At 38.6% G+C, this 57671-nt stretch carries 52 protein-coding genes and 2 tRNA genes (2 of these 54 only partly in view); 36 read left to right on the forward strand and 18 right to left on the reverse strand.

All coding sequences use genetic code 11. From position 1 onward, the window contains the following. On the reverse strand, window positions 1–148 hold the 5' end (the start) of the coding sequence (locus tag H9N25_RS02770; protein WP_190327878.1) for an ABC transporter ATPase. It extends 332 nt beyond the left edge of the window; the window shows 148 of its 480 coding nt (coding positions 1–148); its start codon is at window positions 146–148; its stop codon lies beyond the left edge, outside the window. Between the two features lie 50 nt (window positions 149–198). Between H9N25_RS02770 and H9N25_RS02775 the strand changes: the two genes are divergently transcribed. From H9N25_RS02775 to H9N25_RS24890, 4 genes are all read left to right on the forward strand, one after another. Continuing rightward, window positions 199–684, forward strand: a complete 486-nt coding sequence (locus H9N25_RS02775; RefSeq protein WP_190327879.1) for a hypothetical protein — start codon at window positions 199–201, stop codon at window positions 682–684. 325 nt (window positions 685–1009) lie between these two features. After that, complete coding sequence (locus H9N25_RS02780; protein ID WP_190327880.1) at window positions 1010–2647, forward strand: TldD/PmbA family protein; 1638 nt, start codon at window positions 1010–1012, stop codon at window positions 2645–2647. A gap of 8 nt (window positions 2648–2655) precedes the next feature. Then, window positions 2656–3483, forward strand: a complete 828-nt coding sequence (locus tag H9N25_RS24885) for a metallopeptidase TldD-related protein (protein WP_255524551.1) — start codon at window positions 2656–2658, stop codon at window positions 3481–3483. Further along, window positions 3468–3992, forward strand: a complete 525-nt coding sequence (locus tag H9N25_RS24890; RefSeq protein ID WP_255524552.1) for a metallopeptidase TldD-related protein — start codon at window positions 3468–3470, stop codon at window positions 3990–3992. Before H9N25_RS24885 ends, H9N25_RS24890 begins: the two co-directional genes overlap by 16 nt. A 69-nt stretch (window positions 3993–4061) precedes the next feature. On the opposite strand, the gene H9N25_RS02790 is transcribed toward H9N25_RS24890, so the two are convergent. Both H9N25_RS02790 and H9N25_RS02795 read right to left on the reverse strand, forming a co-directional pair. Then, window positions 4062–4850 carry a (Fe-S)-binding protein gene (locus tag H9N25_RS02790; RefSeq protein WP_029277013.1) on the reverse strand — a complete coding sequence of 263 codons (789 nt, stop codon included), beginning with the start codon at window positions 4848–4850 and terminating at the stop codon, window positions 4062–4064. Between the two features lie 99 nt (window positions 4851–4949). Next, entirely contained in the window at window positions 4950–6245 is a 1296-nt protein-coding gene (locus H9N25_RS02795; RefSeq protein ID WP_190327881.1) for a (Fe-S)-binding protein, read from the reverse strand. A gap of 229 nt (window positions 6246–6474) precedes the next feature. On the opposite strand from H9N25_RS02795, the gene H9N25_RS02800 reads away from it, so the two are divergent. Beyond that, window positions 6475–6547, forward strand: a tRNA-Phe gene (locus H9N25_RS02800). Between the two features lie 295 nt (window positions 6548–6842). Continuing rightward, window positions 6843–6915 (forward strand) — tRNA-Phe (locus H9N25_RS02805). Between the two features lie 62 nt (window positions 6916–6977). Here the strand turns inward: H9N25_RS02805 and H9N25_RS02810 are convergent. After that, on the reverse strand, window positions 6978–7427 hold the full coding sequence (locus tag H9N25_RS02810; protein WP_190327882.1) for an SRPBCC family protein: 450 nt from the start codon (window positions 7425–7427) through the stop codon (window positions 6978–6980). A 317-nt stretch (window positions 7428–7744) separates the two neighbouring features. Here H9N25_RS02810 and H9N25_RS02815 point away from each other — a divergent pair, with 317 nt between their 5' ends. After that, complete coding sequence (locus H9N25_RS02815; protein ID WP_190327883.1) at window positions 7745–9346, forward strand: S41 family peptidase; 1602 nt, start codon at window positions 7745–7747, stop codon at window positions 9344–9346. Window positions 9347–9413: 67 nt separating this feature from the next. On the opposite strand, the gene H9N25_RS02820 is transcribed toward H9N25_RS02815, so the two are convergent. Then, on the reverse strand, window positions 9414–10016 hold the full coding sequence (locus tag H9N25_RS02820; RefSeq protein ID WP_167293224.1) for a hypothetical protein: 603 nt from the start codon (window positions 10014–10016) through the stop codon (window positions 9414–9416). Between the two features lie 214 nt (window positions 10017–10230). On the opposite strand from H9N25_RS02820, the gene H9N25_RS02825 reads away from it, so the two are divergent. Further along, window positions 10231–10713, forward strand: coding sequence for a GNAT family N-acetyltransferase (locus H9N25_RS02825; protein ID WP_167293225.1), 483 nt, complete (start codon window positions 10231–10233; stop codon window positions 10711–10713). Window positions 10714–10785: 72 nt separating this feature from the next. Here the strand turns inward: H9N25_RS02825 and H9N25_RS02830 are convergent, their stop codons facing one another. After that, window positions 10786–13206, reverse strand: coding sequence for an outer membrane beta-barrel family protein (locus H9N25_RS02830; protein WP_190327884.1), 2421 nt, complete (start codon window positions 13204–13206; stop codon window positions 10786–10788). A gap of 202 nt (window positions 13207–13408) precedes the next feature. Between H9N25_RS02830 and H9N25_RS02835 the strand changes: the two genes are divergently transcribed. From H9N25_RS02835 to H9N25_RS02890, 12 genes are all read left to right on the forward strand, one after another. After that, entirely contained in the window at window positions 13409–14416 is a 1008-nt protein-coding gene (locus H9N25_RS02835; RefSeq protein ID WP_190327885.1) for a sensor histidine kinase, read from the forward strand. Window positions 14417–14485: 69 nt separating this feature from the next. Continuing rightward, window positions 14486–15220 carry a LytR/AlgR family response regulator transcription factor gene (locus H9N25_RS02840; RefSeq protein WP_190327886.1) on the forward strand — a complete coding sequence of 245 codons (735 nt, stop codon included), beginning with the start codon at window positions 14486–14488 and terminating at the stop codon, window positions 15218–15220. A gap of 201 nt (window positions 15221–15421) precedes the next feature. Further along, entirely contained in the window at window positions 15422–15889 is a 468-nt protein-coding gene (locus tag H9N25_RS02845; RefSeq protein ID WP_167293229.1) for a pyrophosphohydrolase domain-containing protein, read from the forward strand. Between the two features lie 18 nt (window positions 15890–15907). After that, window positions 15908–16759 (forward strand): alpha/beta hydrolase, encoded by an 852-nt coding sequence (locus H9N25_RS02850; protein WP_190327887.1) that lies wholly within the window; start codon window positions 15908–15910, stop codon window positions 16757–16759. Window positions 16760–16877: 118 nt separating this feature from the next. Next, window positions 16878–17762, forward strand: a complete 885-nt coding sequence (locus H9N25_RS02855; RefSeq protein WP_190327888.1) for a helix-turn-helix domain-containing protein — start codon at window positions 16878–16880, stop codon at window positions 17760–17762. A gap of 2 nt (window positions 17763–17764) precedes the next feature. Continuing rightward, entirely contained in the window at window positions 17765–19114 is a 1350-nt protein-coding gene (locus H9N25_RS02860) for an arabinose isomerase (protein ID WP_223833560.1), read from the forward strand. 621 nt (window positions 19115–19735) lie between these two features. Next, window positions 19736–20830, forward strand: coding sequence for an L-rhamnose/proton symporter RhaT (gene rhaT, locus H9N25_RS02865; RefSeq protein ID WP_190327889.1), 1095 nt, complete (start codon window positions 19736–19738; stop codon window positions 20828–20830). 28 nt (window positions 20831–20858) lie between these two features. Then, window positions 20859–22979 (forward strand): bifunctional aldolase/short-chain dehydrogenase, encoded by a 2121-nt coding sequence (locus tag H9N25_RS02870; protein WP_190327890.1) that lies wholly within the window; start codon window positions 20859–20861, stop codon window positions 22977–22979. Window positions 22980–23237: 258 nt separating this feature from the next. After that, entirely contained in the window at window positions 23238–24518 is a 1281-nt protein-coding gene (locus tag H9N25_RS02875; protein WP_190327891.1) for a sugar isomerase, read from the forward strand. Between the two features lie 15 nt (window positions 24519–24533). Continuing rightward, a complete protein-coding gene (locus H9N25_RS02880) occupies window positions 24534–25919 on the forward strand; it encodes an FGGY-family carbohydrate kinase (RefSeq protein WP_190327892.1) in 1386 nt (461 codons plus the stop codon). A 41-nt stretch (window positions 25920–25960) separates the two neighbouring features. After that, entirely contained in the window at window positions 25961–26992 is a 1032-nt protein-coding gene (locus H9N25_RS02885; RefSeq protein ID WP_167293237.1) for a GntR family transcriptional regulator, read from the forward strand. 246 nt (window positions 26993–27238) lie between these two features. Further along, the gene (locus tag H9N25_RS02890; protein WP_190327893.1) at window positions 27239–30625 is read left to right on the forward strand and encodes a DEAD/DEAH box helicase; all 3387 of its coding nucleotides are present in this window, start codon (window positions 27239–27241) and stop codon (window positions 30623–30625) included. Window positions 30626–30842: 217 nt separating this feature from the next. Here H9N25_RS02890 and H9N25_RS02895 read toward each other — a convergent pair whose 3' ends face one another. The 4 genes from H9N25_RS02895 to H9N25_RS02910 form a co-directional block, all read right to left on the reverse strand. Continuing rightward, window positions 30843–31661, reverse strand: a complete 819-nt coding sequence (locus H9N25_RS02895; RefSeq protein ID WP_190327894.1) for an SDR family oxidoreductase — start codon at window positions 31659–31661, stop codon at window positions 30843–30845. A gap of 47 nt (window positions 31662–31708) precedes the next feature. Next, window positions 31709–32641 carry an NAD-dependent epimerase/dehydratase family protein gene (locus H9N25_RS02900; RefSeq protein WP_190327895.1) on the reverse strand — a complete coding sequence of 311 codons (933 nt, stop codon included), beginning with the start codon at window positions 32639–32641 and terminating at the stop codon, window positions 31709–31711. A 75-nt stretch (window positions 32642–32716) separates the two neighbouring features. Further along, window positions 32717–33322: a Crp/Fnr family transcriptional regulator gene (locus H9N25_RS02905; protein ID WP_190327896.1), complete on the reverse strand. Its 606-nt coding sequence runs from the start codon at window positions 33320–33322 to the stop codon at window positions 32717–32719. A gap of 46 nt (window positions 33323–33368) precedes the next feature. Continuing rightward, entirely contained in the window at window positions 33369–33950 is a 582-nt protein-coding gene (locus H9N25_RS02910; RefSeq protein ID WP_057932507.1) for a thymidine kinase, read from the reverse strand. A 123-nt stretch (window positions 33951–34073) separates the two neighbouring features. Between H9N25_RS02910 and H9N25_RS02915 the strand changes: the two genes are divergently transcribed. After that, complete coding sequence (locus tag H9N25_RS02915; RefSeq protein WP_190327897.1) at window positions 34074–35264, forward strand: hypothetical protein; 1191 nt, start codon at window positions 34074–34076, stop codon at window positions 35262–35264. A 552-nt stretch (window positions 35265–35816) separates the two neighbouring features. Here H9N25_RS02915 and rodA read toward each other — a convergent pair. The 7 genes from rodA to H9N25_RS02950 form a co-directional block, all read right to left on the reverse strand. Further along, a complete protein-coding gene (gene rodA, locus H9N25_RS02920) occupies window positions 35817–37079 on the reverse strand; it encodes a rod shape-determining protein RodA (RefSeq protein ID WP_167293244.1) in 1263 nt (420 codons plus the stop codon). A gap of 2 nt (window positions 37080–37081) precedes the next feature. Further along, complete coding sequence (gene mrdA, locus H9N25_RS02925) at window positions 37082–39091, reverse strand: penicillin-binding protein 2 (RefSeq protein ID WP_167293245.1); 2010 nt, start codon at window positions 39089–39091, stop codon at window positions 37082–37084. Continuing rightward, window positions 39091–39606, reverse strand: coding sequence for a rod shape-determining protein MreD (locus H9N25_RS02930; protein WP_167293246.1), 516 nt, complete (start codon window positions 39604–39606; stop codon window positions 39091–39093). The genes mrdA and H9N25_RS02930 overlap by 1 nt, the downstream gene beginning before the upstream one ends. After that, the gene (mreC, locus tag H9N25_RS02935; RefSeq protein WP_167293247.1) at window positions 39599–40438 is read right to left on the reverse strand and encodes a rod shape-determining protein MreC; all 840 of its coding nucleotides are present in this window, start codon (window positions 40436–40438) and stop codon (window positions 39599–39601) included. The genes H9N25_RS02930 and mreC overlap by 8 nt, the downstream gene beginning before the upstream one ends. An 85-nt stretch (window positions 40439–40523) precedes the next feature. Then, entirely contained in the window at window positions 40524–41546 is a 1023-nt protein-coding gene (locus tag H9N25_RS02940) for a rod shape-determining protein (protein ID WP_010601761.1), read from the reverse strand. A 198-nt stretch (window positions 41547–41744) separates the two neighbouring features. After that, window positions 41745–43271, reverse strand: a complete 1527-nt coding sequence (gene purH / locus H9N25_RS02945) for a bifunctional phosphoribosylaminoimidazolecarboxamide formyltransferase/IMP cyclohydrolase (protein WP_167293248.1) — start codon at window positions 43269–43271, stop codon at window positions 41745–41747. 194 nt (window positions 43272–43465) lie between these two features. Then, window positions 43466–43834, reverse strand: coding sequence for a winged helix-turn-helix transcriptional regulator (locus H9N25_RS02950; RefSeq protein WP_167293249.1), 369 nt, complete (start codon window positions 43832–43834; stop codon window positions 43466–43468). A 76-nt stretch (window positions 43835–43910) separates the two neighbouring features. On the opposite strand from H9N25_RS02950, the gene H9N25_RS02955 reads away from it, so the two are divergent. Then, window positions 43911–45308 carry an MFS transporter gene (locus H9N25_RS02955; RefSeq protein WP_190327898.1) on the forward strand — a complete coding sequence of 466 codons (1398 nt, stop codon included), beginning with the start codon at window positions 43911–43913 and terminating at the stop codon, window positions 45306–45308. Window positions 45309–45729: 421 nt separating this feature from the next. Here the strand turns inward: H9N25_RS02955 and purN are convergent, their stop codons facing one another. Continuing rightward, complete coding sequence (purN, locus tag H9N25_RS02960) at window positions 45730–46308, reverse strand: phosphoribosylglycinamide formyltransferase (protein ID WP_167293251.1); 579 nt, start codon at window positions 46306–46308, stop codon at window positions 45730–45732. Window positions 46309–46549: 241 nt separating this feature from the next. Here purN and rpsT point away from each other — a divergent pair, with 241 nt between their 5' ends. The 14 genes from rpsT to H9N25_RS03025 all read left to right on the forward strand — a co-directional run. Further along, entirely contained in the window at window positions 46550–46804 is a 255-nt protein-coding gene (gene rpsT / locus H9N25_RS02965; protein ID WP_029277289.1) for a 30S ribosomal protein S20, read from the forward strand. 168 nt (window positions 46805–46972) lie between these two features. Further along, a complete protein-coding gene (gene radC / locus H9N25_RS02970) occupies window positions 46973–47671 on the forward strand; it encodes a RadC family protein (protein ID WP_167293252.1) in 699 nt (232 codons plus the stop codon). Window positions 47672–47779: 108 nt separating this feature from the next. Further along, window positions 47780–48616, forward strand: coding sequence for an endonuclease/exonuclease/phosphatase family protein (locus H9N25_RS02975; protein ID WP_167293253.1), 837 nt, complete (start codon window positions 47780–47782; stop codon window positions 48614–48616). A 3-nt stretch (window positions 48617–48619) separates the two neighbouring features. After that, window positions 48620–49087, forward strand: coding sequence for a prolipoprotein diacylglyceryl transferase family protein (locus H9N25_RS24895; protein WP_255524555.1), 468 nt, complete (start codon window positions 48620–48622; stop codon window positions 49085–49087). 44 nt (window positions 49088–49131) lie between these two features. Next, window positions 49132–49380: a hypothetical protein gene (locus tag H9N25_RS25395; protein WP_407947452.1), complete on the forward strand. Its 249-nt coding sequence runs from the start codon at window positions 49132–49134 to the stop codon at window positions 49378–49380. 5 nt (window positions 49381–49385) lie between these two features. After that, entirely contained in the window at window positions 49386–50780 is a 1395-nt protein-coding gene (locus tag H9N25_RS02985; RefSeq protein ID WP_190327899.1) for a radical SAM protein, read from the forward strand. A 1-nt stretch (window position 50781) separates the two neighbouring features. Continuing rightward, window positions 50782–50976, forward strand: coding sequence for a hypothetical protein (locus H9N25_RS02990; RefSeq protein WP_167293256.1), 195 nt, complete (start codon window positions 50782–50784; stop codon window positions 50974–50976). A 15-nt stretch (window positions 50977–50991) separates the two neighbouring features. Next, complete coding sequence (locus H9N25_RS02995; protein ID WP_190327900.1) at window positions 50992–51186, forward strand: hypothetical protein; 195 nt, start codon at window positions 50992–50994, stop codon at window positions 51184–51186. A gap of 134 nt (window positions 51187–51320) precedes the next feature. Continuing rightward, window positions 51321–53720 carry a phenylalanine--tRNA ligase subunit beta gene (gene pheT / locus H9N25_RS03000; RefSeq protein WP_190327901.1) on the forward strand — a complete coding sequence of 800 codons (2400 nt, stop codon included), beginning with the start codon at window positions 51321–51323 and terminating at the stop codon, window positions 53718–53720. Between the two features lie 31 nt (window positions 53721–53751). Further along, complete coding sequence (locus H9N25_RS03005; protein WP_190327902.1) at window positions 53752–54042, forward strand: hypothetical protein; 291 nt, start codon at window positions 53752–53754, stop codon at window positions 54040–54042. Between the two features lie 33 nt (window positions 54043–54075). Further along, window positions 54076–54366 carry a cell division protein ZapA gene (locus H9N25_RS03010; RefSeq protein WP_029277272.1) on the forward strand — a complete coding sequence of 97 codons (291 nt, stop codon included), beginning with the start codon at window positions 54076–54078 and terminating at the stop codon, window positions 54364–54366. A 300-nt stretch (window positions 54367–54666) separates the two neighbouring features. After that, the gene (rny, locus tag H9N25_RS03015) at window positions 54667–56238 is read left to right on the forward strand and encodes a ribonuclease Y (RefSeq protein ID WP_167293259.1); all 1572 of its coding nucleotides are present in this window, start codon (window positions 54667–54669) and stop codon (window positions 56236–56238) included. Window positions 56239–56325: 87 nt separating this feature from the next. Next, on the forward strand, window positions 56326–56841 hold the full coding sequence (locus H9N25_RS03020; RefSeq protein ID WP_190327903.1) for an Mpo1 family 2-hydroxy fatty acid dioxygenase: 516 nt from the start codon (window positions 56326–56328) through the stop codon (window positions 56839–56841). Between the two features lie 113 nt (window positions 56842–56954). After that, a protein-coding gene (locus H9N25_RS03025) for a TonB-dependent receptor (RefSeq protein WP_190327904.1) crosses the window boundary here: on the forward strand, window positions 56955–57671 show its 5' portion. It continues 2067 nt past the right edge of the window; the window shows 717 of its 2784 coding nt (coding positions 1–717); its start codon is at window positions 56955–56957; its stop codon lies off the right edge, out of view.

A 57671-nucleotide genomic window follows, 5' to 3' on the forward strand; every position in this document is an offset into this window, starting at 1 on the left:
TTTCTGCTTTTGCAAGCAATTCGTTTCCATGTGCTTTCCATTGGTTGGTAAAAGCTGCTAATTTGTTTAAGATCTCAGTTTCTTCAATAGAAGTAAACTTTCGATCGCTTTGGTATATCCAAACTCTTGATTGTGGAGAAAAACTCATATACAAATTTATGATTTTAATTAAATTGGTGTGTTTAAAACGCTAACCTGATGAAAAAGTTTACACTCTGCTTGAAAATATCGCTTCTTTCGGCTTTTTGTATGTTTTTATGTGCTTTTTCCGACCCTGAAACCATCACGCAATCGATTAATTTCCTTCAAAAAACATTTACCGATCATTACGATAACAGTCAGGAAAGCGACCAGGTAAAGCGTTATGAGCTAAATGTTACCAACAATGGCTTTTGCCGTTACAAGCGTTACTTTAATAACGGTAAAACGGAGTATTTCGCATTTAAGCTCTCGAAATTTAAAGATATGGATTATTATGGTACAACTACTTCAGGCAAATTGTATATCCATACCAAAGGAGACGATGTAATTGTGCAGACCTATAAAGATAGGGGAGGCGATGTAGATTCGATGGCTACACAGCTGGTTATTCCACTAAAAAACATAGAGGCCGAAGATTTAAATCTTATCCGTGATAACCTGAATAAAATTAATGCAGAGGTTTCAATTTCCCAAAAGCCATAGGTGAATAATTAACCTGCTGCAATTGCTTTCCTAAAATGAGAAACTAAAAATCATAATGTTGGTCATGCCGTATAAAGTAAAATGGTAAAATTTTTGGTTGTTTCGGAGCGCTTGTTATTCGCTTTTTTGAAAATTACTCCTGCTCTGCGCTTGATCACGATGAAATATCGGGGATGTCGCTTCAATCAGGGCTATAAACTTAGGGCTGTGGCACGGAAAACTGGCCTAGTAGTGAGAAATTGTTAAAGTAAACTGGATAATGATCAAGAAATTTCCGAAAATAAGTTAAAAGACTTATATTCAGTCAACTTAAAACAATCTCATCTTGAAACGTAGAAACTTTATTTATTTAACTGGTGTAGGCGCTGCTGCAGCCATGCTTCCTGCCATTCCAGTTTTTGGGAAAGAAATTTCCCCCGAGCAGGCTTTAGAGTATATTGATCCTGCAGCAAAAAAAATCATGTCGGATGTGGCCTTAAATGCGGCACGATCAAAAGGCGCAACTTACACTGATGTGCGTGTGGGCAGATACCTGAACCAATACGTAGTTACACGCGAGGATAAAGTAGAGAATATTGTAAATACCGAATCATATGGGATTGGTATTAGGGTAATTTCGAATGGCAGTTGGGGTTTTGCGGCAACCGACAAATTGGATAAAGATAGCATTGCCAAAGCAGCTGAACTGGCGGTAACTATTGCCAAAGAAAATTCCCGTTTGTTAAGAGAACCTGTAAAACTTGCACCACAAAAAGGATATGGTGAGGTAAGCTGGAAAGCGCCGATTGAGAAAAATACTTTTGAGGTGCCGATAAAAGAAAAGGTAGATTTATTGCTGGCGGTGAATGATGCTGCCATGAAAGGTGGTGCTGATTACATCAACTCTGTATTATTTGCGGTAAATGAACAAAAATATTTTGCTTCAACTGATGGTTCTTATATCGATCAGGATATCCACCGTATCTGGCCTACTTTCTTTATCACTAAAATAAATAAGGAAACGGGTAAATTCGAAACCAGAAATGCATTAAGTGCACCTACAGGCAAAGGCTACGAATATTTAAATGCAAGGCCACAGGATAAAATACAAACGCCTTCCGGTACGCTTTACAAAGGCAGGTACGATATGCTTGAAGATGCTACGCAGGCAGCCAAACAGGTAGGCGAAAAGATGAAGGCAAAATCGGTAGAGCCAGGTAAGTATGACCTGGTATTAGATCCTTCACATTTATGGTTAACCATTCACGAGTCATGCGGTCATCCAACCGAACTCGACCGCGTATTGGGTTATGAGGCCAATTATGCAGGAACGAGTTTCCTAACCTTAGATAAATGGGAATCTAAAAAATTTAATTATGGTAGCAAGGAAGTTAATATTACTGCCGATAAAACAGAAGTTGGATCGTTAGGGGCTGTTGGTTACGATGATGAAGGCGTGAAATGCGGAAAATGGGATGTAATTAAAGATGGTATATTGGTAAATTACCAGGCCATCAGAGATCAGGCACATATATTAGGTTTAAATGCCTCGCAGGGATGTTGTTATGCCGATAACTGGAGCAGTGTTCAGTTTCAGCGTATGGCAAATATTTCTTTGCAACCAGGTAAGGCCAAATTGAGTATAGCTGATCAGATCAAAAATGTGGAAAAAGGCATTTACATTGTAGGCGATGGATCTTTTTCTATCGATCAGCAGCGTTATAATTTCCAGTTCGGAGGTCAGCTTTATTACGAAATTAAAGCGGGGAAAATTGTTGGTATGCTTAAAGATGTAGCTTACCAAGCCAATACTCAGGAATTCTGGAATTCGTGTGCGGCCATTTGTGATCAAAGCGATTACCGTTTAGGAGGCTCGTTCTTTGATGGTAAAGGCCAGCCCGGCCAGGTAAGCGCTGTGTCTCACGGATCGGCAACTGCACGTTTTAATAAAGTTAATGTAATCAACACCGCTAGAAAAATCTGATAGAAATTATGCCAATCTTAACAAAAGCAGAAGCAAAGGCACTTTTAACTAAAGTACTTTCTTACTCTAAAGCCGAACAATGTGAAGTAAATTTAAATTGTTCAGATAGCGGCAACCTGAGGTATGCCAGAAACGCAGTTTCTACCAGTGGTGGAATTAGTGCCAACAGTTTGGTAGTCAGTTCTGCTTTCGGAAAAAAACTCGGTACAGCAACCATAAACGAGTTTGACGATGCTTCATTAGAAAAAGTAGTGCGCAGAGCAGAAGAACTTGCGCAACTTGCACCCGAAAACCCTGAATTTATGCCTTTTCTTGGCCCTCAGGAATATGGTGCAGATTCGCCCACCTTTTCTCCTGCTACAGCAGCCGTTACCCCAAAAGACAGGGCCGATGCCGTACAGGCCAGTTTAAAAGAGGCTTTGGATAACAAGCTGAATGCTGCCGGATTTTTATCGAACAGCGTGGGCTGTGCAGCAATGATGAATAGTAAAGGTTTATTTGCCTACAATACCTCAACCGATGTTGCTTTTAACATTACAGTAAGAACTGATGGTGGTAAAGGCTCTGGTTATGCCACCAGAGGATATACTGATTTTAGCAAGCTCAATGCAAAAGCCGATACAGTTATAGCAGCCAAAAAAGCAATGTCGTCGGTAACGGCAAAGGCCATAGAGCCAGGAAAATATACCGTTATTTTAGAGCCAACTGCGGTAGCGGTGATGCTGGAAAACCTATTCTTCTCGATGGATGCCAGACAGGCCGATGAAGGGCGGAGCTTTATGAGCAAACCGGGGGGAAGACAAAATTGGGTGAGCAACTGGTGGATGCAAGAGTAAATATTTATTCAGACCCATGGAATCCTGAACTTCCAACTTCAACATGGTCTGGCGACGGGCGGCCACAGCAGAAAGTAAACTGGATAGAAAAAGGAGTAGTTAAAAATTTATACAGTTCGAGGTACTGGGCGCAGAAAACCGGAATTAAAGCGATACCCTACCCAGGCGGTGCCATTATGCAGGGCGGAACCAAAAGTCTGGAAGAATTGATCAAAGGAACAGAAAAGGGAATTTTAGTAACCCGTTTATGGTATATCCGTACGGTAGATCCACAAACTTTATTACTAACCGGGTTAACCAGGGATGGTACTTTTTATATCGAAAATGGAGAAATCAAGTTTCCGGTCAAAAATTTTCGTTTCAACGAAAGCCCGATTATTATGTTGAATAACCTGGATGAGATCGGAATAGCGGAAAGAACAGTAAGCGCCGAATCGGAAGCCAACTATCTTTTACCACCGCTAAGGATAAGGGATTTTACCTTTACCTCTTTATCTGATGCGGTGTAGAGCATAAAATAAATAAAAATGGCCCGAGTATTGAATATACTCGGGCCATTTTTTTGATAAAAGAAGTTGTTACAGGCCGTTAGCCCTTGCTGTAATCTCAGCAATATCCAACACCTTAACTTCCTGTTCTTTATCTTTTAGTTTAATACCGTCGCTTAGCATCGTCATACAGAAGGGGCAACCTGCAGCAATAACCTGCGGATTGGTTTGTAAGGCTTCATCAATACGTTCTACATTGATATCCTTATTTCCCTTTTCTGGTTCTTTAAACATCTGAGCGCCACCGGCACCACAGCATAAGCCATTGCTTTTGCAGCGCTTCATTTCTACTAACTGTGCATCAAGTACCTCTAGAGCTTTTCTAGGTGCTTCGTAAATTCCATTTCCCCGGCCCAAATAACATGGGTCGTGATAGGTGATTTTTTTGCCTTTGAAACTTTCGCCACCTTCGGCTTTTAGTTTGCCCTCGTTAATTAAATCCTGTATCAATTGCGTATGGTGGATCACCTCGTAAGTGCCGCCTAAACCCGGATATTCATTTTTAATAGTATTGAAGCAGTGTGGACAACCTGTTACAATTTTTTTGATGTTGTAGGCATTTAATACCTCAATGTTGGTCATGGCCTGCATCTGGAAAAGAAATTCGTTACCAGCCCTTTTAGCGGGATCTCCGGTGCAGCTTTCTTCTGTTCCTAAAACAGCGTATTTTATGCCTACATGATGTAAGATCTTGCAAATGTCGCGTGTAATTTTCTGCGCTCTTTCATCGTAACTTCCGGCACATCCAACCCAAAATAATATTTCCGGTTCTTCACCTGCGGCCATTAACTCGGCCATTGTAGGGACTTTAAATTCCATTTGTCTATTATCAAGTATCTATTATCAAGTATCGAATATCAAGTATCGAGACCTGGTCATTATTATTTTAATTCAATGCCAACTGAAAACGGCTAATTGCTAGCTTTCTTGTGCCCAGTTAAAACGGTCGGCTGGCGAGTATTTCCACGGTGCCTGGTTATTCTCAATATTTCCCAGCATCGCATTAATACTTCCGGGTGCCTGCGATTCTTCCATCACTGCAAAGCGGCGGAGCTCCATAATAATCTGTAAGGGATCGATATTTACCGGGCAGGCTTCTACACAGGCGTTACAACTGGTGCAGGCCCAAATTTCTTCTCTGCTGATGTAATCATCCAATAAAGATTTTCCATCCTGATGTTCTGCACCATGTTTATCAATGTTTTGGCCAACTTCGGTAATCCGGTCGCGGGTATCCATCATAATTTTTCGTGGCGATAAAAGTTTGCCTGTAATGTTTGCCGGGCATACCGACGTACATCTTCCGCATTCGGTACAGGTATAAGCATTCATCAGGTTTACCCAGCTTAAATCGGTTACATCTTTTGCGCCAAATTTACCTGGTTCGGTTTCTGCCGGAACAAAAGAAGGATCAAGCATCGCTTTTACCTCATTGGTAACAGATGCCATATTGGTAAATTCACCTTTGGGTTCCAAATTAGAAAAGTAGGTGTTTGGAAAGGCGAAAAGAATATGAAAATGTTTCGAATAGGGCAGGTAATTTAAGAAAGCCAAAATGCCAATAATGTGAAACCACCAGCAGCTACGTTCTACAATAACCAAGGCACTTTCTGATGAAGGCAGGATATTGATTAAATACTGACTTACCGGAAATGCACCTGCATTAACATAATGGCTGGCACCCAAAAGTTGTAATTTTGCATCGGCTGCATTCATTAACAAGAAAGCACTCATTAATAAAATCTCTGTGATGAGAATATAGTTGGCATCAGATTTTGGCCAGCTTTTCATTTCTACGCCACTAAAGCGTTTAAGTTTTAGAATGTTCCTGCGGACAAGAAAAATGGCACAGGAAACCCAAACAGTAAAGGCCAGGATTTCGAAAGATCCTATGAGAAAGTTATATAAACCACCCAAACCATTAAAAATACGGTGCGTACCAAATAAACCATCGATCATGATCTCCAATACTTCGATATTGATAATAACGAAGCCGATGTAAACAAAAAAATGGAGAAAGGCAGGGATAGGGCGAACAACCATTTTAGATTGTCCGAAAGCCACGCGAAGCATGGTCATTAATCTTTTTTGCGGCTGATCTTGTCGATCTACCGGCTTGCCTAAACGGATATTGCGAATTATTTTACGCAGATTAACTGTAAACAGCGCAATTGCTGCAAGTGTAAGTACTAGAAAAAGGATCTGTGCTACCATGCAATATTAGATTGTTACGCTAAATTAGGATATTAATCTAAATAAATTACTATGCATGCATAAAAAAATAATAAAAATTGTTTGTTTGTACTCATTCTAAGCAACAATAAAAGCTTCTTTTTAAGAAAGGCGAAAAATTAATTAATTGATAATCAGAGCGACAATGAAATAATCGAAAAAAAGTTTTGCTTTTGAAAAAAGAACGCTACATTTGCAATCCCAAACGGATGGTGCCATAGCTCAGTCGGTAGAGCAAAGGACTGAAAATCCTTGTGTCCCTGGTTCGAATCCAGGTGGCACCACTTCCAAAAGCCTTACAGAAATGTAAGGCTTTTTTTGTTTCCAGATTTTCGCTATTATTTTATGGAAATGAATTGATCTGATTGGCTAAAATCGTTTGCGAGAGAGCAGAAGCCATTATTGGTTATTATATAGTTAATAAAATTAGCAGAATTTATATTTTTTTTTGATTGCATCTTGTTGACTGCCAGAAAAATGTATTCATTGGCCTAAACAGGGCCAGCTTTTTTTTAAAATAAATTCGAATCGTTTTTTGGATTTGGGAAAAAGAATACTACATTTGCAATCCCAAAAGGGGGTGCCATAGCTCAGTCGGTAGAGCAAAGGACTGAAAATCCTTGTGTCCCTGGTTCGAATCCAGGTGGCACCACTTAAAAAAAACAAAAGCCTTACAGAAATGTAAGGCTTTTTACGTTTTGCGGTAGCATTCATTTATGTTTCTACATGATATTCGTTTTGTTTTTCGGCTAGTTCTTTAACCTTATCTAAGGCTTTTGGCCAGGTTTTCTCAAAATACTCCTTCCAATCTTCGGTAATATCCATATCTATAATAAGCTCGGTTTTTCCATCTTTTTCTTCGAGGGTATAATTTTCTAATGATTCTCCCCAGTCCTTGCTAAGATCTTCCTTGCCATCTTTTATTTCGCCAAGGTGCTTGATAGACATGTACCGATTAGGGATATTATCTTGAATTACGGCTACCATTCCATCTCCGTTATCGCCCAGAAATAAGGCTTTGCTTCCTTTTTTCCAATCGGTTTCTACGCGTGATCCTTCTGCAAAGATGGCTGTCCATTTTGGATAACTTTCTACACCAAAAAGCACATCCCAAACTTTTTCGGTTGTAGCGTTAATTGTGGTTTTAAATTTAATCTTTTCCATGGTTCTTGGTTTTAAATCAAATAATCTAGTAATAACAAATTTGCGAATGATTTGATTGACTTAAGCGGTGCAAAGGCGACAATTTGTGGGGGTATAAGGGCTAACATCCAAAAACAATGGATTAGCATATCTTTTAAAATTTAATAAATATTTCAGCGAAAAGTAATTTAATCGGTAGATTTACGTAATCCATTAATACACATGCTAGAGCGCACAATATTTTGGATTAAATTTAGTTTGTTCTAGACAAAAGTTATTGCCGAACAACTTAACTATTGCCTAATACGTATATAAAAGATAATGTTACTATAATCTCCATGAGAAATAAAAGATTCCTTTACCTGGTTGCACTAGGTTTTTTAAGCTTTGGGGCCACTACTGGCTGCAAAAAGAGCAGTGCTACGCCTGATGAGCCCGAAACTCCACCGGTTGTGACAACGCCCAGCGGAACGCGGGATGAATTGACTAAAGATTCTATTTTTTTATACGGCAAAGAACTTTATTATTGGAATACTTCACTGCCAACTTATGCAGCGTTTAACCCACGTGGATTTAGCTCGAATGAAGCTGAGCTATATGCCATGACTCAATATTCTTTAGATCCGGCGACAGGAAAACCATATGAATATGTAAGCACTTCCGGCGAACCTAAATATTCATTTTTCGACTATACGGCAGCTACAGCAGGTAAAACAGGAGCGCTTAAAGCGGATGTAAACGGCTCAGCCAATGATTACGGTTTTTCTGTTCAGTATAATTATAATAGTACTACAGATTTAAGAGTAAAGTATGTTTATCCAAGCTCATCGGCTGCATTGCAGGGTTTAACACGTGGCTGCCGGATCACTAGTGTGAATGGAAGAACAGATCTGACCTATCCTGGTGCAATTAATTTTTTAAATAACGCTATTTTTGGTACAAATGCAACGGTTACTTTGGCTTTCAATGATATTGGTGGTAACCCGAAAACAGCAGTTGTAACTAGAAGTTTATATACCATTAATCCGATATTATTTACCAATGTTTATACGGTTGGTACAAAGAAAGTGGGTTACATTGTATTTAATAGTTTCACCAATAATGCCTCTTCAGCCATAAATGCGGTTTTTTCTAATTTTGCTACACAGGGCGTAAGCGAATTGGTTATTGATTTACGTTATAATGGTGGGGGGTATGTTTCAACAGCTACCGAGATGATCAATTTAGTAGCACCGGCAAGAGAAACGGGTAATACAATGTTTACTTCTTATTACAACAACTATCTACAGTCAATCACTACTGCACAGCGCAGGGCCTCCGTTTTGGCGCACCAACCGTTGTTGGATGATGCTGGTAAATTACAAACCTTTACCTCAGGTGTAAATGGAAAGTATGCTACTTATGCAGATTTAAATTATTCGCCAACAGCTGCCGATAATATAGAGAAATTTGCAAAATCAGGTAGTTTAACATTAAACAGGGTTTATTTTATCGTAACAGGATCTACTGCATCTGCAAGCGAGTTAACCATTAACAGTTTAAAACCGGTAATGGATGTAAAACTAATTGGTAGAACAACCTACGGTAAACCTGTAGGCTTCTTTCCGATCAGGATAGACAAGGTGGATATGTATATTCCGGAATTTGAAACCAAAAACAAAATTGGCGCTGGTGGCTATTATTCTGGCCTAACGGTTGATAAAGAATCGCCGGAGGATTTAAGTAAAGCATGGGGTGATGAAACAGAGACTTTGCTGGCCTACGCATTATTGTATGCTAAGAATGGGAATTTTGTGACTACGGCCGCTAAAACAGCTAGTTTAAGTACATCGACCACCGCAGTGCCAAAACTATCAATAGCTGAATTGAGGGAGCTAGATGAAAAGTTGGATCCAAAAGGCTTTAAGGGAATGGTAATGACGCCTCACAAGAAATTTTAAATGAACTTTTTAACGAAAATGCCCGCTTAACATATTTGGTTAAGCGGGCATTTTATTTATAGCGGATCTACAATAATATTTTACTGCTGATATCTTTATTGATGGTAATGTAACCCGGATATTTAACAGGCGTATTGCCAAGCATAAAGGTTGGTTTTATTTTAATGGTTAATAAACCTAATTTTTCATCTCTTGATGATGAACCTTTCTGAGCGGCCTTGACAATATCGTTAAAAACATTGCCATTAGATACTAAACCGTAAATATTGCTCACCAATTGTACTGGAACAGTAACGGTTTGACCTTGCGAAATACTTACATTTTGATTAACGATGCCTTCTGCCAAATCGGTATTATTAACCAATATCTTATATTCGAATTGGTTTATGGCTGCTAAATTGCTCGACGGGTTGGTTATTTCTAAATTCAGATTGGCTCTTAAAGGGATGTCTTTTCTCAGTAAACCCAATGCAACCCCAGGCAGGCTGGTTAAGCTAAAACTTTGCTGGTCCATTAATTTTTTAACATCCGTACCTGCAATCGATACCTGTTGTACACCTGTAATTTTATAGGTGCAGTCTTCAAGGGCTTTTATCTGCTGTGCCTGCCTGTTTATTCCACAGCCAAAAAGGCCAACAGTTAAAAGGCATACTAATAATCTTTGTTTCATTTTATGTGTGTTAAGTGATAGCATAAGTACCCAAAAATTTGGATATTTATGTACTGCAAACATAACGCCAAAATAATAAATCTATTTCAGAAGGGGCTGCTTAAATTCGGGTCACCTATTTAACCGCATGTTTATCTCAATAATTAACTCAATTAGTCGGTTAGCCGGTTTAAACAATTGATCCAAGTTACTAACTTTACAAAAAACAAAAGATATGGCAATTACCATCCGCAAGATAACTGCGCAGGATAATACTGCAACAGCTGAAATGATCAGGACGATTTTAAGGGAATTTAAAATAGATAAGCCGGGTACGGTTTATACCGATCCTACAACTGATGAGTTATCTACACTTTTCGAACACCCTCAATCGGCTTACTGGCTGGCCGAAGAGGATGGGCTTATTGTTGGCGGCTGTGGTATATACCCGACCGAAGGCTTGCCGGATGGTTGTGTTGAGCTGGTTAAATTGTATACCTCGGCATCTTCGCGTGGGAAAGGCATTGGCAAAATGCTTATGGAGAAAAGTATAGAATCTGCGCAGCACTTCGGTTATAATGAGATTTATCTGGAATCGTTTCCCGATCTTAAAAGGGCAATTGAGATGTACGAGAAGGCAGGGTTTAAAAAACTCGCTGCTCCATTGGGTAATTCTGGTCATTTTGCCTGTAACGTTTGGATGCTACTGGTTTTATAGATGATTAACCGGTTAACTGTTGTAATTGAGAAATCCAGCTCAGTTAACCGATTTGCATTTGACCTTTTATTCTTAATTTTTGCCTACCCTGTTTTCTTCGTCGCCTGTTCCGGTTTGCCTGCTGCGGGCAGTTTTAATTTTCATGTTCCCGAATTTATAGGTAAAACTTAAGTTTATCCTACGGCTTTCCCATTCGTTCTGCCAATAGGTTTTAATGTTATTATACTCCAGATTGGCCCTAAATTTACTCGTATTAAAGATATCATTTACTTTTAAAGCTAGTGTTGCATTTTTGTTCCAGAATGACTTTTTAGCACCAATATTTAACTGGTAACTCCCTAAACTGCGGAATAAACCAGAAATAGAAGGAGAATCGTAATAACCATACATGGTTAAGCTGTAGTTTTTAGGCAAAGTGATGGTATTATCCGACATAACAGACCAGTTCCACGAGAAGGCATTATAGCCATTTCCCTGCACTGCCGATGTGGTGCGGTTATAACCAACCGAAACTTCGGTACTGTTGTTCCACCATTTGGTTACATCAAAAGGACTTCCTGTGGCCATATAAAAGTTTGTGGTACGGTTTAGGTTTTCTGGTCTGGAGATACTTTCTTTTGTGTTATTGTTCTGATAAACCACTTCCCATATCGATCCATTACTGACCGAATAACTTAAGGTTAGTACCCTGAAGTTTTTAATCGAGTAATTAAATTCAAAGCTGTTGGCGTAAGATGGCTGTAATAATGGGTTTCCCTGCAATGCCGTATATGGGTCGGTATAAAAGGTAAAGGGATTTAAACTGCTATATGATGGTCTGTTAATGCTTTTTCTGTATGCCACTGTTACGAGGTTGTTTGAATCGAGTTTTAAGGAAATAAAAAGTGTTGGAAAAAGCTTCCAGTACTTTCGGTCAATCAACGTATTGGTGCCCGATGAGCTGCCGTCGCCTAATGTCTGTTCGGCGCGTAAACCCGCTTTGATCTGTATGTTTTTAAAACTTTGATCAAGGGAAAGATAACCGGCATTAATGTTTTCATTGTATAAAAAGGCATTGGTTCTGTGGGGATCGTTAACCCAGCCTTCTGTTTTTAAAGAGTCGAAACGTACATCGCTCTGCGATTTTACCCAGCTGCTTTTCCAGCCTGTTTCCATTTTTAACGTTTTCGAAAAATTTAAGCTATAATCGGCCTTGATGGAATAGATAGAAACATTGCCCATTCCTTTGTTGCGTAGATCGATCGGATTGCCGATCAACTGATCACTAGCATTGAGGTAATTATTGGTAAAGGTTTCGTTCTTGCTATTATCGTACTGAACATAATCCGCATCAAAACCCAATTCTCCGCCCAAAGTATCTGTTTTGAAACGGTAGTTTAGGTTAATGGCGTGGTTTTTTTCGGTATTGTTTTGTGGATTAAACATTGATGTCCCGCCCATTTTTATACCAGCTGCATTATAATTTACCGAATTGCTGTTTACCTTGGTTTCTTCGGGAGCTGTAAAGCCCTTCACCATTAAGCCCAATGTATGTTTCTCGTTAATAAAATAATCGGCACCGGTAGAGTAATTTAAGCTGTTGGTTACGGGATGCCAGAAATTAAGCTGGTTATATTGTTCATTGCCGATGGCTCTGTTTAAAGTTAACCTGTTGTATGAGTTATAGTGTCCGGCATTTAAGCGTACATAGGTGCTTACCTTACCGATATTGTAATTCAGGTTGGTACCAGCATAAACTTTTTCATAACGGCCATAACCACCACCCAGATTCAGGTTTCCATTAAACCCTTGCATTTTATTTCTTTTGAGTTTAATGTTGATGATCCCTGCTGTGCCGGCAGCATCGAAAGAGGATGGAGGATTAGAAATCAATTCAATTTTGCTTAAAACCGATCCAGGTAAAGATTTTAAGTAAGTAGTTAATTCCATGCCCGTCATATAGCTCATCTTACCATCAATCATCACGTTGATTCCTTTTTTACCTTTCAGCACAATATTATCGTCCTTATCCAGTTTTACCCCCGGCGACCGGCTGATTACTTCCAGTGCATTATCACCTGCGGTATTCATCTGTTCTACGTTTACGATCACCCGGTCTGCCTTTTGATCAATTACAGGCATTTTCGATACGATGTTTACATCTTTCAGATTTTGAGCGTGGTCTGTCAGTATAATTGATGGAACCTTAACAGCCATATCTTTTACTTCAAATGGTGCAGATTGATTTTTACCGTAACCCATCATTAAGGCTTTAATGAGGTATCTGCCAGATTTAACGTTGGCAAATTCATAAATTCCCTGTTGGTTGGTAACTTGTAAGGCAACTGAGGCCGAATCGGGTAAATGGATTAATGCTACTGAAGCATAATCGAGTGCTTTATTGCTTTTATCGGTAACAGTTCCCGATACCTTAATGTTTTGAGCAAAAGCGGTTTGAAAGCTAAAAATAAGCAACGTAAAAAGAGCAGATTTAAATAAGAGGTTCATCATCATGTTTGTTTTATATTGACGGTTCAAAGATGAAGAGGTTGCATTAGTCTAAGAATTAAATAATCCCAACCCTTTAAAATATTATCCCAATCCGTTTTCCGGCAATAAAAGGTGTTGATCCTTAAATTGTACAGGTTGGGATAATTATTTGCATGTTTGGAATAAGAAAATAGGCGGTTAAAAAAGCTTTGCATAGTTTTAGTCCATGAAAACAATAAAAATCATTTCCATTCACATACTTTGCTGGTTACTTGTATTGGGTTATTTTTATGGCGGCTATTTAATTGATGGTACGACTTTTAGCAAAGCCGCTTTAAATATCTCTATGAATTTTATACAATTGATAGAGTTCTATATCTGTTACTTATGGGTATATCCAAGATTTTTGAAAAAGAATAAATTACCGCAGTTAATCGGCGGCATTTTGTTTACCATTGCGGTATTTATTGCACTTCGGTATTTAATAGAAGAAGTGCTTTATTTAAAATGGCTTGGTTTTCATAATTATGACGATGGTACAACTGCCTGGGCCTACATCTCGGATAACATTTATTGGAGCATTGGTTTTATTGTTACGCCTGCTGCGGTTTATGGTATCGAGCAGAGCTTTAAATCTGAACAGGTGAACAGAAAACTTAAGGAAGAAGTGGTGAAGGCTGAACTTTCATTTTTGAAATCGCAGATCAATCCGCACTTTCTGTACAATACCTTAAACTATGTTTACTCTTTGGCAATTCCTGTTTCCGATCAACTGGCCAATGCTGTTTTGCGTTTATCTGATCTGATGCGATATACACTAAACGATAGTCCGGATGGTAAAGTAAGGTTAGATAAGGAAGTCGAATATTTAGAGAGTTATGTGGCGCTTTTTAAAATGCGCTTTGAACCAAAATTTTATGTCGATTTTATTACCGAAGGTATCGCCGATCAAAAAATTGCATCTCTGATATTGATCCCTTTTGTGGAAAATGCTTTTAAACATGGTGTCGTAAATGATGAGGGCCAGCCTGTACGCATTAAACTTAAGGTGCAGAACAAGCGCTTAAGTTTCGAAGTGAGCAATAAGATCAGTCATGCACAAAAAGACCACTCAAGTGGTGTAGGCATGGTAAATATCCATCGCAGATTAGATTTGATTTATCCCGAAAAACATGAATTGTTGATTTCCAATAATGGCAATACCTATAAAAGTACTTTGATCTTAAATCTCTAATAGATAATTTGTACCATTGAAATATTTTATTACACTTAGCTTTAAACGCTAATCCCTAACCGTTACCTTATGATCCGTTGCCTTGCTGTTGATGATGAATCTTATGCCTCAGATATTATTGCTGCCTTTATCAATAAAACACCTTTTTTAGAGCTGGTTGGAACTACTACCAATGCTTTTGAAGCACTTAACCTGGTGCAGGAGGGTAAGGTAGATCTTGTTTTTTTAGATATACAAATGCCTGAATTAACTGGAATCCAGTTTTTGAAAATCTGTGGCGGTAAATGTAAGGTAATCCTAACCACGGCTTATCCCGAATACGCTTTAGAAGGTTTTGATCTTGATGTGGTAGATTATTTGCTTAAACCCATCTCCTACGAGCGTTTTTATAAAGCAGCTACGAAAGCACAACAGATTTTACAGCCTGTGGCACCTGTTCAGCAAGAAATTGTTGTACAGCAGGTAGCACAGGGAAACGATTTTATTTTCATCAAAGGCGATACCAAAAACAAGTTTATTAAGGTTAATTATGAAGATATCTTGTACATAGAGGGATTGAAAAACTATGTTTCAGTTTATACCGCTACCCAAAGGATTGTTACTTACCAGGCGCTGCGCGAATTGGAGACTGAGCTGCCTCAGCCTCCATTTTACCGCATTCATAAATCGTATATTATCTCTCTCGAAAAAATTAAAATGATAGATGGAAATACCGTTTATATTAACGATCAGGCTATTCCAATAGGCGAAACTTATAAGGAAGAGTTTTTTAAAGTGGTGAGGGAGGGGAAGAAGAATGGTTAGTTTGGTTAATTGTTGAAGGTTTGATTGTTAAATTGTTGGTGTAATCTTCTGTTAAGCGGATCGGCTAGTTTTTAACAATTCAGCAATCAATTAACCAATTTAAACGGTTAACCGATTAACCTTACAGTGTTCATAAATTCTCCAAATTATTTATTCCGTTTTTTATAAGTTTGCTGCGTAAAGATTAAATCAGACATCATCATGCAAGAAACGAATTCGCTAAACCAGGTTGCAGAATTTCACACTACCTTTAAACATCCTATTTTAGAAAATCCGGTTATTCCTTCAAAACAGCGAGCCAATTTGCGTATTTCGCTTTTAGCCGAAGAATTGAAAGAATTACAGGAAGCAGTAGAAAATGATGATCTGGTAGAAGTTGCTGATGCGCTTTGCGATTTGCAGTATGTTTTGGCCGGTGCCATCCACGAGTTCGGCTTAGGTGGAAAGTTTAAGACTTTATTTGATGAAGTTCACCGCTCTAATATGAGCAAAGCCTGCAAAACCGTAGAAGAAGCAGAGCAAACCATTCAGTTTTATTTAGATAAAGACCAGACTGAATCTTATTACAAAGAAATCGACGGACTATTTTTGGTATTCAGAAAATCTGACGACAAGACTTTAAAATCGATCAACTACTCGCCAGCTGATTTAAAATCACATTTGGTTTAACCCATAAATAAGCTCGAATTGAAAAGGCTAAAACAAATTGTAAACGAGCTAAAATTAACACAGGCAGCGCCTGATGCAGCTTTAATGCGTGAGTTTATTTTTTACTCACCAAAAATGCCTTTACGCCTGCATCAGGAGCAGCTTATTGCTGCATCAAAACAGTTTAGCCTCCAGGTTTTTGATGCCTATTTTACCAATGCTAATGTAACCATTAATTGTTTTAGCTGGGGAAATGGAAAGCGAAAAGTGTTACTTACACATGGCTGGGCCTCAAAAGCTTTAGATTTTTATGAGCTCATTATTGAACTCCAGAAAATAGAAGATCTGGAGATTATTGCTTTTGATGCACCCGGAAACGGAAGTTCCATCTCTGAATTTTCTAACCTGATGTTATATACCCAGTCGGTAAAATCTATTACCTTAAATTATGCACAGCCTGATGTATTGATTGGGCATTCGCTTGGTGGCATGGCCAACGTAATTGCTTTGCAAGAGCTCGGTTTAGTTCCCGACCTGCTCATTAGTATTGCACCTTTAATCAGGCTGAAAGAAAACTTCGAGCAGAGTCTCGATTCGGTGAACATCGGCAAAAAGGACCAGGATATCTTTTTTAATAACTTTGCTAAAGAGTTTCCCGTTCCTGCGAGCCATTTTAACCTGACTGAATTGTATGAGTTGAGTCCTGGCTTAAATCATTTTCTGGCTTATGACCCAGCCGACTACATTTCGCCATACCCATTCCTTAAAGAATTTTTGGATAAATATCCTGCAATTAGTTCAAAATCTTTTGAAGAGGTAGGGCATTATAAAATCCTCAGATCGGTTGACGTGATTGAAGATATTGTACAGAGAATCCAATCTTTACACTAAAACCAAGCTGTATATTCTGTTATTTTAAATGTACTTTTTGATATTATTTAGCGTAACAGTCTAAATTGTAAGGTGCTTTAATTAATTTAGGTTGTCGTTTTAAAACGCTAACCAAATTATGGATACTTTTCGCAAGTATGTTCATGCAGATCAATCAGATCAGAAGCAGCAGCCAGATTGGGGTATAAATGTGCTTGATGTTGGCCATTCTATCCATCCTATAAATACTGTTTATCCTGATTCAAAACATCCCGAAGGTTATTTTTTCGAATGGGACAAGGGTAGGGTACTTGCTGAATATCAACTGGTTTATATCGCTTCGGGTACGGGTGTATTCGAAGCTGAAAAATTAGGTAGGGTTGATATCCAGCCTGGAACACTGTTTTTCCTTTACCCTAGAATTTGGCATCGCTTTAAGCCCGACGCAGATACCGGTTGGACAGAGTATTGGGTCGGTTTTGAGGGCAGTTATGCCAACCACCTGATGAAACAGGAGTGTTTTAATCCTGAGCGTCCGCTGATCCAGATGGGTTTTAATGCCGAATTTATCAACATCTTTATCCAGCTCATTGATACCATAAGATTTGGCGGTCCGGGTAGTAATCAGCTGGCAGCTTGTTTAACCATCCAGTTATTAGGCCTGGTTTACGCTTCGGCGTTACTTAAAGCACAATCCAACAGCAGAAAAACACAGCTGATCAATAACATCAAATACAGCATTCACGAAAACTTAAATACCAATATTTCGCCCGAAGAACTGGCCGCAAAACACAACGTCAGTTATGCCTGGTTTAGAAAAGCATTTAAAGAAATCACCGGAAAGTCCCCAGGTCAGTACCAATTGAACCTTAAAATCCAGAAGGCTGGCAAAATGTTAAAAGAAACAGATCTGAGCATCGCCGAAGTGGCTTTCCAGAACGGATTTGAATCTGAGTATTATTTTTCGAGAATTTTCAAGAGCAAAATGTTGCTGTCACCATCTAAATACAGAAACAATTCATAATCATGATGATTAATCACCCATTTAGAATAGGCCTGTTCGGCATAGGTTTAGATACATATTGGCCACAGTTTGACGGCTTAGAGCAGCGACTGACCAGCTATTTAGCGCAGGTAGAGAATAAATTGAAAACCCATGGAGCAGAGGTTTTAAATGTAGGTTTGGTAGACAATGCTGAGAAAGCTTTTGATGCGGGGCACGATTTAAAAAAAGGCGACGTAGATGTGATTTTTTTATATGTAACCACCTATGCTCTGTCCTCAACAGTTCTTCCTGTGGTAAGAAGGGCAAAGGTTCCGGTAATTATTTTAAATCTTGCACCTAGTGAAGCCATTGATTATACTGGTTTTAACCAGTTAAACGATCGTACCAAAATGACCGGAGAGTGGCTGGCTTACTGTTCTGCCTGCCCGGTTCCGGAAATTGCGAATGTATTTAAACGTTCAGGAATTCAGTTTCAACAGATTACAGGCGTATTAAACGATGCAGAAACCTGGAAAGAAATTGGAGAATGGGTAGAGGCAGCTAAGGTTGCACATATTATGAATCACAATACACTCGGCTTGATGGGCAACTATTACAGTGGCATGTTGGATATCTATTCTGACATCACATTGCAATGCTCCGTTTTTGGCAGCCATATAGAAATTATTGAACCCGATGAACTTACAGCCTTGAGGGAAGAACTTTCTGAAGATGAGATTAAGGCAAAAATTGAAGAATTTAAATCGGTTTTTGAAATTGATTCCTCATGCGAGGCCTACGAATTAAACCGCGCAGCAAAAACTGCAGTGGCATTAGATAAATTGGTAGCGCGTTACCATTTAGGATCGATGGCTTATTATCATAAAGGGACAGGTAATGCCAATGGCGATACCATTAGTTCCATCATTCTGGGCAACTCGTTGCTTACCGCAAAAGGAATCCCTGTGGCAGGAGAATACGAAGTGAAAAATGCACAGGCCATGAAGATCATGGATAGTTTTGGTGCCGGAGGTTCATTTACAGAATATTATGCTATGGATTTTAAAGATGATATAGTATTGATGGGACATGATGGCCCCGGGCATTTGGCCATTGCCGAGGGGAAAATAAAAGTAAAGCCATTGCAGGTGTACCATGGTAAGGTGGGCAGTGGTTTATCTGTAGAAATGTCGGTGAAACATGGGGCAGTAACCTTGCTCTCGGTTGTCGAAAACAATGGAAAAATCTTTTTTCTGATTGCCGAAGGTGAATCTGTAGCCGGACCGATTCTCGAAATTGGAAATACCAATAGCAGATATAGATTTCCTATCGGCGCGAGAAAATTTGTAGAAGATTGGAATACTCAGGGCCAGCACACCATTGCGCAGTAGGCATTGGGCATATCGGGGCAAAACTAATCAAACTGGCCAAATTGCTAAGCATCGAAGTGGTTCAGGTTTGTTAATGCGAAATGGGGATAATGACTTAGGTTTTTATATGATCTATAGCCCCTCATGGCCTATCGTGTGGACATATCTTTTTTAAGTATTTTTAGGCATTTTGCTAACCAACTTTAATAAAGTACGGATTTTAACCAAGGACGCTGTCAATCCCAGGAGCCGGGGGAATCAAAAAAACAGGTGCACAACAGTAAAAATGGCACTAACAAACCTGAAACGCAGTGGTTTTGTGTTCATAACCGATTATTTAATTTTAAAAAATATTGAACACAAAACGAAGTGTCACTGTTTTTTTTGATGCGTGTGAGATTGCGCAAAAGGCTCATTGCTGGATTGAGAAAGCGCTTTGGGTACTTTGGCGCTCCAAAGTACCATGCCCCGCGGCATAGAGCGATAGAAGAATGTTATAATTAATTGTGTCCACACGATAGCTCATGGTGGGAAGGTTTCAAACGTATTCCATCCATCAGATTATCCCCATCCATAACAGTGCATAACAGTTAAAATTACTGTATATTCTATTTTAGAGCAACCAAATATTATTAATGTAGCATGCAAGCAATTCTAGGTGTAATTTTTCATTTCTTCGGCGGGTTTGCCTCCGGAAGTTTTTATATCCCTTACAAAAAAGTTAAAGGCTGGGCCTGGGAAAGTTACTGGATTGTTGGAGGAATCTTCTCCTGGTTAATCGTTCCACCACTTGCTGCTTTTTTAACCATCCCAAATTTTACAGCGATTATTACCAGTACAAATGGTAGTATTTTATGGTTAACCTATTTTTTTGGTGTGCTTTGGGGTATCGGTGGCTTAACCTATGGTTTAGGCGTTCGTTATCTGGGTGTATCATTAGGAAGTAGCATCATTTTAGGGCTTTGTATGGTTTTGGGTTCAATCCTGCCATCCATTTACTTTGATTTTTTCCCGCAGGCAGGTAAAGATACTTTTACCATGTTTTTACATACCGATTGGGGGCGTATGGTATTGCTGGGGCTTTTAGTCTGTGTTGTCGGGATTGTCATCTGCGGTAAAGCAGGTATGATGAAAGAAAAGGAAATGAAAACTGGTATTACCGATCCGCATGGCATGGAGGTAAAAACAGAATATAAATTCGGTCTTGGTTTATTCGTGGGGATTGTATCAGGTGTTTTAAGCGCCTGTTTCAATTTTGGTATTGAAGCTGGAAAACCAATGGCCGATGCCGCTAATGCGATCTGGAAAGCAGCAAATCCTGCTGAAACAGGTAATTTCTTATTTCAGAATAACGTTACTTATGTAATTGTGCTTTGGGGTGGTTTAACCACCAATTTTATCTGGTGTATGGTTTTAAATGCAAGGAATAAAACATTTGGCGATTACACCAATGCAAAAACGCCATTATTAAAAAACTATATTTTTTCTGCATTGGCAGGTACCACCTGGTTCTTGCAATTCTTTTTCTACGGTATGGGCGAAAGCAAAATGGGTAATGGTGCCAGCTCGTGGATTCTGCACATGGCCTTTATCATCCTCATTGCCAATGTATGGGGATTGGTATTAAAAGAATGGAAAGGTGTATCAAGTAAAACTTTGATTACTGTTTTGGCAGGTATTTTAACCATCATCATTTCAGTACTCATTGTGGGTTATGGAAATTCAATAAAAGCTTAATAAATAAAAATTTAAATAGAATATAAGAATGTCAATCGATACGAAAAACTATAAGTATGTAAGCTATCTGTGGGACGAAGAAGAAGCCGCAAAACTGGCTGGTGATGAAGTTGCCCTCTTAATTTATCGCTCTAATTTATTGGGCGCAGATTTACGCTTAACCAATTATGGAGGTGGAAATACCTCGTGTAAAGTATTGGAAAAAGATCCGCTTACCGGTTTAGAAACCGAAGTAATGTGGGTAAAAGGGTCGGGTGGCGATTTAGGTACCTTAAAGAAAAGTGGTCTTGCAGCATTATATGTTGATCGTTTACGTAGCTTGAAAAATATTTATCGCGGAGTAGAACATGAGGATGAAATGGTTGAATTATTTAACCATTGTATTTTCGATTTAAGCTCCAAAGCACCATCAATTGATACACCTTTGCATGGTTTCCTGCCATTTGCACATATCGATCATTTGCACCCAGATGCGGCCATTGCTATTGCTGCGGCTAAAGACGGTAAAAAAATTACAGAAGAATTATTTGGAGGAACGATAGGTTGGGTAGAATGGAAAAAACCTGGTTTCGAACTGGGCTTGCAATTAAAGCAGTGTTTAGATGAAAATCCAGGCATCCGCGGTATTATGTTAGGCTCGCACGGTTTGTTTACCTGGGGCGATACCGCTTACGAAAGTTATCTGAACACTTTAGAAGTAATTGAAATCTGTTCTGATTACCTTAGCCAGAATTATGGTAAAAAAGGTCCGGTTTTTGGCGGACAAAAGATTGAAAGTGCAGCAGCAGATCAGCGTAAAAAACAAGCAGCTGCTTTAGCGCCTGTTTTGCGAGGTTTATGCTCTTCTAAACAACACATGATCGGTCATTTTACCGATGATAGCCGTGTTTTAGAATTTATCAATTCTAATGATTTGGATCGTTTGGCTCCTATGGGAACCAGTTGTCCCGATCACTTTTTAAGAACGAAAATTAGTCCATTGGTTTTGACTTTGGCAAGCGATGCCGATTTATCGGATGTTAAAGCACTAAAAGAAACATTGGAGCCCGCTTTCGAAGCTTATAGGGCCATGTATACGGCTTATTACGAAGCTTGTAAACATGCAAATAGTCCGGCCATCCGAGATACCAACCCAGTGGTTATTTTATACCCTGGTATTGGAATGTTTACTTTCTCAAAAGAGAAACAGACAGCAAGAGTGGCTGCAGAATTCTATATCAATGCCATTAATGTAATGAAAGGTGCGGAAGCGGTTTCTGAATATACTTCATTGCCACATCAGGAAGCTTTTAACATCGAATATTGGTTGTTGGAAGAAGCGAAGTTACAGCGTATGCCAAAGCCAAAACCTTTAACGGGTAAAATTGCTCTGATTACAGGTAGCGCCGGTGGTATAGGTAAAGCAATTGCCAAGAAATTTGTTGCCGAAGGTGCTGTGGTAATTTTAAACGATATGAATGCCGAGCGTTTAGAAGAAGCAGGGAAAGAATTTGCGGGCCTTTATGGTAAAGATTCTTACAGTACTGCAATTCTAAATGTAACCAGCGAAAATGATATTAAACAAGCTTTCGATTCAGCTGCTTTGTCTTTTGGTGGGGTAGATATTGTGGTAAACAATGCAGGATTATCGATCTCTAAAACCATTGCCGATCATACCGAAAAGGATTGGGATTTATTATATGATGTTTTGGTGAAAGGCCAGTTTTTTATTACCCAGGCTGCAACAAATACGATGCAAAAGCAGAATATTGGTGGCGATATCATTAATATTGTAAGTAAGAATGCTTTGGTAAGCGGGCCAAATAACGCAGGTTATGGCAGTGCAAAAGCCGCACAATTACATTTGAGCAGGTTAAATGCTGCTGAGTTGGGTGCCGATAGTATCCGTGTAAATGTGGTTAATCCAGATGCTGTAATCAGCGATAGCAATATCTGGGCTGGCGGTTGGGCAGAAGGCCGTGCAAAAGCTTATGGCATTACCGTTGCAGAGCTACCGGCTTATTACGCAAAACGTACTTTATTGAACCAGATCATATTACCAGATGATATTGCCAATGCCTGTTTCGCTTTTGTGGGTGGCTTGTTGCACAAATCAACCGGAAACGTTTTAAATGTTGATGGCGGAGTAGCCATGGCATTTGTAAGATAAAATCCTTGGTCTGTGTCTTCACAGACCAAAACGGATAATTAAAACTAGTGGGTCTGTGGAGACACAGATCACAGAGAATTTAAATTCAGTTTTAGTGAGTTATTTAACCGGTCTGTGTTTAATCACAGACCGAAAATGACTTTAATTTTTATAATCGTCCTCGTTTGTCACAAAGCGATTCCTTTGGAATAACGAGGATGAGAAAGAATGGCGATTGTATCGCCACATAATTAACCTAATAAAAAACCAAATATTCTCATGAATATCGAGCAGAACCAAATAGAAAAACATAACGACTCCCTTTTAACTTCACATCAACGCAAGCTTGCTTTTTTAAAAGAAGATTGGGCGCACGTTGATGTAGAAAGTGTAATCCAAAAACTGGTTGATTTTCAGATTGCCATTCCAAGCTGGGCTTTAGGTACAGGTGGAACACGTTTTGGCCGTTTTGCCATTACTGGTGGTGAACCACGTACTATTGAAGAAAAAATTGAAGATGTTGGCCTGTTACATGCGCTAAATGGTGCAAGCGGTGCAATTTCACTTCACATCCCTTGGGATATCCCTCAAAATGCAGAAGCTTTAAAGTCATTAGCCGCTAGCTATGGTTTAAAATTTGATGCCATGAACTCTAACACCTTTCAGGATCAGGCAGGTGCTGCACACAGTTATAAATTCGGTTCGCTTCAAAATGTAAATAAAGACATCCGTAAACAAGCGATTGAGCATAATATCGAGGTAATTAAACATGGTATCGCGCTGGGGTCTGATGCGTTAACTGTTTGGCTTGCCGATGGTTCCTGCTTCCCTGGGCAGCTTAATTTCCGTAAAGCCTTCGAAAATACTTTAGAAAGTCTTCAGGAAATCTATTCCGCGCTGCCAGAAGATTGGAAAATGTTTGTAGAGTACAAAGCCTTCGAGCCTAATTTTTATTCAACTACAGTTGGCGACTGGGGACAATCCTTATTATATGCCAGTAAATTGGGTAAAAAAGCCTATACTTTAGTCGATTTAGGCCACCACTTACCTAATGCTAACATTGAGCAGATTGTGGCTTTGTTGCTAATGGAAGGAAAATTGGGTGGTTTCCACTTCAACGATTCAAAATATGGCGATGATGATTTAACTGCAGGAAGCATTAAGCCTTACCAATTGTTTTTGATTTTTAACGAGCTGGTAGAAGGTATGGATGCAAAGGGCATGAACCATGCAAAAGATTTAGGCTGGATGATCGATGCCTCACACAATGTGAAAGATCCTTTAGAGGATTTATTACAATCTGTTGAAGCCATTATGATTGCCTATGCACAGGCTCTATTGGTGGATAGAAAAGCCTTAAATGAAGCACAAAACAACAATGATGTGGCAAGAGCACAAGAAATTTTGCAGCATACTTTCCGTAGCGATTTAAGGGCTTTAGTAGCCGAAGCCAGATTAAGGGCTGGAGCTGCTTTATCACCGATAGCGCTTTATCGCGATTTAGATGTAAGAAATAAATTAGTTAATCACCGCGGAAATACTGTTGCTACAGGTTTGTAAATAGAGAAATAGAAAATGCCTAAACCTGTTATTGCCATATTTGATGTTGGGAAAACGAATAAAAAACTTTTTTTGATCGACGAAAACTACAGTATTGTTTACGAGCGATCTGCACGTTTTGTAGAAACTGTTGATGAGGATGGTGAACCATGCGAAAATCTCGAAAGCCTGCGTTCATCAGTTTACGATTCTCTGCATCAGGTTTTGCAATTGAAAGAGTTCGATGTTAGGGCCATAAATTTTTCTACTTATGGTGCCAGTTTTGTTTATCTGGATGAAAATGGCAATCCGTTAACACCACTTTATAACTATTTAAAGGAATACCCTGAGGAGCTTAAAAAAAGCTTTTATGCAAAATACGGAGGTGAGGAGAAGATTTCGTTAGAAACGGCATCGCCAATTTTAGGCAGCTTAAATTCGGGCATGCAATTGTATCGCCTGAAAAATGAAAAGCCCGAAATATTTAAAAAAGTGAAGTGGGCTTTACACCTACCACAATATTTAAGTTATTTAATTACGGGTAAGGCCGTGGCCGATATTACCAGCATTGGCTGCCATACCCAGCTCTGGGATTTTAATAAAAACGAGTACCACAGCTGGGTAACAACAGAAAAGATCGACGATAAGTTCGGAGCCTTTACACCCGCTGATTCGAGCCTGAAAGCCAATTTTGAAGGTAACAACGTTAAGGTTGGTGTAGGCTTGCACGATAGTTCTGCCGCACTGATCCCTTATCTGGCCAATTTTAATACGCCATTTGTACTTATCTCAACCGGAACTTGGTGCATCAGTTTAAACCCCTTTAACCAGGAACCTTTAACTGCCGAAGAACTTAAACAAGATTGTCTGTGTTACATGCACTTTAAAGGGAAAGCGGTAAAGGCTTCACGTATTTTTGCAGGTTATGAGCACGAGGTGCAGCTTAAACGGATCGCCGAACATTTCGATCGTGCAGCCTATCTGTTTAAACATCTGAAGTTTAATCCTTCAATGATTTTGAAGCTGGCCAATAAAATCCCTGAAAACCAACAGGAACAACAAGGCTTTTCGGCAAGTTCAGCTTTCCCGGAGCGAGATCTGAACCTCTTTCAAACGGCAGAAGAAGCCTATCACCAATTGATTTTCGACCTGATTAAACAACAGATTTACTCCTTAAAGCTGATTTTAAATGCAGGTGTAAAAAGAATTTTTGTAGATGGTGGCTTCGGAAAAAATGCAATTTATATGCATTTATTGGCTACTTCTATTCCAGATATTGAAGTTTATGCCTCTTCAGTTTCGCAGGCTACGGCAATAGGCACAGCTTTGGCAATAAACGATGCCTGGAATGAAAACCCGGCACCAACGGATATGATCCAGTTAAAATACTATTCTGCTATACAGCGTACGATAGATTTTTAGATTTTCCGTATATTAGAATTTCCTATATCAATACAATCACTTTGAAACCAGAAGATTTAATCCCCTATATTAACGTCGACGAGTATTCGTCGACGCCAAAATACAAGCAATTAACCAATGCCATTTTGGCCGCAATTGAAAGTGGTAAGCTTCTGAAAAATAGTTTGTTGCCTTCTATTAACGAATTGAGTTTCAGTCTGGAAATGTCAAGAGATACTGCCGAAAAAGGTTACCGCAACCTCCGGAAACTTGGGGTGGTAGATTCTGTACCGGGCAAAGGTTATTTTATTATCAATACCGATTTCTCGCGTAAACTAAAGGTTTGCCTGCTTTTTAATAAACTCAGTACACACAAAAAGATCATTTACGATTCTTTTACCAAAACCCTTGGCGAGCGTGCTGCCATTGATTTTTATATCTACAACAACGATTTTGCGCTGTTTAAAAAAATGATCGTTACCAAACGCGACGATTATTCGCATTTTGTAATCATTCCACATTTTTTAGAGGGGGGTGAAAATGCACATGAAATTATCAATACTATTCCCAAAGAGAAATTGGTCATTCTTGATAAGTTGTTGCCAGGAGTAACCGGCGATTATGCTGCGGCCTATGAAAACTTTGCGCAGGATATTTACGCGGCTTTAGAGCAGGCTTTAGACCGGCTTTCGCATTACCGAACTTTAAAAATTATCTTTCCAAAAAACAGCTATTTTCCGCACGAAATACTCACCGGTTTTTATCGGTTCTGTCAGCAGTATGCTTTCGATCATAAAGTAATCCACAACATCAAAGATGAGGAAATTAACCCAGGTGAGGTGTACATCAACCTGATGGAAGATGACCTGGTTACACTCATCGAGCGTTTAATTGCCCAAAAACTTAAAATCGGGAAAGACGTTGGTGTAATTTCTTATAACGAAACGCCTTTAAAAAAGATTATTTTGGATGGGATTACCACCATTTCAACTGATTTTAGCGAATTGGGCGCTCAAGCTGCCGAATTTATTCTCAATGGAAAAACCGAGAAGGTAGCAGTACCTTTTTATTTGAACTTGCGTAAATCGCTGTAGATGAGGTAATCGTCACCCTGACCTGTAGCGAAGAGGAAAGCTACGAAGTAAACCAAGCTTTAAGCGAGCTCACCGAAGGTAATTTATTTTAGGGTTTTAATGCAAAAAAAAGATGAAACAAGTTCAGCATGACGATTTTCTGATTTTTTCTGAGCATAAATTATTCATTGTGCATAAAAACCTAAAAAGAGGTTTTAGCTAAAACTTATTAATGATTACTTTTATCACTTAGCTATTTTAGTTTAAATGAGTGAACAGGTAACCGCGCATCTAGCATCAGAACAAAATCCTTACGATTATATTTTAAAGGATTTTAACCTGAAAAATCTGAGCCAGATTGTTATCCTCAAACATTTAAGCGGATTGATCCATACGGATGTTAAGGGCTTTTACCAACTTTTCCCGGAGCAGATTGAGCTGGATTTTGCAGCCTTTAGCGATGAGGCCTCTGGATTACCCTTCCCAATTGTTCAGGTGCAGCAGCACTCAAACTCCGTAAAACTTTCTTGTCGTTGCGCTACGCCGAAACATAAATTATGCGAGCATCAGGCCAGGGTTTTATATAATATCCTCCAACGCCAGGATTTGCTTATTTTCTTCGATGCTAACCTTCGAAGGCAAAAGCTTTTAAAAATAGCAATTGACTATGGTTTAGAAAAAGAAGAAAACCTCGATCTTCTTTTTAACCTGAAATATGAAAATGGCCAGGTAGATATCCGCCCAAAAATGGATGCCCTCCAGCCATTTAACAAGGAGGTCCAGCAAAATTTGCAGGAACTTTTACTGCCTGCAAGTAAACCCAAAATAAAATTACAGGCCAAAAACGATCCAGGCAAAATGATCCTGGTTTTTGGACAACACCGCTATTACAATAATTTAACAGTAGAATTATTCGAAGCCGAAACCACTAAAAGTGGTAAGGTTAAAAATCCTATAAAAGGAATTAATCCAGTTAATTTGCTGTTTAATACAAATGATAACGATGAGGTAAAGTTTTATAGTGGTATTACCACTTTTCAGCAGAATTATAATAATGATCAAAGTGAAGCAGAAATAGAAGCCTTAAAAGCGATCGTTAAAAACCCTAAACAGATTCCTTTTTACCTGCAGGATAGTAAACAGTCTGTCGCTATTCAGGCGTCGACGATTTCAGTGGTTGATGTGCATTTACTGGAGGTAGACCTGCGTCTTTCTGTAAACCAGCGCGATGATTATTACGAAATTACAGGCCGGCTGATTATCGAAGGCAAATCATATGAGCTGGATAACCTGGTATTGGTGCACCAATATTTTATTAAACTTAAAGATCAGCTATATTTAATTGGCAGGCTCGATTTTCTACGCGTAATCGGGTTTTTCAAAAAGCAGAGTAACAGGTTAATCTTGCACAAAACAAAATATCCAGAGTTTCAAAAAAATATTTTGGTGCCTTTAGAAGGAAGTATCCATGTAGATTATTCTTATTTAAAACCTGCCACCAAAAGCCAGATCGAAGAAAAAGGTTTCGATCTCGAAAACGAGCAGTTGATCTACCTGTCTGAATCTGAAGATTATATCCTCCTTACGCCGGTAATGCGTTATGGGAACCTGGAAATTCCTGTGCTGTCTAAAAAGCAGATCCAGGCGCAAGATAAACTCGGCAACCTTTTCACTTTACACCGCGACGAAAATGCCGAGCTGCAGTTTATCGGAAACGTGTTGAAACAGCATCCTTATTTTTATGATCAGGAAACCAACGACTCTTTTTACCTGCACCGCAAACGGTTCCTAGAAGAAGCCTGGTTCCTTGATGCTTTTGAGGTATGGCGAAATAAAGGCATTCATATTTTAGGCTTTAACCAGCTCAAAAACAATAAACTGAGCCAATTTCAGGCTAAAATTAATATAGAGGTTTTAAGTGGGACAGATTGGTTCGAAACCAAGGTAAAAGTGAAGTTTGGCAAACAACAGGTTGCATTAAAACATCTGCATAAATCGATCAGGAACAAAAGTAAGTTTGTAACGCTTGATGATGGAACCCAAGGTATATTACCTCACGAGTGGATCGAAAAATTTGCTGCTTATTTTAGTGCTGGCGAAGTAACCGAAGATGCTATTCTTACGCCAAAAATTAAGTTTGCTTCTATAAACGAGCTTTATGAAGATGCTTTGTTGGATGGTGATGTAAAGAACGAATTGAAACTTTACAAACAGAAATTTGAAGGGACTGATTCGATTCAGGAAGTTGAAGTACCGAAAGGTTTAACTGCAACTTTGCGCCATTACCAGAAAGACGGCCTAAACTGGCTCAACTTTTTGGATGATTTTAACTTTGGTTCTTGTTTGGCCGATGATATGGGATTGGGTAAAACCATCCAGGTTTTGGCTTTCATTTTATCACAGCGCGAAAAAGTAAAGCACAATACCAATCTGGTAGTGGTTCCAGCTTCGTTAATATTTAACTGGAAAGCAGAAGTAGAGAAGTTTGCACCATCTATAAAGGTAAAAACCATTTATGCTGGCGAACGGACGAAAACAACTGATACTTTCGATGATTACGAAATCATTTTAACTTCTTATGGAACACTGCTTTCTGATATCCGTTTCTTAAAGGATTACCGCTTTAACTATATCTTTTTAGATGAATCGCAGCTGATTAAAAACCCAGACTCGCAACGTTATAAAGCAGTTCGGATGTTGCAATCGAGGAATAAAGTAACGATGACAGGAACACCCATTGAGAATAATACCTTTGATTTATACGGACAGCTATCATTCGCTTGTCCGGGTTTATTTGGCAGTAAACAGCAGTTTGCCGATTTATATTCAACCCCTATAGATCAGTTTAAAGACAGTAGAAGGGCAGAAGAACTCCAAAAAAAAATAAGACCGTTTATTCTCCGCAGAACAAAGGAACAGGTAGCGAAAGAACTTCCCGATAAAACAGAAATAGTACTGTATTGTGAAATGGGGACCGAACAGCGCGAAGTATACGAAGCGAACAAAAAGGAAATCCAGGACTTTATTTTGGGTAAACAGGAGGATGAACTGCCTAAAAGTTCGATGCATGTATTGAAAAGCATTACCACCTTACGGCAGATCTGTAATTCGGCCGCGTTATTGGCTGATGGGAAATCTTATCTACAGGCTTCCTCAAAAATTGATGTGTTGATGGAGCAGATTGAGAGCAAGGCGGGAAAACATAAAATTCTTGTTTTTTCTCAGTTTGTAACCATGCTCGATCTGATTAAAAAGCAATTGGAAAGCAGGGGAATCAGATATGAATACCTTACTGGGCAAACCCGCAAAAGAGCTGAAGTAGTTAGCTCTTTTCAACAAAATGCTGATATTCCCGTTTTCCTCATCAGTTTAAAGGCAGGCGGAACCGGATTGAACCTTACCGAAGCTGATTATGTTTATCTGGTTGACCCATGGTGGAACCCTGCTGTAGAAAACCAGGCGATAGATCGGGCATATCGGATCGGCCAGCATAAAAATGTAATGGCTGTGCGTTTAATCTGCCCTGATACTATCGAGGAGAAAATTATGAAACTTCAGACCACCAAAAAGGATCTGGTGAAAGATTTGATCCAGACTGATGGGAGTTTATTCAAGAATTTAACCAAGAAAGAATTGTTAGGATTGTTGAGTTAAATTTATCCATGTTGTCATCCTGAGCCTGTCGAAGGACCATGCTGATAAATCTAATTTTGGTTCGTGAAGACACTAACCAAAGTGACAAAAATAGATTTCAAAAAACCATCGTCATTCCCACGCAGGTGGGAATCTTAAAGCTTATGGTATTACGATTCCCAATCAAGTTGGGAATGACGATACGACTTACAAATGCAATGCACAATAAGTCAATCATCTAAATCCCAACCTCAAACGCATAACCCAAAAAATCAGGTACATTAACACTCTCTACAATTTTCCAATCCTTCTTTTCTGCAATGAAATTTGGCACTGCAAGTCCCGTGCTTTTGGCCGCGTTGATATAAAATTCCATTTTTGGAGGATGGTTTGGCGAGCAGGCATTATATGTTCTGCCGAATGCCTGTTTTTCCAAAAGTTTTACCGCAACGCCTACAGCATCTGTTTGGTGAATGAGGTTTACCGGAGCTAGACCATTTGGTATATTATTTTTTCCGGCAAAAAACCTCCCTGGGTTGCGATCAGGACCAATTAAGCCTGCAAAGCGGATTACTGTGCAGTTTTCGGGAAAGCGTTCCTTAAATAGAATTTCCGCAGCTAAAACAACTCTTCCCGAATCCGTATCAGGATTTGGTATACTGGTTTCATTTACTGTTTTGTTTTCATCTGCATAAACACTTGTCGAACTGATCAGCACCACATGTTTCGATTTATCTTTCGCTACGGCCAAAATTGAATTTATCTTTTGGGGATAATCAAGAAGTTCAGTAGAATTGCGCTTTGGAGGAATACAGATAAACAAGGTATCAGTCTCAAAAAATGCAAGATCGGCTACAACCGCTTCAGTTGTAAAATTGATTAAAAACGGTTGTATATCTTCTGCCTGAAGTATTGCTAATTTTTCCTGACTTGTGGTAGAACCCTTTACGGTATAATTTAACCCGATCAGTTTTTTGGCTAAAGCCATGCCGAACCAGCCACAGCCTAAAATCGATATGGTTTTAATGTTTTCACCTGTTGTGTTATCTTGAATCATGTGCACTAAAGATAAATAGTTCGCTTTATAATTTGCCCTGATTCATGTCAATTCTGTTTTTTGTAAATTGTTTTCGAGAGCTTTAAAATGCCATCATAATAAGATGTCGGTTTAAAGTTAAATGCTTTTTCAAATTTGCTAGAATCGAAATGATAATCATGATCATATTGGTAGTACATTTCTACAGTACCGGCAACTACTTTTTTAAATAAACCTATTAAGCGTAACATCAATTTATTAACGGTCAGATATTGAGGCTTAGTTTCATAAATCTTTGCAGCCATCTCGATAAGAACTTTTCCTTTTAAAGGAGTGGCTGTTGGCAGGTGCCATACCTGGTTGCCAGAATCGGGTGTTTGTCCTAACAGAAACAAAGCTCTTCCAGCATCTTCAATGTAAGTAAAACTGTGTAAGGTATTCGGGTTTCCTATCCATTGCGCTTTTTCTTTTTTGGCAAACTTATCGAGCACCATCATATCAAAAAAGCTGTTCATAGAATCTGTTCCGTAAAAATCAGCAGCACGGGCAATGGTTACGTTTATTTGGCCTGCCTTGGCTTCGTTCATTAATTGTTCGGCTACTTTTGCCCTTACTTCTCCTTTTAAACTACATGGATGGTAAGGCGTATCTTCTGTCATTGGCCCATTTACCAGACCGTACATATAAACATTATCAAAAAATATTAGCCTTGCACCGGTACGTTTAGTTAAGTTAATTACATTTTGAATAATAATCGGCCACTGTTGTTGCCATATTTTAATGTCGTAAACCAAACCGGCACACAGGTATATTACTTTCGAACCTTCGGCTGCGGCAAAAAGTTCAGCCTCATTTAATAAATCGGCCTTAACCCAACTCGCACTGGGGTTGCTTGTAGAAATTGGCTTTCGGCTAACCAACCTAATGGTTTCGTTAGCATTGATCAATTCTCTGGTTAGTGCGTTTGCTGTTGGTCCGCCGGCGCCAAGTATAGTATGCATATCTTTGTTTTTTGATTGGTTCAAAGTTATGCGGCGTGGAGCCGTAAAAACGTTAACAAAAGATAAGGTTTAAATTTAATCCTTTAAAAGGAGTGTCCGTTTACGGATACGGGAGAGGGAGACGGGAGTGATACCTAAAAAGTTGGCTATAAAGTGCTGCGGAATGCGCTGGAAAATATCTTTTGCAGTTTTCTCGAGTGCGGTATAACGTTCTTCAGGGCTTTGGGTAATAAAAGCAGTAACGCGGTCTTCATAACAGCAGATGTAGTATTCGGCAATTAAACGACCAAAACGCTCTATTTTTAAAGCCAGTAGCGGGTGGTTTAACATTTGTTGCAGACTCTGGTATGAGATCATTACCAACTCTGTTTCTTCAATTGCCTGAATGTAGTTGGCGGTAGGTGTACGTTTCAAGAAACTTTTATAAGCACTCATCAACTCATTTTCAAAACTAAAGTACCCGGTAATTTCCTGTCCGTCTTTAACGTGGTAGTAGCGAACGGCACCACGGGTAATAAAGCACATATAGTCGCACACTTTTCCTTCTACTGCAAAATGTTCTTTTTTGTTTAGGATAGAAAAATTAAGGTATTGAATAAAGATTTCCCATTCTGCATCGTTAAACGTTACAAATGGGGCAATACCGTTTCTAAATGCTTCAAGTTGGGCCTGTTTATCCATATCAATAATTAAATCCTGTTTAAAGATACAGATTAATCAATCATGATTATCCTTTGTCCAGATTGTAGCAAGCTCTGCAACGTGGCTCATAACTTTCTTTTTCGCCCAATAAAACGGTAGCTTCATCAGCTACTGTACGGTAACTGTATAAGGCCGGATTACCACAGCAAACACAAACCGCATTTACCTTGGTAACATGTTCGGCAATGGCCATTAAAGCAGGCATTGGGCCAAAGGGTTTGCCCGTAAAATCCATATCCAGGCCGGCAACTATAACACGTATGCCTTTAAGCGCCAGTTTGTTGCAAACATCAGGTAGTTCGTCATCAAAAAACTGGGCCTCATCTATACCAACCACCTGAGTGTTGGTGCCAAGTAATAAAATGGCCGAAGCGCTATCAACAGGTGTAGAGTTTATGGAGTTTAAATCGTGCGAAACCACGGCGGTTTCATGATATCGGGTATCGGTACGGGGTTTAAAAATTTCGACATTTAATTTAGCAATCTGCGCTCTTTTTAACCTTCTGATCAGTTCTTCTGTTTTACCAGAAAACATAGAGCCACATACCACTTCTATACTTCCCGAAAATTCGCCCCTTCTTCTAAAATTTTGTTCGCTAAATAACATGCCTGTTTTTTTATTCCCCTATGTGCGTTCTATAATTTTTAAACCGAACAAATATGAGAATTATGTGTTATTTTTGAACACATAGTTACCAACATAAATCGACTAAAAATTCGTTTTAATTTTATGATGAACCAACAAGATATTTTCAGAAAGATCGGCAGCATTTTAACGGAGTTAAATGAGCAATATCAGTTTTTAGCTCAAAATCCTCAGCAATTAAACGATTTGGAGCTGGAGCTTTTTCTGGCTAATGCCCATTTCCTTTCTGATCATGTTAATATCGTTAAAAAATTAAATGCTACAATAGAAGAAAAATCAGCTGAACCTGGAAACCATGCCTTGTTGGCCGAACAAAATACCATTATCTTGCCCGAAGCTGAAAAAAGTTATGTAGAAGATGATGAGTGTTTCGATCCACAGGAACTAGAAGAAGTGGCAACGGCGCAGGAAGAGGAAGAACGGGTAGATGTAAAGCCTAAGCAGGAGGTGCTTGATGATGAAATTATTGAAGAAGAAAAAGCTGCCTCGCTTTTGAATAACGATTTTTTTAAGCCAGACCAGGACGATCATACTTTTGAATTTGTATTGGGCAAACACGATGAAAACGATCAGTTCGATTATGAAGCAAAATCTGTTGAAGAAATTTTCGATCGCCCGTTAAGCAAAGAAGAAGCAGAAATTTTAGCGCGCAAAAAGATAATTCATGAAAAGGAAGATGCTTTATCTGTTCAGGAAGAGGCTTTACCTACTGAAGAGGATGAAATTGGTCCTGAACCTTTTTTAATTCCGCACGAAGAAGAAGTGCCTGAAATAATTACGAAAGAAGAAACAGTTGTAGCCGCTAAGGTAGAAGAACCTATACCGGCAGCTGCTACTCAGCCTATTGAGGCACTGAAAGGTGTGAAACTGGATGACCCTATCATTTCGCCACCTGTTGAGCAGGAGCGCCCTTTGTTTACGCCTGAGGCTGTTCCTGTAAAACCAGCTCCACAACCCGAAGCAGCTAAACCTGCGCCAAGTTTAAATGATCTGCTTGCCAGAACAAATGGAAAAAGCGATGAGCCTGTTAAAGCACCTATTGCCGATTTAAAACAGGCGATTAGTTTAAACGAAAAGTTACTTTTTATTAAAGATCTTTTTAATGGGTATAACCTGGCTTATTCGGAAGTAATTGATATCATCAATAAGATGAGCAGTTTCGAAGCCGCAGATAGCTATCTTCAGAATAATTATGCAGCGAAAAATAACTGGGCCAATAAGCAGGCCACCGTTGATCAATTTTACGAGTTACTAAACCGAAGATTTAGCAAGTAGAGGTGTTAGCCCCGATATCGTCATACTGAACTTGTTTCAGTATCTATCACGCATCGTCCTCTTTTATAACAGGGATGGACGCGATTGGCACTTGTAATGTCTTGTAAAAGCCTATTCAGAATTTCTCATTAGATCCTGATCCCGAACATGCGGGATAAGATGGCGCGTGTCTTTTGACATCAACAATTAAAACTTTGTAAATGATTAGGAAACGAACGTTCAGTATTTCATGGGTACTGTAGCCCCGCCATCGTTTCAATCTTTTTGAGAAAGCTGCTGCACAATATGAATGTGGTTGCCCCAAAAAGTATTTCCATTTTTGTCGGGTTTATTTACCTGGGATAGTAGCTCTGTATGGCCCACCTAAACCCGATAAAAGCGAACACGAAGTAAAGCGTTTAGCGGGAGCAGACGAAAATTTGATTGCAGGTTTTGCTTTCCAAAAACAATCAATATCTCTAACTATGTTAATGTAAAGATTAACAAATAACCGTTTAGATTAATTTTCCGCTTCAAAATATCGACTTAGGACTTAGGACTCCGGACTTAGGACTAAATAAATCCCATTCGGTTAGAATCGAGCTTTAAAAAGATAAACAGTAAGATTGTAAAACTCCATAACGACGAACCACCGTAACTAATAAATGGTAAGGGAATCCCGATTACCGGAATAATCCCAATGGTCATTCCGATGTTGATGAATACGTGGAAAAAGAGGATACAGGCCACACTATAGCCGTAAACCCTCGAGAAGGTAGACCGCTGCCTTTCTGCCAGATTGATCAATCTCAATAATAAAAATATATACAAGCCGATCACAACTGAACAGCCCACAAAGCCCCACTCTTCGCCAATGGTAGAAAATATAAAGTCGGTACTTTGAGCCGGTACATAGCCATACTTAGTTTGGGTACCCTGTAAAAAACCACGGCCGGTTGCCTGCCCTGAACCTATGGCAATTTGCGATTGAATTACATTATAACCCGCACCTTTATTATCGGCTTTAAGACCTAACATCAGCTCGATACGGCTTCGCTGATGTGGTGCCAAAATCTTTTCATAGGCAATTTTAACCACAAACAAATAAGCGATGGCAATGATGGTTACCAATACGGTAGAAAATATGATTTTCTGTTTCCGCCTGTTATTGTAAATGAAAAGACCGCCAATGGTAGTTAGGATAAGAATCAGTATGTAAGTTGGCACCAGGAAATCGGCAACAAACAGTACAATCATTCCAAGGAAAATCAACAGGAAATAACCAGATAAGCCCTCTCGGTATAAAGGGAACATAAAGGCCAGGAAAACTAATGCAGAGCCCGTATCGGGTTGCAACATAATTAATAAAAGGGGGGCCAACACAATCAAGCCGGCAATTACAATTGATTTAATATCCCTGAATTTCGGATTGAAAGTGCTCACATACCTTGCTAAAAGTAAGGCTGTACCAAACTTGGCAAACTCTGAGGGCTGTAGTCTAAATGATCCTATAGGTATCCAGGCTTGGTTTCCGCCTACATTTCTCCCCACAAAGAGTACCACGACCAGCAGAAAAAGGGTAGCTCCATAAATAAACGGTGCAAATACGTTAAATAACCTTCCGTCGAACAACAAAATTGATAAACCTAATATCAACCCGGTAATCACATAAATTAACTGTTTACCATAACTGCTTGCAAAATCGAAACCTGTTGCTTTATCTGGATTGTAAATAGATGCATAAACATTGATAAAACCAACTGCGCATAAGGCAATATAGATTAAAACGGTAATCCAATCTACATTAAAAAAGAAACGGTTTCCCTGTTGTTGCATCGTTATTTATTGGTTACAGGTTTATGGTTTACAATGGGTTCATTTACTTTAGGCTTGGTAACAATATTTTGTTTTAATATTACCGATTTTAATTTTAAACTATCTTTAACCTTTTTAAGCGAATCTGTCTTTTTTATGTTTAAACTGTCTAATTTGGTAAGTTTAACTTTCTTTGTCTTATCGATTAAAGCAGGTAAAAGATTGGTTTCTGAGAATGCTTTTACGGTATAACCATTCGAACGTGGTTTAATTGTATCCGTTAGATATTTTTCTACTATAAAACTTGATATCGGAGCGGCATAGGAACCTCCAAAGCCACCATTTTCCACAATCACTGCAATGGCAATTTTAGGGTTGTCCATTGGTGCAAAACCAATAAAAACAGAGTGGTTTTTACCATGTGGATTTTGTACGGTTCCGGTTTTTCCGCACATTACAATATTGGGTATCTGCGACTCTTTGGCTGTTCCCCAAGGACTGTTCACCGCATCTCTCATGCCATCAATTACGATAGGGAAATATTTTTCATCTACACCTACATAGTTTTTAACAACATATTCTTTTTTTACTACATTTTTATCGCCGATACCTTTAATTAAGTGTGGCTTCAAATAATAACCACGGTTGGCAATTGCCGCCATAACGTTGGCCATTTGCAATGGGGTAGAGGTAATCTCACCCTGGCCAATGGCCTGCGAAATTACAGTGGTGTATCCCCAGCGTTTACCATAGATTTTATCATAATGGCTACCTTGATAAAATATCCCCTTTTTTTCGAAAGGCATGTCGATGCCCAATTTCTGGCCAAAACCCCATTTAGAAATCTGCTCGTGCCATTGTGCATAGGTTTGACGCTGGTTTTTCATGCCATTTTTAGTGATGATGTTCTGAAAAACATGACAGAAATAAGTGTTACAGGAGCGGGCAATACCACGTTGCATGTTAATGGTTCCATCTACGTGCTCGCATTTTACTTTATGGTTTCCGGCCATATAATAACCAGGACAAAAAAATGTAGTATTAGGGTCGATGGCACCATCTTGCAAGGCAACCAGGGCATCAACAGGTTTAAAAGATGATCCTGGCGAATACTGACCTGCGATAGGGCGCACGATTTGTGGACGGTAGGGATTTGCAATCAGGCTCATGTAATTTTTACCCCAATCTTTACCAACCAATTGATTTGGATCATAACCAGGGCTACTCACGAAGGCTAATATCTCACCTGTAGATGGCTCAATGGCTACAATTGCACCTACTTTATTTTTCATCAGCTCTTCGCCAAGGCGCTGAATTCTAATGTCTAACGACGAAATTAATCGATCACCAGAGACGGCATTGATATCGTATTTTCCACCAGCATAACTGCCCTGGGCAATGTTTCTGGCATCGTACAGCGTATTAATTACACCTTTTTCGCCTCTTAAAAAATCTTCGTACGACCGCTCTAATCCGCTTTTTCCAATAAAATCGCCAGGTTTATAATACCCTTCCGATTTTTCAATATCATCAGGACTTACTTCTTTTACATAACCGAAAAGTTGTCCGGCAATGCTATCAGGATAATGCCTCACCGTTCTGTCCTGGGTTCTGAAACCCGGGAAACGGTACATGATTTCCTGTAAGCGGGCATAACTCTGAACCGAAATCTGGCGCTCGAAAAACGTAGCCTGATAATTTGATTGCGCCCTGGCTTTTTTTAATTTCTTACGTACATCTTCTACGGTAATTTCTAAGGCATTGGCCAGTGCAAGGGTATCGAAAGGTTTAACTTCGTTAGGCGTAACCATTAAATCGTAAACGGGTTCGTTCTGTACGATAACCTTCATGTTTCGGTCGAGGATGGCACCACGAGCCGGATATTTATAAATTTTACGCAATACGTTACTCTCGGCAGAACTGAAAGCCTTGTCGCTAATAATCTGGATATAAAATAACTTCCCCAATAAAATCAGGGCGATTACAATAAATAATCCTTGAACGATATATTTTCGGTTAAATAATTGATCCATTAACGTGGTGTTCTTCTATAGAATATAAACTCTACCAATAAAATAATAAGCAGTGTAAAGATACAACTTAAGCCGCATCTCATTAAGGTATAACCAACTTCGGTTAGCCTAAATGTTTCTAAAAAGAACAGCACCAGATGATGTGCAACAACGCAAAGAAAAGCATAAAGCGAAAACCATTGGAAACCCATATAACTTAACGATGGTTCTGGGTCGTCAATTGCGTCGCGGTTTAAACTTATTGAAATAAAAGAAATTCTCACAAAAGCCAATACTACGCATGCCGTGGCGTGTACGCCCATGGTATCGTAAAAGGCATCGAGGGTTAATCCTGTTCCGAAAGCCAATAAGTACAGTAAAATATTGGGGATTCCGAATGGAAGCAGGAGCAAAAACAGCACATAAATAAACGGTGTAGAAAGATCATAAAAGCCCATGTTCTTGAGCAAGAATATCTGCACAAAAAGTAGTAAAAACCACCTGATCACATTTATTATAATGATTCTACTATTCATTCGGTTTAGCGATGCTTTCTAAAGCCTTTTGCTCTTCAGCTTTTTTATCTTTAACCACATATACATATTGCAATGTGCTAAAGTCAGTAAATAAATTTAATTCTGCTGATAAGAAATTATCATTGGTGGCCACATTTGCCTTGCTAATTTTTCCAACCAAAATCCCGGCAGGAAAGGATCCATAACCTGAAGTAACAACGGTATCGCCTACATACATTTTAATGTGGTTCGGTACTTCTTTAACAAATGCCTTTTTAATATCAAAATTTCCGTCACCCCAAACTAATGAGCCAAGCGCATTGTTCTTTTTTAAGGTTACACTAATCTTCGTGTCTTTATGTAGTAGCGATTGTATGGTTGCCAAATGTGCCGAAACATCACGGATAAAACCAACTACTCCACGTTGAGGCGCAATAACGGCCATTCCACTTTTAATACCGTCAACTGTCCCTTTATTAATGGTCATGATGTTGTTACGCAAAGTGATCGAATTTTTAATCACCTTAGCTGCCAGATATGTGTATTGCTGATTGGTAACCGTATCTACCACTTTAACATCTTTAGCTGTATCTATCGTGGTTAATCCCAGTAACTGGCTTTTAAGCTTCGCGTTCTCTGCCGCAAGACTATCGTTAACCATTCCCAGGTTTAAATATCGTTTAAAAACATTTAACCTTTCATATGCGCTACCAACTACCTCATTGCTTGAGTTTAAGGTTACGCTCCGCTGATAAGCGTTATTTTTCACCGTGAGGTAGATGCCAACGATAAAAAAAATGATAAATAAGAAAAATGCGTTGTATCTGCTGATGAAAATCCAAAGGTTACGCATTGCTCATGAGATATGAGATGTGAGATATGGGATGTGAGTTTGGATAATTAGTCTCAAATCTCACCGCTCATATCTCAAATCTAGGTTATTGCATTAAGAATTTATATCCGCCTATATTTTTAAGGGCAATGCCAGTTCCACGAACTACTGCACGAAGTGGATCTTCTGCAACGTGAACAGGTAATTTAGTTTTAGCCGCTACGCGCTTATCTAAACCTCTTAACAATGCACCACCCCCAGTTAAATAAATACCAGTCTGGTAAATATCTGCTGAAAGCTCTGGAGGAGTAATCTCTAAGGCTTTTAAAATTGCTTCTTCAATTTTAGAGATCGACTTATCTAAACAGTGCGCAATTTCGGTATAAGAAACAGTGATCTGTTTTGGTACACCGGTCATTAAATCGCGACCTTGAACCGCGAAATCGGCAGGAGCATCCTGTAATTCAGGTAAAGCTGCACCAACTTCAATTTTAATTTTTTCAGCGGTACGGTCACCAATCATAATGTTGTGTTGGCGGCGGATGTAGTTTACAATATCAGAGTCGAAATTATCTCCCGCAACGCGGATAGATTGATCGCACACGATACCAGATAAAGCGATTACCGCAATTTCTGTGGTACCGCCACCGATATCGATAATCATGTTACCCATCGGCTCTTCTACATCAATTCCGATACCTACAGCAGCTGCCATTGGCTCATGAATTAAGTATACCTCTTTTGCACCGGCAATTTCGGCTGAATCGCGCACTGCACGTTTTTCTACTTCAGTAATACCAGAGGGAATACAGATTACCATACGTAAAGATGGAAACATCCATCCTTTACCGCCATTAAGCATGCGGATCATCCCTTTAATCATCGCCTCAGCAGCGTTAAAATCGGCAATTACACCATCTTTTAATGGACGAACGGTTTTAATATTATCGTGGGTTTTACCCTCCATTTGCATGGCCTGACGGCCAATAGCAATAACTTTGTTTGTAGTACGATCGAAAGCAACAATAGATGGCTCATCTACAACTACTTTGTCGTTATGTATAATCAGGGTATTCGCAGTGCCTAAATCGATGGCAACTTCTTGCGTAAACCAGTTAAATAATCCCATGTATAAGGTATGTTTTCTTTATTTTATCAAATCTATACTATTCCTAATGTAAAAATAGCTTTTTTATTGTTTTAAGTTTTATTTTCTTCGGTTATTAATTGTTTTTAAGGCAATTAAAATATTCAGAAAATAAAAGGCTAAAAGACAAAAGCGATTTGCAATGTACTTTAGCCTTTGGTCTTTAGCCTTTAAGCTTAACTAGTGTTTAAAATGTCTTACACCGGTAGTTACCATAGCAATACCTTTTTCATTTGCTTTGGCAACAGAATCGGCATCTTTAATTGAGCCACCTGGCTGTAGAACAGCTGTAATTCCGGCATCGGCAGCAATTTCAACACAATCAGGGAAAGGAAAGAAAGCATCAGAAGCCATTGCAGCACCTTTAACGCTGAATCCGAAAGAAGCTGCTTTTTCAATCGCTTGTCTTAAGGCGTCAACACGCGAAGTTTGACCAACACCGCTCGCAATTAAAACATCATCCTTAACCAGAACAATGGTGTTCGATTTAGTATGTTTTACAATTTTGTTAGCAAAGAACAGATCTTTTAGTTCTTGTGCAGTAGGTGCTTTATCGGTAACAGTTGTCATTTGCTCCGGACCTTCGATAATTAAATCTTTATCCTGCTCAATTACACCGTTTAATAATGTTTTAAATTGTTTTTTGCTCAATTCAACCTGGTTACGCTGCAAGATAACGCGGTTTTTCTTTTTGCTGAACAGCTCGATCGCTTCTGCTTGGTAAGAAGGTGCAATTAACACTTCAAAAAACAAGTTGTTAATTTCTTCTGCTGTTTCAAGATCAACCTCCACGTTGGTAATCAATACACCGCCGAAAGCCGAAACCGGATCGCAGGCCAATGCATCAAGCCATGCCTGTTTAACTGTAGGGCGAGAGGCAATACCACAGGCATTGGTATGTTTTAAGATCGCGAAAGTTGGATCTTCAAATTCGTCGATTAAAGCAACGGCTGCATCTACATCAACCAAATTGTTGTAAGAAAGTTCTTTACCGTTAAGTTTGGTAAACATGGCATCTAAATCGCCATAAAATACACCACCTTGATGTGGGTTTTCACCATAACGTAAAGTTTTAGCTTCAGTTACACTTTGCTTAAAAACATCAAGCGGCTCTTCTGTATTGAAGTAATTAAAGATTGCAGTATCGTAATGAGAAGAAGTATGGAAAGCTGTTTTAGCGAACGATTTACGTTGTGCTAAAGTAGTTTCGCCATTTTGCGCTTCTAATTGGGCTTGTAAAGTAGGATAGTCGTTTTTCGATGCGATAATTACCACATCGTTAAAGTTTTTTGCAGCTGCACGGATTAAGGAAATACCACCGATGTCGATTTTCTCGATAATTTCTTCCGGTGTTCCGCCTGCTTTTACGGTTTCTTCAAAAGGGTATAAGTCAACAATAACCAAATCAATCTCAGGAATTTCATACTCAGCAATCTGCTCCTGGTCGCCAGTTAATGCTCTACGGTTTAAAATTCCGCCAAATACTTTTGGGTGTAAGGTTTTAACACGTCCGCCCAAAATAGATGGATAACCAGTTAAATCCTCAACCGCTGTAACAGGGAGGTTTAAATCTTTAATGAATTGTTCTGTTCCACCGGTTGAAAATAATTGTACACCTTGTGCGGCTAACAATTTTACCAATGGCTCCAAACCATCTTTATAATATACTGAGATTAAAGCGTTTTTGATTTTAATGGATTGACTCATTCTACTGAAAATTTTGAGCCGCAAAGGTAGTAAAACAGAGGGATTTATTTAGGTGATGAAACCAATAAAAATGAAATTATTTGTATATTTTTCTTTATTGGGTATTTTTTATCTTTCGTTGGTATTTCTAAGCGCTGCACCTGCAAATAGAATTTATATTAGCAGCTTGTATATCATTGCTTTATTATAATTTTTTAGTGCTTGCTGCTGGCTTGGAAATTAGCATACCAATCTTCCAAAACATCAATTACAGGAAGAAGGGTTTTCCCTAAATCAGTGAGTTTATATTCTACGCGTGGAGGAGATTCTGCAAAAGCCTCCCGTACAATGAGTTTATCGCGTTCCATTTCTTTTAGCTGTGTGGTTAGTGTACCCTGGCTTAAGAAATTTGTTTCGCGTTTCAGTTCTCCAAATCTTTTAGGACATTTAGCAGCAATGGCTTTAATAAGCATAATTTTCCATTTGCCTCCGATTACCTTAAATACGCTCGTCAACGGAGAGTCATTTAAAAATAAAACTTCATTTGTAATTGCTTTATACTCATTATTAGTACTGTTTTGCATACTAGGTACTGTTTAAGTGACTACTTGATTGTCGTTATAGGCTTTTCTTCCTTTGAATTTTAAATATAAGAAAAGCATGAAAAAATATAGAAAATGGTCTGTGTTCCTGATCGCCTGTTCGGCCATATTTTTATCCGTGTTAGATCTGTTTATTGTAAACGTGGCGCTTCCATCTATTAAAACTGGCATTAATGGGACAGATGCTGATATGCAGTTTATAATTGTGATGTATATTATAGGTTATGCCTCCTTTCTAATTACCGGAGGGCGGGCAGGAGAATACTTTGGAAAGAAAAAGGTATTTCTGGCCGGAATGCTGATTTTTACCCTTGCTTCTTTATTCTGTGGTTTGTCACAATCGGCTACCCAGCTTAATGTTGCCCGCTTTATACAGGGCATAAGCGCAGCATTCATGGTGCCCCAGGGCATGGCTTTTATCCCCGGTTTATTTCCCGATCAGAAAGAGCGGATAAAGATGTTGGGCATTTATGGCAGTATAGCTGGTACCGCTTCGGTTATTGGTCAGTTTTTGGGTGGATTGATTCCTGATCTTGAAATTATTTCCCAGAGCTGGCGTTTGATTTTTTTGATCAATGTACCCATTGGCATAACTGCTGTTATGCTGGGTTTCAAGTATCTTAAAGAATTGCCTGTAAAAACTACCGGGAAATTTGATTTTATCGGCAGCTTATTACTAATGTTAACCTTAACAGCCTTTATTTATCCACTAATACAAGGTAGGGAGCTAGGTTGGCCGATCTGGAGCATTACTTTATTGCTGTTATCGGGGGTATTGCTGCTGGTATTTATTTATTATCAACAATTAGGTGTTGGGATGGGGAAGCTTCCGCTTATTAATTCAGGTTCCTTTAAAAATTTCGATTTCAGGATGGGACTTTTAATTTCCCTGTTTTATTACCTCGTTCAGGATTCTTATTTCCTGATTAATACGGTTAATTTACAGCGTGGGATGGGCATAAGTTCTGCCCGTACCGGGATATATTTTGTTTGCCAGGGACTTGGTTATGTAATGGCATCAATGTTTTTTACGCCATTAGTGACCCGTTATGGTAAATCGGTCTCGTTAGCAGGATCTGTGATAATGATTACAGCATTGCTTTTTCATCTGATTGTATTTAATTCAAATGCTGCGTCGCAATTATATATAGGTATAGTGTTGTTCGTATATGGAATAGGCTGTGGCACCATCTTACCTTCTTTAATGACGATATCGCTGAAAAGTATACCTGAAGATAAAATGGGGACTTCATCTGGTATTTACTTAACACTGCAGCAGATTTCGGTAGCGCTTGGGGTTGCTCTTGTTGGTGGTATTTTCTTTAGTAAACTTCAACATCCGGTTCTGATTTCGCAATTTTCCGTAGCTTATCAATGGGCAACTTTGCTCAATATAGGGTTTCTTATTGTTGTTAGTGCATTATTATTGCTGATGTCGAAAATGAAGCAGACCTGATGCTTTTATTTCTTAGTAATGAAAATATTTTTCGGGTCGTATTTATTAATGATGAAGGAAAACGATGATTTTTATTGTTTTGGTCATTTTATAAATTAACATAATCAATGTTTCAATTAAATCGTAGAAAAAAGTGGACCGATATAACAATAGTTTTTAAGATGCATGAATCTTTTATAGAAAAACAATTGGCCAAGTATGGCATGCCCGCACAGGGGGATTGTGACGAAATTATATATACAGAGAAATAGAAATATTCAAACGCCTTATGCCATATTTAATTACATCCTAAATAATAAGGTTTGGACGCAGGAAGTAATTAACACCAATGCTGCTATACAAGTTGGCGATACCCTAAAATTGCGGTGTGCTAAAAATGATCCCGAGATTTTTAAGATCGAATAAGCGCACTGGGCCGGTATTACTTTTTTATCTTCTTCACAATGGTTTCTACAATACGTGGGTAATGCTGGTGTTCGAGCTGCTGTCCTTTAAACTTTACCATTTCCAGATTGTCGTTTTTGTCGATCCTGTAGCGGGCTTGATAAATGTATTCCCCTTCATCATAGTTTTCGTTAACATAATGAATGGTTATGCCGCCTTCGGTTTCACCTGCAGCCATTACCGCATGGTGCACGTGGTCGCCATACATGCCTTTTCCTCCAAATTTTGGGAGAATTGCAGGGTGGATGTTTACAATCCTGCCAGGATAGGCATTGATCAGGCTTTTGGGGATTAGCCAAAGAAAACCGGCCAGTACCACAAAATCAATCTCCAGGTTTTTGAGCAGGTCTACCACTTCATCCGTTTTATAGAACTCATTCTTGTCGAAAATATGAGTGGGAATTTCAAAATTATCAGCTCTTTGTAATACATATGCATCGGCATTGTTGGTCAATACCAAAGATATTTCTATTTCATTACTCCGCTTAAAATGCTCCATCAGCTTTTGGGCATTAGAGCCAGAACCTGATGCAAAGATGGCTATTCTTTTTTTCACTCAAAATCGTTTTGTCCAAAAATAGTATTTTTAAGCCTGTTTTCTTAACGGAAAAGAATTTTTATTCAATTATGTTAAAGTATTATTAATGAATAATTTTAACGTATTTTTGCGGTTCGGAAACAGGCTTCAATTTTAATGAAAAAAAAGTTGAAAGTGTTTTGTAATTTAAAAACATTAATCCTATATTTGCAACCCGAATTATAGGAAACGAATAAGAAAAATAAAAGGCTAAATAGAAATGGCAAATCATAAATCTTCATTAAAAAGAATTAGAGCAAACGCAACAAAACGTTTACGTAACAGATATCAGGCAAAAACTACACGTACTTTCATTAAAAGATTACGTGCTGCAGAAGATAAAAAATCTGCATCTGATTTATTGCCTAAAGTAATCTCTATGTTAGATCGTTTAGCTAAAAAGAATATTATCCACAAAAACAAAGCGGCTAATAACAAATCAAAATTAACGAAATTCGTTAACGGTTTAAAATAAGCCAATTATTACGATATTAGGAACGGCATAGGTTTAACTTATGCCGTTTTTGTATTTATACTTTTTTGGGGAGAGAAATAATTTAAACCTTAATTTTTCTTCAATTATTTTACGATATTAGTAAAGGCATCCCAACCAAAAGTTAGGGTGCCTTTTTTTTGTCTTAAAATGGAAAATTACGAACAGAAATTAGGTATAAAGTTATGGGCTGAAGAAGATCGCCCGCGTGAAAAACTTTTATTGCACGGCCGAAGGCATTTAACAGATGCCGAACTGATTGCTATTTTAATTGGCTCGGGAAGTAAAAATGAAACCGCTGTAGATTTAAGTAAAAGGATTTTGTCTTTTTACGATAACAATTTGACAAAACTGGGGAAAGCTTCTATTCTAGAGCTATCGAGGTTTAAAGGTATTGGAGAAGCAAAAGCGTTAACTATTATAGCCGCTTTAGAGCTTGGTTTGCGGCGAAAGGAAACTGCCGAAGAGACGATTACTCATGTTACTACTTCTAATGATGTTTATAAATATTTACATCAAACCTTCGCTAATCTCAATCACGAAGAATTCTGGATATTACTTCTAAACAGGTCTAACCGGGTAATTGGTAAATTTTTGATCAGTAAAGGGGGGCAGGCAGGTACAGTAGCCGATCCGAAAATTATTTTTAAAACAGCTTTAGAAAATAATGCAGCGAATGTTGTATTGGCGCATAACCATCCTTCGGGAAATTTGAAGCCCAGTGAGAGCGATGATAAGCTGACCAGGGATATGGTAGCTTCAGGAAATTTGCTTAGTCTGTATGTGGTTGATCACCTGATTTTTGCCAATAACCGATACTATAGCTATAGGGATGAAGATTTAATTTAAAAGATATTAGGTTGTTAAAATACAATTAACGTTAAATTAGTATAATAGCGGCTTAAAATTAGGAGTTACTGGCTAGCCAGCATTAATCAAATTGTGTAATTATTATTTATGAATACTTTAAAAATCATCCCTGTTTTTCTTTTGCTAACCGTTGTGGCATTTGCGCAAAAAACGGCAGTTCCAATTAATATCATTACCTATAACATTCGCTTAAATGTGGCATCAGATGGTGTTAATGCCTGGCCAAACCGAAAAGATAATGTAAAAGCTTTAGTGAAATTTCATGATGCTGATATTCTTTGTGTACAGGAAGCCTTGCCCGAACAGTTTGATGCACTTTTGGAGAATTCCAATTTTGATGTAGTGGGTGTTGGTAGAGAGGATGGTAAAAGAAAAGGAGAATTTTCAGCTGTTTATTTCGATAAAGACCGCTTTGCCAAAAAAGACGGTGGAACGTTTTGGCTATCGCAAACGCCTGATGTCCCTTCAAAAGGATGGGATGCTGCACTTAACCGTATATGTAGCTGGGTAAAACTTTATGATAAGTTAAATAAAAAAGAATTTATCGTGTTTAATACCCACTACGATCATATCGGGGTAAAAGCGAGAATTGAATCGGCTAAATTATTGAAACAAAAGATACAGCAGATTGCGCCGACATTACCTGTTGTTTTTACCGGCGATTTAAATGTAACACCAGAAACAGAGGCCATTGCTACCATTAAATCTTTTCTTACCGATGCAAAAGAGATTTCTGTAGAGCCTCCATATGGCCCGACAGGTACTTTTAATGATTTTGATTTTAACAGTGACCTGAAAAACAGGATCGACTACATTTTTGTAAACAAAGGATTTAAGGTGCAGAAATTCGCCGTATTAACTGATAGTAAGGATAAAAGGTATTATTCTGATCATTTACCTGTTTTTTGCAGACTTTGGTTTTAATAAATGCTGTTAAAATCTTTGTTTCCCTTCCAATTCGAACTTTTTGGTAACCAATACCATTATCACTATATTTTCGAAACACTAGCATTTATAATTGGTGTTAGGTTGTATTATTTCTATAAAAAAGGAATTAAAGACCCGATATCTGACGAAAACAGGTTGTGGATTATGTTGGGCGCTATGCTTGGGGCATTAATTGGCTCGCGTTTAATTGCTGTGCTCGAAACGCCTCAAATACTGCACCATCTTAGTTTTTCAGTTCTTTATCAAAGTAAAACCATTGTTGGTGGTTTGCTAGGAGGCCTGTTCGGCGTTGAATTAATAAAAAAGATCATAAGCGTGGATATCGCCTCTGGAGATATCTACGTTATCCCAATTTTGGTTGCCCTTATTATAGGCCGTATCGGTTGCTTTTCCATGGGGATTGATGAGCCAACCTATGGTGTTCCTACCCACTTTTTATGGGGATGAATCTGGGCGATGGTATACTCCGGCATCCCATCATGCTCTATGAAATGATTTATCTGATACTTTTGATTTGCCTTTTTAATAGCTTAAAACATCATAAAGAACTCATTAACGGAGATCGGTTTAAATTATTGATGGTGCTGTATTTCTTTTTCCGTTTTTTGATAGAATTTATAAAACCTTACCATTCATTATTTTTAAACTTAAGCAGCATTCATTGGTCTGCATTGTTTATTTTTATTTATTATTACAAATTCATCATCAGAATTTCTAAACAGATTTTACATAAACAGTAAACATTATGGCCAATACCAGGGATTATATATACTACGATTATACCAAAAGTCTTTGTCCGGAATGTTTGCAGCTTTGCGATGCGAAGATTGTTTTTCAGGATGCTAAGGTATTCATGCTGAAAAATTGCAGGACACATGGCGATAGTAAAGTAATGATTGCTGATGATGTAGACTATTACAAACAGATCCGGAATTACAATAAACAATCGGAAATGCCGCTTAAGTTTAACACCAAAGTGCATTACGGCTGCCCTTACGACTGTGGTTTGTGTACCGACCATGAACAGCATTCGTGTTTAACGGTAATAGAGGTTACCGATCGTTGCAACCTGGCCTGTCCAACCTGTTATGCCATGTCGTCGCCAACTTATGGCAGGCACAGAACTTTGGCAGAAATAGAACGGATGATGGATGTTGTAGTGGCAAACGAAGGCGAGCCCGATGTGGTACAGCTCTCAGGCGGAGAGCCAACAGTACATCCTGATTTTTTTAAGATTTTAGATCTCGCCAAAAGCAAGCCCATTAAACACCTGATGGTGAACACCAACGGTATCAGGATTGCCAAGGATATTAATTTTGTAGAGAAACTGGCAACTTATATGCCCGATTTCGAAATTTATCTGCAGTTTGATAGTTTCAGCGCTGAGGTATTAACCAAGCTAAGGGGCGAAGACCTTACCGAAGTAAGAAGAAAAGCCATCGATCACCTCAATCAGTTTAATGTATCCACCACTTTGGTTGTTACTTTACAAAAAGGATTAAATGATCATGAAATTGGCGATATTTTAGCTTATGCGCTTAAGCAGAAATGTGTTCGCGGCGTTACTTTCCAGCCTACCCAGGTCGCCGGAAGAAATGATGATTATAATGATCAACAAGGAAGGATTACCTTAACTGAGGTGCGTAGAAAAATTTATGAGCAATATCCAACCTTTACCCCACAGGATTTAATCCCTGTGCCCTGTAACCCCGATGCATTGTGTATGGCTTATGCACTAAAAATCGGCGACGAAGTGATCCCGATGACACATTTGATCAATCCCGAGGATTTGCTCAACAATTCGAAAAATACCATTGTTTTTGAGCACGATGAAAAATTAAAAGAACATATGCTTAACTTGTTTAGTACGGGTGTTTCGGTAGATTGTGCCGAAGATACCTTTGGCGAATTAATGTGTTGCCTGCCAAGGGTAAAATCAGATAGTTTAAGTTACGATAATTTATTTCGGATTATCATCATGAACTTTATGGACCCGCTTGATTTTGATGTACGTGCTGTTAAAAAATCCTGTGTGCATATTGTGAGCGATAAATATAAAATGGTACCCTTCGAAACCATGAATATCTTTTATCGCGACAACAAAATAGATCTGATCAGGGAAAAATTAAATATGAACTAACATGGAAGGCTTATTCGTATTATTGATTGTTTATTGTCTTATCGCAGTTGTACTCTTTGTTGTGGGGATTATTCAGATTATCATTAAGTCATCAAGGAACGAACCTGTAAAACCAGGGCTAAAATTGCTTATTATTTCAGTAATTATGGTGGTAATCGGTTTTGGTGCTTGTGCCGTATTGCTCGCCAACAGTTAATTTCAAAATAAATCCATGGAAATTTTTATTGTATATTGGGTAATAGTTGTATTGTTATTCGTTATTGGCATTGTTCAGATCATTGTAAAGGCAACTAAAAATCAACCCGTTAAACCCGGACTTAAATTAGTTATTGCCTCGGTTATTATGCTGGTAATAGGAGCAGGGGCATGCGCGGTAATTCTATCTAATTTAAATATTGGCCATTAGACATTTTTATTGTGTCAAGATTGCGGGTTTAACTTTCTCCTTTGACCTTTAAATAATATCTTTGCGTTTTATGAAATTAGAGTGTCCTTCGAGATTTGTCTTGATAATGGACACTCGCTACTTGATACTCCAAAATGAAAATATCATATAACTGGTTAAAACAATTCGTACAAATTGATAAAACACCTCAAGAACTTTCGTTAATCCTCACCAATGTTGGTTTAGAAGTAGAAAGTGTAGAAAAAGTTCAGCCTGTGGTGGGCGGTTTAGAGGGATTACTTATTGGCGAAGTATTAACCTGTGTTCAGCATCCCAATGCCGATCGTTTGCGTATTACTACTGTTAATGTTGGCGGTAAAGAAAACCTGCAGATTGTATGCGGTGCGCCAAATGTAGGTGCTGGCCAAAAAGTGGTGGTAGCTACAGTGGGTACAACGGTATATCCTTTAGAAGGAGAGCCTTTTAAGATAAAAGAATCAAAAATTAGGGGAGAGCTTTCTCAGGGAATGATCTGTGCCGAAGATGAAATTGGCTTAGGTAAATCGCATGATGGGATTATGATCCTTGCAGAAGATACCGAAGTGGGTATCCGTGCAAAAGACCATTTTAAAATGGATGATGATTTTGTTTTCGAAATCGGATTAACGCCAAACCGTGCCGATGCGGCTTCGCATTTAGGTGTGGCGAGAGATTTAGCTGCTTATTTCAGAAGTGAATATGAAATGCCTGATCTTTCTGCTTTCAAAACCGATAACGAGAATCTGGTTATCCCCGTTGAAGTTGAAGATTTAGCGGCTTGCCCACGTTATAGCAGCCTTACCGTTTCTGGTGTTACTGTAAAAGAATCGCCAGAGTGGTTAAAAGATAAATTAAAGGTAATTGGTTTGCGCCCGATTAATAACGTGGTTGATATCACCAATTATGTACTTCATGGTTTAGGTCAGCCTTTGCATGCTTTCGACGCCGATAAAATTACTGGTGGAAAAGTAATTGTTAAGAAAGTTGCAGAAGGAACACCTTTTGTAACGCTTGATGATGTAGAGCGCAAGCTGAGTGCAGATGATTTAATGATCTGCAATGCTGAAGCACCAATGTGTATCGCAGGGGTTTTCGGTGGAAAATCTTCTGGTGTTGATACCGAAACCAAAAATATTTTCTTAGAAAGTGCTTACTTTAATTCGGTTTCTGTTCGTAAAACTTCGAAAAGACATGGCTTAAAAACCGATGCATCTTTCCGTTTTGAGCGTGGTACCGATCCGGAGATTACGGTTACGGCTTTAAAATACGCGGCTTTATTAATTAAAGAACTGGCTGGGGGAGAAATTTCCTCATCAGTTTCTGATATTTACCCAAATCATATCAAGCCCTTTGAGTTTGAAGTAAGTTATACCAACATTAATAAATTAATTGGTGCAAATATCCCTTCGGCCGAAATCAAACACATTATTACAGCTTTAGGGATTTCGGCAACCAATACATCTGACGATACTTTGGCTTTAAGGGTGCCATCATTTAAAGTGGATGTAACCCGCGAATGCGACATTACAGAAGAGGTATTGCGTATTTATGGTTATAATAACATCGAAATCCCTTCAAAGGTAAATGCATCACTTTCTTACAGCATTAAGCCCGAAAAAGAAAATACCCATAATGTAATTGCAGATATGCTAACCGCTAATGGTTATGCAGAAATTATGTGCAACTCGTTAACTAAATCGGCCTATTCGAAAAATTTAGATGAGGCAGTATTTATTTTAAATCCGTTAAGTAGCGATTTAAATGTAATGCGTCAAAATTTATTGATGCCGGCTTTAGAAAGTGTAGCTTACAACCAGAACCGTAAAAATGCCGATGTGAAGTTTTACGAATTCGGTAAAACTTATCATTTAATCAATGAGCAATATGTAGAGCGCCCAAGGCTGTTATTGTTGATTTCGGGGGCTAAACAAAGCGAACAATGGAACCAAAATGCTAAACCGGTAACTTTTTATAATTTAAAATCAGCTGTTGATGCCATTCTATCTCGTTTGGGCATTGCAAGTTATCAATCTGATGTTTTAAACGATGAAAACTTTGCTTACGGAATTAAATATTTCCGTGGAGATAAAACCCTGGTAAGTTTCGGTGCTGTTTCAAAAGCCGACCGTAAAGTGGCTGATGTAAATGCCGAAGTATTTTATGCTGATTTCGATTGGGCAACCTTGTTAGATATTGTAAGGAAAAATACAATTGTGCACAAAGATGTTTCTAAATACCCGCAGGTTCGCCGCGATCTTTCATTGTTGATTGATCAGAATGTAACTTTCGATACCTTGAAAGGTATTGCGTTCAAAACCGATAAAAAGCTGATCAAAGCGGTTGGTGTATTCGATGTATACGTTGGCGATAAATTACCAGAAGGGAAAAAATCTTATGCCCTGAATTTTATCTTACAGGATGAAGAACAAACCTTAACCGATAAGCAGATCGAAAATACAATGCAGAAACTAATCGCGAATTTAACGGCACAAGCTGGTGCAGAAATTAGGAAATAAAATATAAATTCGTATTTTTAGAAATAAATTCATGGCTTCTGTTGCAGATCAGTTAGATAAAGTATTACAAAAAACAGCTCAGGTAATTGAGTTATGTAATGCGCTACAGGAAGAAAATGATTTATTAAAGCTTGAAAATCAATCGTTAAAAGTAGCACTCGATACGGCGAAGAGCAAAAATTTAGAACTTGACGAAAAATTAAGGGTTACAAAATTGGCTAAAAGTATAGAGGGAACAAGTGAAAAATCGCTTGACATTAAACAAAAAATTAACGATTTTGTGCGGGAGATTGACAAAAGTATTGCATTATTAAAAAAATAATGATGCAAGGAAATCAGAAACTAAGCTAAACAAATGGGAGAAATCTCGATTAAAATAACCATTTCCGACCGTATTTATCCATTAAAGGTGAATATGGAAGAGGAAGAAATTGTGAGACGGGCAGCAAAAATGATCAACGAGCGCATAAAAGATTACCAGGATAATTATGCGGTTAGAGATAAGCAGGATCTTCTTTCTATGGCCGTGTTGCACTATGCAACAGCTGTATTGAGAACAGAAAACAAAGTACAAAACCAAGATACCGCTGTTGCTGATAAAGTTGAAGAATTGGATGTTTTACTCAGTAATTTCTTTTCAAAATAAGGTTCGTTCTTTAAACATTTCGTCACTCTGAACTTGTTTCAGAGTCTTAAAAAAAAGAGTCTGAAATGAATTCAGGATGACGCAACGTTGTATATATTAGCACAAAAATATAGCCGCAGCTAGTTTTTGAGTTTCAAATTTTATAAAACTTAACACTTCAATATCTATAGGGTTAAGAGGGCGTATTTCATCTGCTATGGCACCTGAAAATGGCTTAAACCCTAATTATGCTTAGTTGAGGTTTAAAATGTATGAGACTTTAAAAAATTAGTTGCGGTTTTTTTTTACATAAAAAACAAAATGGAAATAGTTGAAATATTAGGATACGTATTTGCCGTAATAGCGGGTATAGCTATCGGAGTAGTGGTAGGAAGATTCCTCCTGCGTAACTTGCTTAAACAGCAAGAGGTTGCTGCACAGAACAAAGTGAAGAAGATTTTAAAAGATGCAGAAAACAATGCAGAAATTTTAAAAAAGAATAAACTTTTAGAAGCAAAAGAGAAGTTTTTGCAAATGAAAGCGGAGCACGAACAAGAAGTGAATGCCAAAAACAATAACATTAACCAACGCGAAAATACCATCAAGCAGAAAGAGCAATCGGTAAACCAGCGTATGGAAAATTTTAATAAAAAAGAACAAGAACTCGATAAGCAAAAAACCGTTTTAGAAAAACAGACCGAAATTGCCATTAAAAAGCAAGAAGAGGTAGAAGTGCTTAAAAACCAGCATCTAAAACAATTAGAAACCATTGCTGGTCTTTCTGCCGAAGAAGCTAAAGAGCAATTGGTAGAAAATCTGAAACAAGAGGCCCGCACACAAGCGATGATGCAGGTGAAGGATATTGTGGATGAGGCAAAATTAACGGCGAGTAAAGAAGCTAAAAAAGTAGTCATCCAAACCATTCAGCGTACCGCTACCGAGGCAGCGATTGAAAATTCGGTTTCTATTTTCCATATCGAAAGTGATGAGATTAAAGGTCGAGTAATTGGTAGAGAGGGTAGAAATATCCGTGCGCTAGAAGCTGCAACAGGTATTGAGATTATTGTGGATGATACACCTGAGGCCATTATTTTATCAGGTTTCGACCCGGTAAGAAGAGAAATCGCCCGTTTGGCTTTACACCGTTTGGTAACAGATGGCCGTATCCACCCTGCACGTATTGAAGAAATTGTAGCCAAAACCAAAAAACAGATCGAAGATGAGATTGTAGAAATTGGTGAGCGTACAGTAATCGATTTAGGTATTCATGGTTTACATCCTGAGTTGATCCGTATGGTTGGCCGTATGCGTTACCGTTCATCTTACGGACAAAACTTGTTACATCACTCTCGTGAGGTAGCTAATTTCTGTGCAACCATGGCTGCCGAATTAGGCTTAAATGCTAAAATGGCTAAACGTGCAGGTTTATTACACGATATAGGTAAGGTGCCTGATGATAACCCTGAATTGCCACATGCAATTTTAGGGATGCAATTGGCCGAAAAATATAAAGAGCACCCTGAAATTTGTAATGCTATTGGTGCCCACCACGATGAAATTGAGATGACTTCAATGATTTCTCCAATCGTACAGGCTTGTGATGCGATCTCTGGTGCGCGTCCGGGTGCACGTCGTGAGGTGGTAGAAAGTTATATCAAACGCCTTAAAGATTTAGAAGAACTTGCCTTATCTTACCCTGGCGTAGAAAAAACGTTTGCAATTCAGGCTGGTAGAGAATTACGTGTGATTGTAGAAAGTGAACGCATTACTGATGCACAGGCAGAACTTTTAGCTGCAGATATTTCAACCCGTATTCAAACCGAAATGACTTATCCTGGACAGATTAAGGTTACCGTAATCAGAGAAACCCGTTCTGTAGCATTTGCAAAATAATAATTTCAAGATCTTATAGGTTTTTAAAACCTATAAGGTCTAATATTAAGCGATGGATATTCCATCGCTTTTTTTTATTTTTACATAATGAGCAAGCAAACCATAACAATAGAACCAAAACGGCCAGTAGATGTACTTTTTGATAAGTATGCCGAAAGTCACCAAAATCCAACAAATAAGCTGGTGCACTGGATCTGTGTTCCGTTAATTGTATTCAGCTTACTGGGTTTGATCTGGCAAATCCCTTTTCCACGTATCGGTTTTTTAGGTAGCTACAACGGTTTCTTTAACTGGGCATCTTTTCTATTGGCCTTTAGTTTGTATTATTACTTTACACTTTCGCCAGTATTGTTTTTCTTAATGATCTGGGTGGTGGGTTTAATGAGTTACATCATCGTTAAAATTGAGCAAGCAGTGGGCTTAGGGAGTGGAACGGCTTACGCCATTTATGCCGCAATATTTGTTGCGGCCTGGATTGGTCAGTTTATTGGTCATAAAATTGAAGGCAAAAAACCTTCGTTCCTGGATGATGTTAAATTCTTGTTAATTGGTCCGATTTGGCTATTGCACTTCATTTGCAAGAAAGTAGGGATCCGTTACTGATCTAAAAAGAGTAGTTAACCTATAATTAACCTTAAGGTAAAACAATGTTAATTAACACCTAATCTAAAGTTAACATTGTGGTAATAGTTTTGCCTCTATCAAATAAAGGCAAATTGGAATTACTAAACTCTTTTAAAAGAGCGGCACTTACTGTGTTCGCTTTAACGATCAGCATATTATCATATGCTCAAACAGGAAAAATATCAGGTAAGGTATCAGATCAAAAAACGGGCGAAACCTTAATTGGTGTTACTGTCAAAATTTCTGCTACAACCAAAGGTACATCAACCGATATTGAAGGTAGATATGTTATTGGTGGATTAACACCAGGAAAATACGCTATTGAAGTTTCGTATGTAGGTTATGCGAGTAAAAATGTTACAGAAGTAGAGGTAAAAGATAATGCTTCTACAACTTTGGATGTATTACTTAGTGAAGCGAACACACAAAAATTAAATGAAGTAGTAATCACAGGAAGTGCTAGCAAAGAGTCTATTAATACCTTATATGCTAATCAGAAATCGAGTATCAGTATTTCAAGCGGTATATCTGCTGAGCTGATTAAACGAAGTCCGGATCGTAATACTTCTGAAGTTCTAAAACGCGTTAGTGGTGCGAGTATTCAGGATAATAAGTTTGTTATTGTTCGTGGTTTATCAGATAGGTATAATTCTGCAATGTTGAATAACTCTATGCTTCCAAATACAGAAGTGGATAAAAGAGCATTCTCATTTGATATTCTTCCTTCTAATCTAATAGATGCGATAGTAATTAACAAAACTGCTTCTCCCGATATTCCTGCAGATTTTTCTGGCGGCGTAGTCCAAGTA

Origin of the sequence: Pedobacter riviphilus, assembly GCF_014692875.1 — a bacterium.
GTDB lineage: Bacteria > Bacteroidota > Bacteroidia > Sphingobacteriales > Sphingobacteriaceae > Pedobacter > Pedobacter riviphilus.

Coding starts and splice junctions, on each gene's coding strand:
- H9N25_RS24885 (WP_255524551.1), top strand. CDS start 2,656: ATGCCAATCTTAACAAAAGCAGAAGCAAAGGCACTTTTAACTAAAGTA.
- rodA (WP_167293244.1), bottom strand. CDS start 37,079: ATGCAACAACAGGGAAACCGTTTCTTTTTTAATGTAGATTGGATTACC.
- rhaT (WP_190327889.1), top strand. CDS start 19,736: ATGCAAGCAATTCTAGGTGTAATTTTTCATTTCTTCGGCGGGTTTGCC.
- H9N25_RS02895 (WP_190327894.1), bottom strand. CDS start 31,661: ATGATTCAAGATAACACAACAGGTGAAAACATTAAAACCATATCGATT.
- H9N25_RS02870 (WP_190327890.1), top strand. CDS start 20,859: ATGTCAATCGATACGAAAAACTATAAGTATGTAAGCTATCTGTGGGAC.
- H9N25_RS02820 (WP_167293224.1), bottom strand. CDS start 10,016: ATGAAACAAAGATTATTAGTATGCCTTTTAACTGTTGGCCTTTTTGGC.
- H9N25_RS02905 (WP_190327896.1), bottom strand. CDS start 33,322: ATGGATAAACAGGCCCAACTTGAAGCATTTAGAAACGGTATTGCCCCA.
- H9N25_RS02930 (WP_167293246.1), bottom strand. CDS start 39,606: ATGAATAGTAGAATCATTATAATAAATGTGATCAGGTGGTTTTTACTA.
- H9N25_RS02815 (WP_190327883.1), top strand. CDS start 7,745: ATGAGAAATAAAAGATTCCTTTACCTGGTTGCACTAGGTTTTTTAAGC.
- H9N25_RS02835 (WP_190327885.1), top strand. CDS start 13,409: ATGAAAACAATAAAAATCATTTCCATTCACATACTTTGCTGGTTACTT.
- rpsT (WP_029277289.1), top strand. CDS start 46,550: ATGGCAAATCATAAATCTTCATTAAAAAGAATTAGAGCAAACGCAACA.
- H9N25_RS02855 (WP_190327888.1), top strand. CDS start 16,878: ATGGATACTTTTCGCAAGTATGTTCATGCAGATCAATCAGATCAGAAG.
- H9N25_RS02825 (WP_167293225.1), top strand. CDS start 10,231: ATGGCAATTACCATCCGCAAGATAACTGCGCAGGATAATACTGCAACA.
- H9N25_RS02810 (WP_190327882.1), bottom strand. CDS start 7,427: ATGGAAAAGATTAAATTTAAAACCACAATTAACGCTACAACCGAAAAA.
- H9N25_RS02790 (WP_029277013.1), bottom strand. CDS start 4,850: ATGGAATTTAAAGTCCCTACAATGGCCGAGTTAATGGCCGCAGGTGAA.
- H9N25_RS02830 (WP_190327884.1), bottom strand. CDS start 13,206: ATGATGATGAACCTCTTATTTAAATCTGCTCTTTTTACGTTGCTTATT.
- purH (WP_167293248.1), bottom strand. CDS start 43,271: ATGAGTCAATCCATTAAAATCAAAAACGCTTTAATCTCAGTATATTAT.
- H9N25_RS24895 (WP_255524555.1), top strand. CDS start 48,620: ATGCTGTTAAAATCTTTGTTTCCCTTCCAATTCGAACTTTTTGGTAAC.
- radC (WP_167293252.1), top strand. CDS start 46,973: ATGGAAAATTACGAACAGAAATTAGGTATAAAGTTATGGGCTGAAGAA.
- H9N25_RS02775 (WP_190327879.1), top strand. CDS start 199: ATGAAAAAGTTTACACTCTGCTTGAAAATATCGCTTCTTTCGGCTTTT.
- H9N25_RS25395 (WP_407947452.1), top strand. CDS start 49,132: ATGATTTATCTGATACTTTTGATTTGCCTTTTTAATAGCTTAAAACAT.
- H9N25_RS02890 (WP_190327893.1), top strand. CDS start 27,239: ATGAGTGAACAGGTAACCGCGCATCTAGCATCAGAACAAAATCCTTAC.
- H9N25_RS02995 (WP_190327900.1), top strand. CDS start 50,992: ATGGAAATTTTTATTGTATATTGGGTAATAGTTGTATTGTTATTCGTT.
- H9N25_RS02915 (WP_190327897.1), top strand. CDS start 34,074: ATGATGAACCAACAAGATATTTTCAGAAAGATCGGCAGCATTTTAACG.
- H9N25_RS02845 (WP_167293229.1), top strand. CDS start 15,422: ATGCAAGAAACGAATTCGCTAAACCAGGTTGCAGAATTTCACACTACC.
- H9N25_RS02940 (WP_010601761.1), bottom strand. CDS start 41,546: ATGGGATTATTTAACTGGTTTACGCAAGAAGTTGCCATCGATTTAGGC.
- H9N25_RS02840 (WP_190327886.1), top strand. CDS start 14,486: ATGATCCGTTGCCTTGCTGTTGATGATGAATCTTATGCCTCAGATATT.
- H9N25_RS02910 (WP_057932507.1), bottom strand. CDS start 33,950: ATGTTATTTAGCGAACAAAATTTTAGAAGAAGGGGCGAATTTTCGGGA.
- H9N25_RS03010 (WP_029277272.1), top strand. CDS start 54,076: ATGGGAGAAATCTCGATTAAAATAACCATTTCCGACCGTATTTATCCA.
- H9N25_RS03020 (WP_190327903.1), top strand. CDS start 56,326: ATGAGCAAGCAAACCATAACAATAGAACCAAAACGGCCAGTAGATGTA.
- H9N25_RS02795 (WP_190327881.1), bottom strand. CDS start 6,245: ATGGTAGCACAGATCCTTTTTCTAGTACTTACACTTGCAGCAATTGCG.
- H9N25_RS03005 (WP_190327902.1), top strand. CDS start 53,752: ATGGCTTCTGTTGCAGATCAGTTAGATAAAGTATTACAAAAAACAGCT.
- rny (WP_167293259.1), top strand. CDS start 54,667: ATGGAAATAGTTGAAATATTAGGATACGTATTTGCCGTAATAGCGGGT.
- H9N25_RS02955 (WP_190327898.1), top strand. CDS start 43,911: ATGAAAAAATATAGAAAATGGTCTGTGTTCCTGATCGCCTGTTCGGCC.
- H9N25_RS02900 (WP_190327895.1), bottom strand. CDS start 32,641: ATGCATACTATACTTGGCGCCGGCGGACCAACAGCAAACGCACTAACC.
- H9N25_RS02975 (WP_167293253.1), top strand. CDS start 47,780: ATGAATACTTTAAAAATCATCCCTGTTTTTCTTTTGCTAACCGTTGTG.
- H9N25_RS02880 (WP_190327892.1), top strand. CDS start 24,534: ATGCCTAAACCTGTTATTGCCATATTTGATGTTGGGAAAACGAATAAA.
- H9N25_RS02860 (WP_223833560.1), top strand. CDS start 17,765: ATGATGATTAATCACCCATTTAGAATAGGCCTGTTCGGCATAGGTTTA.
- pheT (WP_190327901.1), top strand. CDS start 51,321: ATGAAAATATCATATAACTGGTTAAAACAATTCGTACAAATTGATAAA.
- mrdA (WP_167293245.1), bottom strand. CDS start 39,091: ATGGATCAATTATTTAACCGAAAATATATCGTTCAAGGATTATTTATT.
- H9N25_RS02950 (WP_167293249.1), bottom strand. CDS start 43,834: ATGCAAAACAGTACTAATAATGAGTATAAAGCAATTACAAATGAAGTT.
- H9N25_RS02985 (WP_190327899.1), top strand. CDS start 49,386: ATGGCCAATACCAGGGATTATATATACTACGATTATACCAAAAGTCTT.
- H9N25_RS02875 (WP_190327891.1), top strand. CDS start 23,238: ATGAATATCGAGCAGAACCAAATAGAAAAACATAACGACTCCCTTTTA.
- mreC (WP_167293247.1), bottom strand. CDS start 40,438: ATGCGTAACCTTTGGATTTTCATCAGCAGATACAACGCATTTTTCTTA.
- H9N25_RS02990 (WP_167293256.1), top strand. CDS start 50,782: ATGGAAGGCTTATTCGTATTATTGATTGTTTATTGTCTTATCGCAGTT.